Origin of the sequence: Streptomyces sp. WI03-4A, from assembly GCF_033792105.1 — a bacterium.
Classification (GTDB): domain Bacteria; phylum Actinomycetota; class Actinomycetes; order Streptomycetales; family Streptomycetaceae; genus Streptomyces; species Streptomyces collinus_A.
Genome location: NZ_JARAUO010000031.1, coordinates 1 through 57,671 on the forward strand (window position 1 = coordinate 1; position 57,671 = coordinate 57,671).

At 73.9% G+C, this 57,671-nt stretch carries 41 protein-coding genes (1 of these 41 running past the window's edge); 22 read left to right on the top strand and 19 right to left on the bottom strand.

Annotated features, from left to right (window positions below; translation table 11 throughout):
* Nucleotides 1-1,345 (top strand): condensation domain-containing protein (locus PV343_RS26870; protein WP_319149550.1); only part of this gene is annotated, 1,345 nt, incomplete at its 5' end.
* Between the two features lie 112 nt (nucleotides 1,346-1,457).
* On the opposite strand, the gene PV343_RS26875 is transcribed toward PV343_RS26870, so the two are convergent.
* The 11 genes from PV343_RS26875 to PV343_RS26925 all read right to left on the bottom strand — a co-directional run bounded on the left by PV343_RS26875 (nucleotide 1,458) and on the right by PV343_RS26925 (nucleotide 19,439).
* On the bottom strand, nucleotides 1,458-2,693 hold the full coding sequence (locus PV343_RS26875) for a phospholipase D-like domain-containing protein (protein ID WP_319149551.1): 1,236 nt from the start codon (nucleotides 2,691-2,693) through the stop codon (nucleotides 1,458-1,460).
* 42 nt (nucleotides 2,694-2,735) lie between these two features.
* The gene (locus PV343_RS26880; protein ID WP_319149552.1) at nucleotides 2,736-3,245 is read right to left on the bottom strand and encodes a DinB family protein; all 510 of its coding nucleotides are present in this window, start codon (nucleotides 3,243-3,245) and stop codon (nucleotides 2,736-2,738) included.
* Between the two features lie 14 nt (nucleotides 3,246-3,259).
* Nucleotides 3,260-4,024: a 3-oxoacyl-ACP reductase gene (locus PV343_RS26885; protein ID WP_319149553.1), complete on the bottom strand. Its 765-nt coding sequence runs from the start codon at nucleotides 4,022-4,024 to the stop codon at nucleotides 3,260-3,262.
* Between the two features lie 44 nt (nucleotides 4,025-4,068).
* On the bottom strand, nucleotides 4,069-4,791 hold the full coding sequence (locus tag PV343_RS26890) for a thioesterase II family protein (RefSeq protein WP_319149555.1): 723 nt from the start codon (nucleotides 4,789-4,791) through the stop codon (nucleotides 4,069-4,071).
* On the bottom strand, nucleotides 4,788-6,059 hold the full coding sequence (locus PV343_RS26895; protein ID WP_319149556.1) for a cytochrome P450: 1,272 nt from the start codon (nucleotides 6,057-6,059) through the stop codon (nucleotides 4,788-4,790). Before PV343_RS26895 ends, PV343_RS26890 begins: the two co-directional genes overlap by 4 nt.
* Nucleotides 6,060-6,080: 21 nt before the next feature.
* Entirely contained in the window at nucleotides 6,081-8,408 is a 2,328-nt protein-coding gene (locus PV343_RS26900) for a non-ribosomal peptide synthetase (RefSeq protein ID WP_319149557.1), read from the bottom strand.
* Nucleotides 8,405-12,997 (bottom strand): condensation domain-containing protein, encoded by a 4,593-nt coding sequence (locus PV343_RS26905; RefSeq protein ID WP_319149558.1) that lies wholly within the window; start codon nucleotides 12,995-12,997, stop codon nucleotides 8,405-8,407. Before PV343_RS26905 ends, PV343_RS26900 begins: the two co-directional genes overlap by 4 nt.
* Nucleotides 12,998-13,059: 62 nt before the next feature.
* Nucleotides 13,060-13,818: a thioesterase II family protein gene (locus PV343_RS26910; protein WP_319149559.1), complete on the bottom strand. Its 759-nt coding sequence runs from the start codon at nucleotides 13,816-13,818 to the stop codon at nucleotides 13,060-13,062.
* Nucleotides 13,815-14,654: a 4'-phosphopantetheinyl transferase family protein gene (locus tag PV343_RS26915; protein WP_319149560.1), complete on the bottom strand. Its 840-nt coding sequence runs from the start codon at nucleotides 14,652-14,654 to the stop codon at nucleotides 13,815-13,817. The genes PV343_RS26910 and PV343_RS26915 overlap by 4 nt, the downstream gene beginning before the upstream one ends.
* Nucleotides 14,655-14,709: 55 nt before the next feature.
* Nucleotides 14,710-16,092 (bottom strand): serine hydroxymethyltransferase, encoded by a 1,383-nt coding sequence (gene glyA / locus PV343_RS26920; RefSeq protein WP_319149561.1) that lies wholly within the window; start codon nucleotides 16,090-16,092, stop codon nucleotides 14,710-14,712.
* Entirely contained in the window at nucleotides 16,092-19,439 is a 3,348-nt protein-coding gene (locus tag PV343_RS26925) for an amino acid adenylation domain-containing protein (protein ID WP_319149562.1), read from the bottom strand. Before PV343_RS26925 ends, glyA begins: the two co-directional genes overlap by 1 nt.
* Before the next feature lie 209 nt (nucleotides 19,440-19,648).
* Between PV343_RS26925 and PV343_RS26930 the strand changes: the two genes are divergently transcribed.
* On the top strand, nucleotides 19,649-20,383 hold the full coding sequence (locus PV343_RS26930; RefSeq protein WP_319149563.1) for a hypothetical protein: 735 nt from the start codon (nucleotides 19,649-19,651) through the stop codon (nucleotides 20,381-20,383).
* Between the two features lie 119 nt (nucleotides 20,384-20,502).
* Here the strand turns inward: PV343_RS26930 and PV343_RS26935 are convergent, their stop codons facing one another.
* From PV343_RS26935 to PV343_RS26945, 3 genes are all read right to left on the bottom strand, one after another.
* Entirely contained in the window at nucleotides 20,503-21,867 is a 1,365-nt protein-coding gene (locus PV343_RS26935; protein WP_319149564.1) for a glutamine synthetase family protein, read from the bottom strand.
* A 100-nt stretch (nucleotides 21,868-21,967) separates the two neighbouring features.
* Nucleotides 21,968-24,349 (bottom strand): M20/M25/M40 family metallo-hydrolase, encoded by a 2,382-nt coding sequence (locus tag PV343_RS26940; protein WP_319149565.1) that lies wholly within the window; start codon nucleotides 24,347-24,349, stop codon nucleotides 21,968-21,970.
* Between the two features lie 103 nt (nucleotides 24,350-24,452).
* Entirely contained in the window at nucleotides 24,453-25,202 is a 750-nt protein-coding gene (locus PV343_RS26945; protein WP_319149566.1) for a 2OG-Fe dioxygenase family protein, read from the bottom strand.
* A gap of 197 nt (nucleotides 25,203-25,399) precedes the next feature.
* Here PV343_RS26945 and PV343_RS26950 point away from each other — a divergent pair, with 197 nt between their 5' ends.
* From PV343_RS26950 to PV343_RS26980, 7 genes are all read left to right on the top strand, one after another.
* Complete coding sequence (locus PV343_RS26950) at nucleotides 25,400-25,987, top strand: cysteine hydrolase family protein (RefSeq protein ID WP_319149567.1); 588 nt, start codon at nucleotides 25,400-25,402, stop codon at nucleotides 25,985-25,987.
* A 98-nt stretch (nucleotides 25,988-26,085) separates the two neighbouring features.
* On the top strand, nucleotides 26,086-27,111 hold the full coding sequence (gene hypE / locus PV343_RS26955; protein WP_319149568.1) for a hydrogenase expression/formation protein HypE: 1,026 nt from the start codon (nucleotides 26,086-26,088) through the stop codon (nucleotides 27,109-27,111).
* A 23-nt stretch (nucleotides 27,112-27,134) separates the two neighbouring features.
* Nucleotides 27,135-29,540, top strand: a complete 2,406-nt coding sequence (hypF, locus tag PV343_RS26960; protein ID WP_319149569.1) for a carbamoyltransferase HypF — start codon at nucleotides 27,135-27,137, stop codon at nucleotides 29,538-29,540.
* Between the two features lie 45 nt (nucleotides 29,541-29,585).
* Nucleotides 29,586-30,926 carry a hypothetical protein gene (locus tag PV343_RS26965; RefSeq protein ID WP_319149570.1) on the top strand — a complete coding sequence of 447 codons (1,341 nt, stop codon included), beginning with the start codon at nucleotides 29,586-29,588 and terminating at the stop codon, nucleotides 30,924-30,926.
* The gene (locus PV343_RS26970; RefSeq protein ID WP_319149571.1) at nucleotides 30,923-31,681 is read left to right on the top strand and encodes a gamma-glutamyl-gamma-aminobutyrate hydrolase family protein; all 759 of its coding nucleotides are present in this window, start codon (nucleotides 30,923-30,925) and stop codon (nucleotides 31,679-31,681) included. The genes PV343_RS26965 and PV343_RS26970 overlap by 4 nt, the downstream gene beginning before the upstream one ends.
* The gene (locus PV343_RS26975; protein ID WP_319149572.1) at nucleotides 31,678-31,887 is read left to right on the top strand and encodes an MbtH family protein; all 210 of its coding nucleotides are present in this window, start codon (nucleotides 31,678-31,680) and stop codon (nucleotides 31,885-31,887) included. Before PV343_RS26970 ends, PV343_RS26975 begins: the two co-directional genes overlap by 4 nt.
* 58 nt (nucleotides 31,888-31,945) lie before the next feature.
* Nucleotides 31,946-37,291 (top strand): non-ribosomal peptide synthetase, encoded by a 5,346-nt coding sequence (locus PV343_RS26980; protein ID WP_319149573.1) that lies wholly within the window; start codon nucleotides 31,946-31,948, stop codon nucleotides 37,289-37,291.
* 38 nt (nucleotides 37,292-37,329) lie between these two features.
* Here the strand turns inward: PV343_RS26980 and PV343_RS26985 are convergent, their stop codons facing one another.
* From PV343_RS26985 to PV343_RS26995, 3 genes are all read right to left on the bottom strand, one after another.
* Nucleotides 37,330-39,618, bottom strand: coding sequence for a helix-turn-helix transcriptional regulator (locus PV343_RS26985; protein ID WP_319149574.1), 2,289 nt, complete (start codon nucleotides 39,616-39,618; stop codon nucleotides 37,330-37,332).
* 84 nt (nucleotides 39,619-39,702) lie between these two features.
* A complete protein-coding gene (locus tag PV343_RS26990) occupies nucleotides 39,703-39,903 on the bottom strand; it encodes a hypothetical protein (protein ID WP_319149575.1) in 201 nt (66 codons plus the stop codon).
* 134 nt (nucleotides 39,904-40,037) lie between these two features.
* Complete coding sequence (locus tag PV343_RS26995; RefSeq protein ID WP_319149576.1) at nucleotides 40,038-40,406, bottom strand: hypothetical protein; 369 nt, start codon at nucleotides 40,404-40,406, stop codon at nucleotides 40,038-40,040.
* Nucleotides 40,407-40,584: 178 nt separating this feature from the next.
* Between PV343_RS26995 and PV343_RS27000 the strand changes: the two genes are divergently transcribed.
* Complete coding sequence (locus tag PV343_RS27000; RefSeq protein ID WP_319149577.1) at nucleotides 40,585-41,451, top strand: AfsR/SARP family transcriptional regulator; 867 nt, start codon at nucleotides 40,585-40,587, stop codon at nucleotides 41,449-41,451.
* Nucleotides 41,452-41,623: 172 nt separating this feature from the next.
* Here the strand turns inward: PV343_RS27000 and PV343_RS27005 are convergent, their stop codons facing one another.
* Entirely contained in the window at nucleotides 41,624-42,661 is a 1,038-nt protein-coding gene (locus PV343_RS27005; protein ID WP_319149578.1) for a 3-oxoacyl-[acyl-carrier-protein] synthase III C-terminal domain-containing protein, read from the bottom strand.
* Nucleotides 42,662-43,021: 360 nt separating this feature from the next.
* On the opposite strand from PV343_RS27005, the gene PV343_RS27010 reads away from it, so the two are divergent.
* From PV343_RS27010 to PV343_RS27035, 6 genes are all read left to right on the top strand, one after another.
* On the top strand, nucleotides 43,022-43,921 hold the full coding sequence (locus PV343_RS27010) for a helix-turn-helix transcriptional regulator (RefSeq protein WP_319149580.1): 900 nt from the start codon (nucleotides 43,022-43,024) through the stop codon (nucleotides 43,919-43,921).
* Between the two features lie 253 nt (nucleotides 43,922-44,174).
* On the top strand, nucleotides 44,175-45,794 hold the full coding sequence (locus tag PV343_RS27015) for an ABC transporter substrate-binding protein (protein ID WP_319149581.1): 1,620 nt from the start codon (nucleotides 44,175-44,177) through the stop codon (nucleotides 45,792-45,794).
* A gap of 5 nt (nucleotides 45,795-45,799) precedes the next feature.
* Nucleotides 45,800-46,723, top strand: coding sequence for an ABC transporter permease (locus PV343_RS27020; protein WP_319149582.1), 924 nt, complete (start codon nucleotides 45,800-45,802; stop codon nucleotides 46,721-46,723).
* A complete protein-coding gene (locus PV343_RS27025; protein ID WP_319149583.1) occupies nucleotides 46,716-47,696 on the top strand; it encodes an ABC transporter permease in 981 nt (326 codons plus the stop codon). Before PV343_RS27020 ends, PV343_RS27025 begins: the two co-directional genes overlap by 8 nt.
* A 7-nt stretch (nucleotides 47,697-47,703) precedes the next feature.
* Nucleotides 47,704-48,687, top strand: a complete 984-nt coding sequence (locus PV343_RS27030) for an ABC transporter ATP-binding protein (protein WP_319149584.1) — start codon at nucleotides 47,704-47,706, stop codon at nucleotides 48,685-48,687.
* Nucleotides 48,671-49,747, top strand: coding sequence for a dipeptide ABC transporter ATP-binding protein (locus PV343_RS27035; protein WP_319149585.1), 1,077 nt, complete (start codon nucleotides 48,671-48,673; stop codon nucleotides 49,745-49,747). The genes PV343_RS27030 and PV343_RS27035 overlap by 17 nt, the downstream gene beginning before the upstream one ends.
* 143 nt (nucleotides 49,748-49,890) lie before the next feature.
* On the opposite strand, the gene PV343_RS27040 is transcribed toward PV343_RS27035, so the two are convergent.
* A complete protein-coding gene (locus PV343_RS27040) occupies nucleotides 49,891-52,023 on the bottom strand; it encodes a S9 family peptidase (RefSeq protein WP_319149586.1) in 2,133 nt (710 codons plus the stop codon).
* A 201-nt stretch (nucleotides 52,024-52,224) separates the two neighbouring features.
* Between PV343_RS27040 and PV343_RS27045 the strand changes: the two genes are divergently transcribed.
* The 6 genes from PV343_RS27045 to PV343_RS27070 all read left to right on the top strand — a co-directional run.
* Nucleotides 52,225-52,419, top strand: a complete 195-nt coding sequence (locus PV343_RS27045; RefSeq protein WP_030346161.1) for a hypothetical protein — start codon at nucleotides 52,225-52,227, stop codon at nucleotides 52,417-52,419.
* 34 nt (nucleotides 52,420-52,453) lie between these two features.
* Nucleotides 52,454-53,311, top strand: a complete 858-nt coding sequence (gene mshB, locus PV343_RS27050; protein ID WP_319149587.1) for an N-acetyl-1-D-myo-inositol-2-amino-2-deoxy-alpha-D-glucopyranoside deacetylase — start codon at nucleotides 52,454-52,456, stop codon at nucleotides 53,309-53,311.
* A complete protein-coding gene (locus PV343_RS27055) occupies nucleotides 53,308-53,724 on the top strand; it encodes a DUF6113 family protein (RefSeq protein ID WP_319149588.1) in 417 nt (138 codons plus the stop codon). Before mshB ends, PV343_RS27055 begins: the two co-directional genes overlap by 4 nt.
* 155 nt (nucleotides 53,725-53,879) lie before the next feature.
* Entirely contained in the window at nucleotides 53,880-56,273 is a 2,394-nt protein-coding gene (locus PV343_RS27060; protein ID WP_319149589.1) for a hypothetical protein, read from the top strand.
* A 128-nt stretch (nucleotides 56,274-56,401) separates the two neighbouring features.
* Nucleotides 56,402-57,331: an ABC transporter ATP-binding protein gene (locus PV343_RS27065; RefSeq protein ID WP_319149590.1), complete on the top strand. Its 930-nt coding sequence runs from the start codon at nucleotides 56,402-56,404 to the stop codon at nucleotides 57,329-57,331.
* A protein-coding gene (locus PV343_RS27070; protein ID WP_319149592.1) for an ABC transporter permease crosses the window boundary here: on the top strand, nucleotides 57,328-57,671 show its beginning. The gene runs 397 nt beyond the window's last position; 344 of the gene's 741 nt are visible here — the first part of the coding sequence; the start codon lies at nucleotides 57,328-57,330; its stop codon lies off the right edge, out of view. The genes PV343_RS27065 and PV343_RS27070 overlap by 4 nt, the downstream gene beginning before the upstream one ends.

Genomic DNA, 57,671 nt, shown 5'->3' on the forward strand with positions numbered 1-57,671 from the left:
CCGCCCGCCCGCGCCCGCGCCGCCCACGCCGCCCGCGCCGGCCGGACCGGCCGCGGCTTCCGGTGAGACGCGGTTCCGGGCCTCGCTGGCCCAGGAGGGCATGTGGGAGTCGCTGCGCGGCGGGTTCGGGTCCACCCCGCCCCTGCTCCTCGGCGCACTCCGGCTGCGCGGCCCGCTGGACGTGCCGGCGCTGGACGCGGCCTGGCAGGACGTGGTGGACCGCCACGACCAGCTCCGCGGCACCCTGCACCGGACCGGCGACCGGCTGGACCTGGTGATCGCCCCCGCCCTGCGGCTGCCGGTCACCGTCACCGCACTGGACCACGCGGACTACGACCGCTTCACCCGGGAACAGGTGGACCGTCCCGTCGACCTGGCCGAGGGACCGCTCGCCCGGCTGCACCTGCTGCGCCTGGCGGACGACGACCACCTCGCCTTCCTGCTCATGCACCACATCATCGGCGACGGCCGGTCGGTCGAGGTCCTGGTCCGCGACCTGAGCGCCTGCTACCTGGCCCGCACCACCGGCACCCCGGCCGCCCTGCCCGGACTGCCGGTGCGCTACGGCGACCACGCGGCCCAGCACCGCGCCCGCATGACCGGGCCGCGGGGCGCCGAGGTGGCCCGGTACTGGCGAGAACGCCTCGACGGTGCCGAGCCGGCCGTCCTGCCCACCGACCGCCGGCCGGAGAGCGAGCCGGGCTCGCCGCTCGGCGGCTTCCTGGAGAAGGAGCTGCCCGCCGACGTCTTCGACGCCCTGCGGGAGCTGGCCAGGCGGGCCCGGACGACCTTCCACACCCTCGGCCTCGTCGCCTTCCAGACGCTGCTGGCCAGGGAGTCGGGACAGCGGGACATCAGTGTCCGGGTGCCGGTCTCCTACCGCGACGGCACCGAAGTGCGCGACCTCATCGCCGACTTCTCCAACGACGTCGTCGCCCGCACCGACCTGTCCGGCAACCCCGCCTTCGGCGAACTGATCGCCCAGGTGCACGAGCGCAGCGCGCGGGACTTCGCCCACCACGACCTGCCGGCCCACCTGCTGGAGGACCACCTGCCGGTGCCCGGACTGCTCGACCGGCTCTTCCACGTGCAGTTCACGGCGGAACGCGACCTGGAGGCACCGGTCCGGTTCGCCGGCCTGACGCTGGAGCAGGAGATGCCGGCGGACCCGTACGTCTCCCGGCCGCTGAGCCTGCGGCTGCGCCACGACGACCGGCACGCACGCGTCCTGGTCACCTACGCCCTGGACCGGTTCTCCCCGGAGCGGATCGCCCGGCTGGCCGACACCTACACCGAGCTGATCCGTGAGATGGCCGCGCATCCGGAGCACCCGGCCCTCGGCTGAGCCCGGAGGCGGCCCGAGACGGCAGAGGGGCGGCACATCACCGATGTGCCGCCCCTCTGCCGTCACCGGCCGTCGTCCACCGTCGCCCGTCGCCCTCCGGCGTCACCCGGCCTCACAGGAAGCGGCGGATGGGGAGCACCGACGCCTCCCGCAACCGCTGCGCGAGCGGCCGCCGCCGCCACTCCTCCTCGTCCACGGCCTCGCTGGACGCCCGGTCCCGCTCGAAGTGCCTGTCCAGCGTCGCGGTGAACTCCTCGTCGAGCACGGCCAGCATCACCTCCTCGTCGTGCTCCAGCGAGCGCCGGTTGAGGTTGCTCGACCCCACCAGGCTCAGCACGCGGTCCACGGTGACGACCTTGGCGTGCATCATCGTCGGCCGGTACTCCCAGACCCGCACCCCGGCGGCGAGCAGATCGCCGTACAGCAGCCGGCCGGCCGACCGGCAGACGGGCTTGTCGGTGTGCGGGCCGGGCACCAGCAGGTCCACCTCGACGCCGCGCCGGGCCGTCGCGCCCAGCAGCTCGGCGAAGGACGGGTGCGGCGAGAAGTAGGCCGTGGTCAGCCGGACCCGTTCCTCGGCCGACTCCAGCACCAGCCGGAACAGGGTCTGCATGTCCTGCCAGCCGTAGCCGGCGGAGCCGCGTACCACCTGCACCGCCGCCGTCCCGCTGGGCGGCTGCTCGGGGAACCGGTCGCCCGCGGCGACGAGTTCGCCGCGGCACTCCGCCCAGTTCTGGGCGAAGGCCGCGGCGAGTCCGTCGACGGCGGGGCCGCGCACGCTCACGTGCGTGTCGCGCCACTCGGCGGCGGAGCGGGCGTCGCCGCACCACTCCTCGCCGATCCCGACCCCGCCCGTGAAGGCGACCGTCTCGTCCACCACGAGCACCTTGCGGTGGCAGCGGTGGTTCTGCTTGAGCGGGGACAGCGACAGCGGTCTGCGGAACCAGCCGATCCGCACCCCGGCCGCCTCCATCAGCGACAGCAGGTCACGTTCGATGAGCCGGCTGCCGAAGCCGTCCAGCAGCAGCCGTACCCGCACCCCGGCCCGGGCCCGCCGGGCCAGCTCGACGGCGAAGGCGCGGGCGACCGGCCCCCGCCAGTACACGAACGTCATCAGGTCCACGCTGTGCTCGGCCGACCTGATCGCCGCGAGCATCGCGGTGAAGATCTCGTCGCCGTTGCGCAGCGGCACCAGCGCGTTGTCCTGCGTCATGGGCACGCCGAGCAGCCGTTCCAGACGGCGCCGGAACCGGTGCGCGCGGGCGTCGGGGCGGGGCGGGGGAGCGCCGGTGGGTGTCCGCGGCCCCGGCCGCCCGGCCGCGACCGGGCCCTGCACGGTCTGGGTCATAAGCTCTTCTCCTGGACGGCGCTCCGCGGGCTCGACGGCCACTCAGATACCGGTGACGCCGTCCGCCAGCTCGCGGAGTACGTCGATGTGTCCGTTGTGCCGTGCGATCTCCTCGACCAGGTGCAGCAGCACCCAGCGCAGCGGCGCGTGGCGGCCGTCGCGCATCGGCCGCACCGCCGTGTCGTCCAGACCGACGTCCGCGAACCGCTCCCGCAGGGCCCGGCTCTGCTCCTCGTACTCGTCGAGGAGCTGACGCAGCGGTACGTCGAGCGCGATCCGCATCTCGCGGTCCGGGTCGTCCTCGGTGGCGGGGTGCCGGTCCTCCTCGCCGAGGAACACCACCCGCAGCCACCAGTACTCGACCCACCGGACGTGGCTCACCAGCCCGGCGACGGTCATCAGCGGGGAGCCCGGCAGGGGCGCCCGCCGGGCGTCCTCGTCGGACAGCCCCTCGCACTTGGCGGCCACGGTGGCCCGCGTGTAGTCGAGGAAGGTGTTCAGCGTGGTGCGTTCGTCGAAGGAGACGGGGGTGTCGGTGCGCTCCGGTGACATGCCGGTCGTGCCTTTCAGCTGGGGGTGACGTAGGCGGAGGACAGGCCGCCGTCCACGAGGAACTCGGAGGCGGTCATGAACGAGGAGTCGTCGCTCGCCAGGAAGGCCACCGCCGCCGCGATCTCCTCGGGCTCGGCGAACCGGCCCACCGGGATGTGCACGAGCCGGCGGGCGGCCCGCTCCGGGTCCTTGGCGAACAGCTCGCGCAGCAGCGGGGTGTTGACCGGCCCCGGGGACAGGGCGTTGACCCGGATGCCCTCCCGCGCGAACTGGACGCCCAGTTCGCGGGTCAGGGCCAGGACACCGCCCTTGGACGCGGTGTACGAGATCTGGGAGGTGGCCGCGCCCATCCGGGCCACGAACGACGCCGTGTTGATGATCGAGCCCCTGCCCTGGCGGCGCATGTACGGCAGGACGTGCTTGCAGCACAGGTAGACGGAGGTCAGGTTGACCTCCTGGACGCGCTTCCACGCCTCCAGGCCGGTCTCCAGGATGGAGTCGTCCTCGGGCGGCGAGATGCCGGCGTTGTGGAAGGCGACGTCCACCGAGCCGTACCGGTCGTGCACCTCCTCGTACAGGGCGCGCACGTCGTCCTCCACCGCCACGTCGGCGCGGACGAAGAGGCCGTCGACCTCCTTGGCGGCCGCGCCGCCGGCGGCCTCGTCGATGTCGACGGCGACCACCCGGGCGCCCTCCGCGGCCAGCCGGCGCACGGAGGCCAGACCGATGCCGCTGCCCGCGCCGGTGACCACGGCCACCCGGTTCTCCAGTCGCTGCATGTCTCCTCGTTTCCTCGTTGCGGGGGAGCCGGCCGGGGGGCCGCTCATCCGGCCATGTCGGCGACGAAGGCGTCGAGCAGGTCGTCGGGCGCCTCCATGAACCGGTAGTGCGGCCCGTGCAGCACCCGGAAGGTGGTGTCGCCGCACTCGGCCCAGGTGTCCATCAGCCGGTGGTCGACCTCCACGTCCTCGTCCCAGCCCAGCGCGGTGATCGGGCAGTCCAGGCGCACCGGCTCGGCCGGGTGGTAGCGCTTGTTGGTCTCGACGTCGGCGCGCAGGATCTCCAGGCTCAGCTCGACCAGGTCCGGGCGGGGCGTGCCGCCCAGCTCCACGATCAGGGTGCGCACCTCGTCGGCCAGCTCCTCGTCGGTCATCCGCAGGAAGCGGCCGTGCGGGCCCTTGTGCGGGGCGATCTGCGAGGAGACGAACAGCCGGGCGGGCGCGGGGTACCCGCGCTCCTTGAGCCGGACGGCGGTCTCGTAGCCCGGCAGCGCGGACCCGCAGTGCCCGAAGAGGCCGAACGGCCGGTCCAGGTACGGCCGCAGCACCTCGACCAGGTCGTCCGCGAGTTCCTCGTACGTCGTGTACGAGGGCTCCCGGAAGCGGTTCTCCCGGCCGGGCAGCTGCACGGGCACGATCTCGGTGTCGCCCACGAACCGGGGCCACTTGCGGTACATGCTCGCCCCGCAGCCCGAGTACGGCAGGCAGAACAGGCGGGCGGCGGCCTCGGCGGAGGGCTCGCGCAGGAACCAGCGGGAGGCGCTCACGCGACCAGCTCCGCATAGCGCGCGGCCGCCGAGTCACGGACCCTGGCGACCATCGGCATGTGCTTGATGCCGGCCACGAAGTTCGAGTGCAGGTGCTCGATCTGACCGGCGAGCTCGAAGGAGTCGAAGCTCTCGAACAGCTCGGTGAACAGGATCTTCAGGCTCATCCGGGCCACGGTGTGCCCCACGCAGTAGTGCGCGCCGCTGCCGAACGCCATGTGCCGGTTGGGCTTGCGGCGGATGTCGAAGGTGAACGGGTCGTCGAAGGACGCGACGTCACGGTTGGCCGAGCCCAGCCACACCACGACCGCGTCGCCGGCCCTGATCCTCCGGCCGTGCAGCTCGACGTCCTGCAGCGCGTACCGCATGAAGTGGTTCGCGGGCGACGACCAGCGCAGCGCCTCGTCGACGCCGGTGTTCAGCAGCTTCGGGTCCGAGCGCCACTCGTCCAGCGCGGGGGTGCCGATCAGCTCCGCCATCGCGCCGGTCGGCACGAACGGGGTGGTGACGTTGGCGCCGAGGATCAGGCTGTAGCAGTTGGACAGGACCGCGCCGGTCTCCAGCCGCCGCCCGTCGATGTCCATCTCCAGCAGCAGGCTGATGAGGTCCTCGCCCAGGTTGCCGCGGCGCTCGCGCAGGATGTCGTGGAAGTAGGCGAACAGCTCGCGGTGGGCGGCCTGCAGCGTCTCCTCGACCCCGCCGGGTCCGGCGAACTCCGGGTCCTCCGGGGCGATGGACATCGTCGTCAGCCGGGTCAGCCGGGGCCAGTCCTCGCGGGGCAGGCCCATCATGGTGCCGGCGGTCGCCATCGGCAGGGACATCATGGCCTCGGCGAAGTCGAAGGGCTCGCCCTCCAGCGCCGGGGTCAGCAGCCGGTGCACCTCGGTGGTGACCGCGTCGCGGTACTTCTCCACCTGCTTGTTGGTCAGGGCGCGCTGCATCGGTACCCGCATCCGGGTGTGCCGGGGCGGGTCGGTCGCGGCCATCTGCCGGCCGCGCGCCGGGTCGTCCTTGCCGAGCAGGAAGAGCATGGTGCCGCGCTGCGAGGTGAACAGGGTGTGGTCGCGCAGCACCAGGTCGGCGTCCTCGAACCTGGTCACGGACCAGAAGCCGAGTGTGTCGTCCACCTGCTGCCAGCGCACCGGGTCGCGGTGCCGCATGGCGTTCCAGACGGAGTGCGGGTCGCCTTGCGCGTAGAGCAGCGAGTCGGTCAGGTCGACGGCGTCCAGATCGATGTCGTCCGGATGCACCGGCTTGGTGAGCCTCATCGGATGAACTCCCGGGTCGGGTCAGGGGGTGGGCGTGGCGGAGGGTGCGGCGGCCTGGTCGGCGAGTTCCTCGGCGAGTTCGGCGACCGTGGGCCGCAGGTAGAGCGAGCGGGCGGACAGTTCCACGCCGAAGCGCTCCTGCAGGCGGGCGAGCAGGTCGGCGGCGATCAGGGAGTGGCCGCCCAGCTCGAAGAAGTCGTCGTCGACGCCGACGGGTTCGACGCCCAGCAGATCGGCCCACTCCTCGGCGACGGCCGCCTCCGTCGCGGTGCGCGGGGCCGTGTACTCGGTGGCCAGCGACCGGGCGGCGCGCCGCGCGGCGGGCAGCGCGGCCCGGTCCACCTTGCCGTTGCGGGTCAGCGGCAGCTCGGACAGGATGAGCACCGCCCAGGGCACCATGTAGCCGGGCAGTTCGCCGCGCAGCCACTCGCGCAGCCGCCGGCCCAGCGCGGCCGGCTCCTCGGCCCCGGCGTCCCGCGCGGTGACGTAGGCCAGCAGCCGCTTGCCGCCCGCGCCGTCGCTCTGCGGCATCACGACGGCCTGGCGCACGTCCTCGTGGGCGGCGAGCACCGCCTCGATCTCGCCGGGCTCGACCCGGTAGCCCTGCACCTTGATCTGCCGGTCGGCCCGGCCGAGGAACTCCAGGGTTCCGTCCGGCAGCCGCCGCACCAGGTCACCTGTGCGGTAGAGCCGGGCGCCGGGCTCGGCGGTCAGCGGGTCGGGCACGAAACGCTCGGCGGTGGCGCCGGGACGGCCCAGATAGCCCAGGGCCAGGCCCTCGCCGCCCGCGTACAGCTCGCCCGGGACCCCTGCCGGGACCGGCTGCTGGTCCCGGTCGAGGACCAGCGCCCGGGTGCCGCTGATGGGCCGGCCGAGCGGGACCGCGTTGCCGGCCGGCGGCTCGCCGGAGGTCCAGCAGGCGGTGAAGGTGGTGTTCTCGGTGGGCCCGTAGCCGTTGGTGAACAGCAGGTGCGGGTGAGCCGTCAGCAGCCGGCGGACATGGCTCGCGGAGACCACGTCCCCGCCGGCCAGCACGTGCCGCAGTCCGGCGAAGGCCTCCAGCTGCTGGTTGACCATCTGGTGGAACAGCCCGGCCGTCATCCAGGCGACCGTGACCTTCTCGCCGGCCAGGGTCGCGGCCAGCGCCTCGGTGGACAGCGGGCCCGCCGGATGCACGGCCAGCCGGCCGCCGTTGACCAACGGGGCCCAGATCTCCAGCGTGGAGGCGTCGAAGGCGACGGGCGCGAGCTGCAGGAACACGTCCTCGGGACGGAACTCGGCCCAGTCGGGGCGTACGACGAGCCGGGAGACCGCGGCGTGCGGTACGTACACGCCCTTCGGCTCGCCCGTGGACCCCGAGGTGAAGCTGACGTAGGCGGGCGCCGAGGCCGGCACGCCGGCGCACACCGGGGCGGCCTCCTCGTCGGCGGTGGCCGGGCCGTCCAGGCCGAGCACCCGTACGGAGGCGGGCAGCCGGTCGGCGTACTGCTCCTGTGCCAGCGCGATCCGCGCGCCGGTGCCCTTCAGTTGGGCCGCGAGACGCTGCGCGGGCAGGTCCGGCTCGAAGGCGGCGTAGGCGCCGCCGGTCTTCAGTACCGCCAGCAGGCCGACGACCAGCTCGACGGAGCGTTCGGCGAGGACCGCCACGACCCGCTCGGGGCCGGCGCCCGCCGTCCGCAGCCGCGCCGCGAGCGAGTCGGCCTCCCGGACCAGCTCCGCGTAGGTCAGCGAACGGCCGGCGCAGCTCACCGCCACGGCGTCCGGGGTGCGCGCCGCCTGCTCCTGGACCAGGACGTGCACCGGGCGGGCGGCCACCGGCGCGTGCCCGTCGCCGGCCAGCGCGGCGGCCTCCTCCAGCGCGGACGCCGAGGCCAGCGGCAGCACCGACAGCGGGACACCGGGCCGTACGACCGTGAGGGCGCAGCGGAGCTGGTCCTCCAGCCGCTCGGCCTCGGGCGGGGTCAGCGGACCGGCCCCGGTGACCGTGACCAGGGCGCCGGGGCCCGCGGTGACGGTGAGCCCGGGCACGGGCCCGTCGGGGGCGGTGTCCCACAGCAACCGCGCGTCCACGGCGGCCCCGGGGTTCTCGTCCTCCGTCTCGTCCGTGAGCGCGCCGAGCGCCGCGGCGGCCCGCGCGGTCAGCTCCGACAGGGTGGGGTCGTCCGCCACCTCGAAGGTGAGCACGCCCTCGGTGCCGGCGTCCCGGTAGGCGACGCGCACCGTCTCCTGGAGGGTGCGGCGGTGGGTGACCGCGACGAGCGCCGCCAGTGCCGCGGCGGGCGCTCCCGCGGCCGTGCCGTGCGGGGGCGCGGGCGGGGCCAGGGGCTGCGGGTCGGTCAGTGAGATCACTGGTTCTCCTTGGAGGGGGCGGGGCCGGCCGCGGCCGTCGCGGGCCGGCGACGCAGGGTGGAGCGGTCGACGCGCCGGATCGCCGGCGTCTCGATGCGCGGCTTGGCCCGCTGCTGGTCCACGTAGGTGGCGACGGCGGCGATGGTGGGCGTCTCGAAGAGCAGGCCGAGCGGGGCGTCGACGGAGAACTCCTGCCGGACGCGGTCCATGACCTCCGAGCCGAGCAGGGAGTGTCCGCCGAGCGCGAAGAAGTCGTCGTGGACGCCGACCCGGTCCACGCCCAGGGCGGCCGACCAGATGCCGGCCAGCGCGGTCTCGGTCGGGGTGCTCGGCGCGCGGTGCGCCTCGCTCGCGGCCGCCGCCAGGTCGGGACCGGGCAGCGCGCCGGGGTCGGCGGCGCCCGAGCGGTCGCTGGGGAAGCCCGCCACGACGAGCAGGTGGGCCGGGACGGCGGGGAACGGCAGCCGGTCCAGCAGCCGCTGCTTCAGGCCGGAGACGACGCGGCGGCCACGGGTGACCGAGAGCGGGTCGTTCGCCGGTCGGCCGGGCTCCTGGCAGGTGTCGGCGGGGCGGTCGCCGAAGCCCTCGGGCAGCGCGGGGCCGACCTCGGTCCCGTCCGCGTCCCCGGTCCGGCGCACCAGCAGGACGTCCACGGTGCCGGGGCCGTCGGCGCCGTAGCGGACCAGCGGGACGTAGCCCGCGCGTTCGGCCGCGGCGGCCAGGGCGGCCGGGTCGAGCGGGCCGCCCGGTCCGGCCGGGCGCGGCGCGAGCGCCGCCGACACGTCGGCCACCGTGGACGCCTGCCCCGCGGCCAGCAGGGACAGCGCGGCGAGCCGCCCGTGCACCCGGGCGTCGGGCACCGACCGCACGAGCAGCCGTACCGGGGCGTGTGCGCCGAGGTGCGCGGCCAGCGCCTCCGGGGTCAGGCCGTCCGTCTGCCAGTCCAGCTCCGCTTCGGGCCGGGTCTCGGCGGCCGGGACGCCGGCGCGCAGCACCACGTCGTACCGGTACGCGCTCAGCTCGTTGCGGTGCCTGCCGTAGCGGGGCAGCACGTACACCTCGGCGAGCCCGTCGAGCCGCCCGGCCAGCGCCGTGAACCAGCGCGGGTCCAGCAGCAGTTCCTCCTCCTGGCCGGCCCGGTTGCCCAGGGCGCCGCGCACCGCGGCCGCCCCGTTCTCCGGCTCCAGGGCCTCCAGCCGGCCGGGCAGGTGCAGCGCGTCGAGCAGGGGCAGGCTGCGCACGGCGCCGAGGTAGACGTGGCCGCCCGGGCGGAGCACCCGCAGGGCGCCGGACAGCACCCGCTCCAGGTAGTCGGTGCCGGGGAAGTACTGGGTGACCGAGTTCAGCACCACGGTGTCGAACCCGCCCTCGGGCAGCCCGTCGAAGTCGTCGGCGGCCCGCTCCAGCAGGGTGACGTCGTCGGCCTTGCTGGCCAGCCAGTCCTGGTGGTCGCGGATGTGCCCGAGAGCGTGCCCGGACAGGTCCGTGCCGGTGTAGCCGGCGCAGCGCGGGGCGAGCCGGAACAGCAGGGCGCCGGTGCGGCAGCCGATCTCCAGCACCCGGGACGGGTTCAGGGCCAGGACACGCCGGAAGGTGGTGTCGGCCCACTCGCGCATCTCGGCGCCGGTCAGGTACTCGCCGGTGTGCGGGCTGTTCCAGCCGGTGACGTTCAGCACCGGGTCGTCCTCGGCGGACCGGCCGGAGTAGGTCTCCTCGAACAGGGCGCGCAGCCGGTCCTGGCCGCCGGTGTCCTGGGGGCGCAGCGAGACGTGGGCGAGCAGTTCGGGCTGCCCGTCGCCCTCGGTGCGGAGCTGGACCACGGCGCGCTCGACGTCGGCGCAGCCGTGCAGCACCGTCTCCACGTCCGTCGGCTCGACCTGGTGGGTGCGGATGCGGACGTCCGCGCCGAGCGGCTCGACGGTGCCGTCGGGCAGCAGCCGGGCGCGCAGCCCGGTGCGCAGCAGGGGCTCGCCGTCCGCGAGCGGGTCGGCCACCAGCAGACGGCGGATCTCCTGCGGCCGGCCGAGGACGCCCTTGGGCGACGGCACCCCGCCGACGCAGAGTTCGCCCGGCACCGAGCCGGGCAGCGGCAGCCCGGCGGCGTCCAGCACGCGCAGCCGCGGGCCGGGCAGCGGGCGGCCGAGCGCCGAGAGGGTCCCGGGCGCGGGGGCGTCGGCGACCGGCTGGACGACGACGTCGAGCGCCAAGTGGGCCGGTCCGGAGCGCAGGTCCACGGCGCAGTCCGGGGCCGACCCGCGCAGCCGGGCGATCAGCGCCGGCCACGGGCGCTCGTTCGCGCACACCACGCGGCGCGGCCGCGGCTGCCGGGGTGCCCGGTCCAGGAACGCGTCCAGCGCGGTCGGCGGGCCGAGCAGCACCGCGGCGTCCGCCTCGGCGTCCGCCGCGGGCGCCTCGGCGCCGGCCGGCAGGACCAGCGGCACCCCGGCCGCCACCGGCCACAGCAGGTCCCAGGGGGACAGGTCGAAGCCGGCGGACAGGGACAGCACGCCCCGGGCCCGCTCCTCGGCGCCGAGCCCGTCCAGGTGGGCGGCGGCGTGGGAGAGCCGGTGGGCGACGCCGGCGTGGGAGTGGACCGTGCCGCGCGGCAGACCGTCCGAGGGCGGCAGGTAGCAGACGAACGCGTCCTGCTCCGGGGCCGGTTCGGCGACGGGCCGGCCGGCGGGCCGCGCCGCGTGGTCCGCGCCGATGTCGACGGCCTGCACCATCGGGTCGAGGCCGTCGGGTCCGGCGCCGTCGGTGATCACCACGGCCGTCGAGCAGTCCAGCAGGATGTCGTTGAGGTCGCCCACGGAGGTCCGCGGGTCCAGCGGCACGGCGGCGCCCCCGGCCTTGAGCACGCCGAGCAGCGCGACCAGCAGCCGCGGCGAGGCCGGCAGGCAGACCGCCACCGGCTGCCCGGGCGTGACGCCCAGCTCGGCGAGGTGCCAGGACAGCCGGTCGGCCCGGGCGTCCAGGTCGGCGAAGGACAGGGCCGTGTCGCCCTGCCGGACCGCGGGGCCGGTGCCCTGTTCGCGGACCCGCGCCGCGATCAGCCCGGTCACCGTGCGGACCGGCTCCCCGGTCGGCCCGGTCACCGTGCGGGCCGGGTCCCCGGCCGCCGCCACGGCCGGCTGCCGCAGCCGGTCCCGCTCCGCCTCCCCGGTGACGGGCAGGCTCCGCACCGGCGTGTCCGGGTCCTCGGCCACGGCGGTGAGCAGCGTGGTCAGCGAGTCCAGCATGCGGCGCACGATGGCCTCGGTGAAGACGTCGGTGGAGAAGTACACCGTGCCGCGCACCCCGCCGTCCTCCGCCGGTTCCAGGTCGACCTCCAGGTCGAACCGGGCGGTGTCGGTGCTGAGCGGCTCGATGGAGAAGCTGACGTCGGGCAGCTCCACGCTCCAGCGCGGCGAGTTGTCGTAGCCCATCTGGTGGCGCACCAGCGGAACCCGGGCCCGGTTGTCCCGTTCCGGCGTGATGACCTCCACGATCCGCTCGAACGGCACGTCCTGGTGCTCGTAGGCGCCCAGGCACACCTCCCGTGACCGGCGGAGCAGTTCACGGAAGGTCGGGGTGCCCGAGAGGTCCATGCGCAGGGCCAGCTCGTTGACGAAGCAGCCGGTGAGGTGCTCCAGCTCGGCGCGCCGGCGGCCGGCCACGGCCGTGCCGATGACGATGTCGTCCTGGCCGCTCCAGCGGGAGAGCACCACCGACTGCGCCGCGTACAGCGCCATGAAGGGGGTGGCGCGCTCGGCCTCGGCGAGCCGGGTCAGCCGCCCGAAGACCTCCGCCGGGAGCTCGTAGCGGATCGTGCCGCCCCGCCAGGTGAGTTCGGCGGACCGGGGCAGGCCGGTCGCGATGTCCACGAGCCGGGTGTCGGCGAGCTTGTCCCGCCAGTAGTCGAGCTGGCGCTCGACCTCGGGACGGGCCAGCCAGTCCCGCTGCCAGGCCGCGAAGTCGCCGTACTGCACGGTCAGTTCCGGCAGCTCCGGCTCCCGGCCCTGGATCCGGGCCGCGTAGCGCTCGCCCAGCTCGCGGATCAGGACGTTCATCGCCCAGCCGTCGGTGGCGATGTGGTGCTGGCACATCAGCAGCAGGTGCTCGTCCTCGGCGAGGCGCAGCAGCACCGGCCGGAGCATCAGGTCGCGTTCCAGGTCGAAGGGCCGGTTGATCTCCTCGGCGCACAGCTCGCGGGCCCGGGCCTCCCGGTCGCCCGCGGGCAGCCCGGTCAGGTCCACCAGCGGCAGGTCCAGGCCCGTGAACGGGTCGGCGGACTGCACGGGCACGCCGTCCACCTGGTGGTAGGTGGTGCGCAGCACCTCGTGCCGCTCGACGATCTCGCCCAGGCAGCGGTGCAGCAGCTCCCGGTCGAGCCGGCCGCGCAGCCGGGCCGCGCCGGCCACGTTGTAGAACACGGCCTCGGGGTCGAGCCGGCTGAAGAACCAGATGCGCTGCTGGGCGGGCGACAGCGGCATCGCGCGGCGGTCGCCCTCGTACCGGGCGATGCGCCCCGTCGAGGCGGCCGAAGCCTGACGCGCGATCAGCCGGTCGAGCAGTTCCCGCTGTTCCGCTGTGAGAGTGGCCGATCGCATGCGTGCCTCACCCTTCGGTGGCTGGGGGTCGGTGGGGGTACTGGGACGGGTGGTCGGTGCTGTCATGCCGGCCGCCGGTCGGGCTGCCGCAGGTGTGCCACGTCGGCGAGGAGCCGGTGCACGGTCTCGGCGGCCCGCTCCTGGACGAAGAAGTGGCCCGCGGCGAAGGTGTGCACGGTGAAGTCGCCGTCGCTCTCCTCGCGCCACAGGGCGGCCCGCTCCGGATCCACCCCCCGGTCCTCGGCGCCCAGATAGAGGCGCACGGGGCAGCCGAGCGGCCGGTCGTCCGGGTCCCGGGGGCCGGCCAGCACGGTGAGGTCGGCGAGCAGCACCGGCAGGATCATGTCCAGGTAGGGCTTGCTGGCCAGCAGTTCCGGCGGGGTGCCGCCCATGTGGTGCAGGAAGGCGAGCGCCCCGTCCTCGGACAACCAGCGCGTGTAGTCCTTGCGGGGCTCCCGGCGGGGCGCCTCGCAGGCGGCGGCCACCATCAGGTCCGGGGTGACGCCGTACTCCCGGCGCAGGAACCGGATCAGCTCGGCGCCGATCGTGCCGCCCATGCTGTGGCCGAACACCACCAGCGGACGGTCGGCCAGGGCCTCGACCTCCTCGGCGAGCGGCGCCACGATCTCGTCCACGCACCGCGCCGGCGGCTCGCTCAACCGGGTTCCGTGACCCGGCAGTTCGACCGCCACGACGCCGATGTCCGGCGGCAGCAGCCGGGTCCAGCGCCGGTAGACGTGCGCCGCCGCGCCCGCGGGCGGCAGGCACAGCACCCTGAGGGCGACGTCGTCGTCCGACGACCAGTCGCGCAGCCACGTCATACGAGTTCCTCTCCGGGCCGGTCCGGCTTCCTGTGTCCAGCTTCGTGATCGGGCGCCGGCCAGGCAGTCGGGAGAGTCCCCGACAGGGGGCCCGGGCACTCGGGCAGACAGCTCCAGCGCAGGGTCCGGGTGCCGCCCGCGGGCACGTCGTTGACGGCGAGCGCGGCGGCGAAGCCCTCCGGCGCCTCCACGGCACGGACGAACCACACGCCGGGCACGCCGGGCACGCGGGCGTCCGCCCAGCCGTCCTGGCCGGGTTCGCCGACGTCGGGGAGATCCACCACACCGGTACCCGCGGCCTTGCCGACGGCCTCCAGCCGGGTCCACGCCTGGGTGCCGTCCAGGTCGGACAGCTGGGGGCCGCCCGCGCCGCCGGACAGCACGGCCGACCAGTTCACCCCGGTGCGGACCTGCTCCACGTCGACGCCCACCGCCAGCGGCGGCCGGCAGACGGCCACCATCGCCACCTGCTCGCTGTGGCTCAGGCTCACGTCCAGCGCGAGCCGGCCGGTGTCCACGGCCCACACCGGCTTCCCGTGCACGGCGGGGCCGCACCTCGGGCAGAACCGGTGGAAGCGCAGCCCGGCCGGGCTCTCCCCGGTGTAGCCGGCCAGGATGTGCCGCAGCGCGCAGTGGGCGGCCCGGTAGCGGCGACGGTCCACGGCCCGCTGCAGCCGCCGGGCCTTCTGCCGTTCGTCACCGTCCAGACAGTCTCCGCCGTCGGGCAGTTGCAGCTCGTCGAGTTCCAGGTACCACAGGTGCACCACACCCGTGCGCAGGTGGAGCCGGGGAACCGCCGGCGTCGGCGGTTCCACGACCTGCCAGTTCGATGACATGCGCGACTCCTCGCTTGACCGGGCCCGGCCGGCGTGCGGCGGGGCCCGGCCTGTGTCAGACAGCCGCGGCGGTCCGGTCGGCCTCGACCAGAGCCGGTCGGGGAAGGGGATGGTCGGGCAGCGGGAAGCGCCGGCACAGGTCGGCGGCCCGGGCGGCCACCTCGGCCCGGACGACGGGGTCCAGGTCGTGGTTCCGGTCGCCGTCCGGGCGTACGGCGCGCAGCACGGCGTCGACGAGTGCGGCGCACTCCGCCATCTCGGCCACGCCCATGCCGCGCAGGGCCAGCACGTTGGTGCCCAGCCTGACCCCGCTGGTGACCCGGGGGCCGTGCGGGTCGCCCGGGATGCTGTTCTTGTTGACGATGACGCCGCAGCTCTCCAGCGCCTGCTCGGCGATCACGCCGGTCAGGCCGCGGCGGCCGACGTCGAGCAGCACCATGTGGGTGTCGGTGCCCCCGGCCAGCACATGGTGGCCGAGCCGGTCCAGTTCGGCCGCGAGCGCCCGGGCGGTGGTGACGATCCGCTCGGCCCGCTTCCGGAACGCGGGTGTGGCGACCTCGGCCAGGGCCCGGGCCTTGGCGGCGACGGTGTTCAGCCGCGGGGTGCCCTGGAGGTAGGGGAAGACCGCGTCCTCCAGCGTCGCCCTGAGCGTCCGGCCCGAGGGCAGCCGCAGTTCGGCGTCGCGGCCGAGCAGGATCAGCCCGCCGCGCGGCCCGTAGAGCTGCTTGTAGGTGCTCGTCGTGGTCACGTGGGCCACGTCGACGGGGCTCGGGTGCACCCCGGCGGCGACCAGTCCGGCGATGTGCGAGATGTCCGCGACCAGGTAGGCGCCCGCCTCGTCGGCGATCTCGCGGAAGCGCCGGAAGTCGATGGTGCGGGGGTAGGAACTGGCCCCGCAGAAGATCAGCCGCGGCCGGTGCGCGCGGGCGAGTTCGGCGACCGCCGCGTAGTCGATCAGGCCGTCGGCGTCGAGGCCGTAGCGGACGGGGGTGAAGAAGCGGCCGGACATCGACGCGGCCGCCCCGTGCGTCAGGTGGCCGCCGGCCTTGAGGTCCATGCCGAGCACGGTGTCGCCGGGCCGCAGCAGTGAGCACAGCACCACCTGGTTGGCGGTGGAGCCCGAGTGCGGCTGGACGTTGGCGTGCCGGGCGCCGAAGGCCTCCTTCGCCCGGCGCACCGCCAGCCGCTCCACCTCGTCCACCAGCTCGCAGCCCGCGTGGTAGCGGGCGCCCGGGTACCCCTCGGTGGTCACGTTGCCGGTCGCGGTGGCCTCGCAGGCCAGCACGGACGGGTCGGCGGTGCTGGCCGCGGCGACCATGGCCAGCGTCTCGTGCTGGCGGATCTGCTCACGCTCCAGCAGCCCGTGCAGCTCCGCGTCCCGCTCGGCGAGCAGGCCGACGCCGTGCGCCGCGGTACGGGCCAGGATCCCGGTCCCCATCAGTGGGTCTCCTCAAGGGTTTCGAGCAGGTCCTGTGTCTGCGCGCTGTCCAGCGCCCGGACCTGCAGATAGATCTCCGCGACGGCCTGCGCGTCGATGCCGGCGGCCGTGCCCGCGGCCTCGGCGAGGACCGCCTGGCCGGCCAGGGTGGGCGTCTCGAACACGTCCCGCAGGGGCACGTCGAGGCGCAGGTGGTCGCTGAGCGCGTAGGCGACCTGGGTCACGCCCAGCGAGTTGCCGCCCAGGTCGAAGAAGTCGTCGTCCCGGCCGACCCGGTCGAGGCGCAGCACGTCCGCCCAGATGTCCGCGAGGGCACGCTCCAGTGGGGTGCGCGGAGCCGCGTACGGGGTGGCCGGGGCGAGCCGCTCCTCGGTCTCGGGCGCCGGCAGCGCCCGGCGGTCCACCTTGCCGTTGGCCGACAGCGGCAGCGCCGCCAGCTCGACGAAGGTGTCCGGGACCATGTGGTCGGGCAGCAGGGTGACCAGGTGGGCGCGCAGCCCGCGTGGGTCGGGGCTGCCCGTTCCGGCGGGCACCACGTAGGCGGTGAGCCCGACCCCGTGGCCGTCGGCGTCGGTGCGGACCACGGTGACGGCCTCGGCGAGGTCCGGGTGGCGTACGAGGGCCGCCTCGACCTCGCCCAGCTCGATCCGGAAGCCGCGCACCTTCACCTGGTGGTCGAGCCGGCCGATGAGGTGGATGGTGCCGTCCTCGGCGTACCGGGCGAGGTCGCCGGTGCGGTACATGCGGCTGCCCGCGGGCACGTTCGCGAACGCGCCGGCGTAGGGGTGCGGCACGAAGCGCTCGGCGGTCAGCGCGCTGCGGCCCAGGTAGCCGCGGGCCAGCCCGGTACCGGCCAGGCACAGCTCGCCGGCCACGCCGACGGGCACCGGCCGCAGCTCCTCGTCGACGATCAGCGCCTGCTGGTTGGCCATGGGACGCCCGTAGGGGATGTGGACCCAAGTGGGGTCCGTGGCGGTGACGGGGAAGACGATCGAGTGGATCGAGGCCTCGGTGGCGCCGCCCATCACGACGACGTCGAGCTCCGGGAAGAGCGCCCTGGCCCGGTCCGGCAGGCTCACCGGCACCCAGTCGCCGCCGAGGAACGCGGTGCGCAGGGTGGGCCGGGCCGGCCGGCCGGCGCCGTAGCCGTCCACCAGCGCCTCCAGCAGGGCCGGCGCCGAGTTCCAGACGGTGACCGCGTGACGCTCGATCAGCTCGGCCCAGTGCCGCGGGTCCTTGGCCCGGTCGGCGTCGGGCAGGACGGTGGTGCCGCCGGCCGCGAGCATGCCCAGCAGCTCGTACACCGACATGTCGAAGCTCAGCGAGGACAGGGACAGTACCGAGTCGCCGGCGCCGATGCCCTGGCCGCGGTTGAGGTCGGCGATGTTGTTGGCCGCTCCGCCGTGCGTGACGGCGACGCCCTTGGGGCGTCCGGTCGAGCCGGAGGTGTAGATGACGTAGGCGAGGTCGCCGGGCCGTGCGCCGCCGGTCACCGGCCCGGGCTCCCGCCCGGCTTCCGGGGTCCCACCGGCCGGGTGGCCGTCGCCGTCCAGCAGCAGCACACTCGGGCCGGTGCCGGTGCCCGCACCGGTGTCCGTGCCGGAGCCGTCCAGGAGACGCCCGGTGGTGGCGTCGACGGGCAGCCGTCCGACGTGGTCCGCGTCGGTGAGGAGCACGGCGGGCCGGGCGTCGGCGAGCATGAACGCGAGCCGTTCGGCGGGGTAGGAGGCGTCCAGCGGCACGTAGGCGCCGCCCGCCTTGAGGGTGCCGAGGACCGCGGTGGCCATCGCGGCCGAGCGGCCCAGGCAGACGGCGACCGGGACGTTCGGGCCGACCCCGCGGGCGCGCAGCGCCGCGGCCAGCCGGTCCGCGCGCGCGTCGAGCTCGCCGTAGGAGAGGGAACCGCCGGACCCGACCAGGGCCGGGGCGCCGGGCCGGTCCGCGGCCTGCCGCTCGAACAGCTCGTGCAGGCAGGCCCGGGGGTCGGGGGCGGTGGTGGCGTTCCACTCCGACACCGCCCGCGCGATCTCGTCGGCGGTGAGCCAGGGCAGGTCGCTCAGCCGGCGGCCCGGGTCGGCGGCCGCGGCCGCGAGCAGCACCTCGAAGTGGTCCCACAGACGGCGGATCGTCGAGGCGTCGAACAGGTCCGTCGCGTACTCGACGAAGCCGGTGAAGACGCCGTCGACCTCGCGCAGCTGGACGTTCAGGTCGCACTGCGTGCCGTGCCGTTCGACGCCCGCGGCACCGGCCGTCAGGCCCGGCAGCTCCAGCGTCGGCTCGGGGGCGTTCTGCAGCAGGAACAGCACCTGGGCCAGCGGGGTGACGCTCAGATCGCGGGGGATCTTCAGGTCCTCCACCAGCCGCTGGAACGGGAGGTCCTGGTGCTCCAGCGCCGCCAGGGTGGTCCCGCGCACCCGGCCGAGCAGCTCCTGGAAGGTGGGGTCGCCGGCCAGCGAGGTGCGCAGCGGCACGGTGTTGATGAAGCACCCGATGGTCCGCTCGGTCTCCGGCGTGCGGGTGGCGACACCGGTGCTCACCACGACGTCCTGCTGGCCGCTGCTGCGCCCGAGCACGAGCTGGAACGCGGCGAGCAGCGTCATGAACGGCGTCGTCCCGCTGGACCGCGCCAACTCCCGTACCGAGCCGGAGAGTTCGCTGGTCAGGGCGACCGGGAGCTGGCGGCCGCTCAGGGACTGCGCGGACGGGCGCGGCCGGTCCAGCGGCAGGGCGAGGACGTGCGGGGCGCCGGCCAGCCGCTCACGCCAGTGGGCGAGCAGCTCCTCGACCCGCTCCTCGGTCAGCCGCTCGTTCTCCCACAGTGCGAAGTCCGGGTAGTGCACGTCCGGTTCGGGCAGCGTCGTGCCGGTGCCGCCCAGCTCGGCGGCGTAGTGGGCGCCCAGCTCGCGCAGCAGGATCCCGCTGGACCACATGTCGGACACCAGGTGGTGCACGGTGACGGCCAGCACGTGGTCGTCCTCGGCAGGGCGCAGCAGCGACGCCCGCAGCAGCGGACCCTCGGCGAGGTCGAACGGCCGGGCCGCCTCGGCGGTCAGCGCCGCCTGGAGGCCGTCCTCGGACACGTCCGTGACCGGCAGCGCGACGGTGACGGACTCCTCGACGAGCTGCACCGCCCGGCCGTCGATCTGGACGAACCGGGTGCGCAGCGCCTCGTGCCGGTCGACGACCCGCTGCACGGCCCGCTCCAGCGCCGGCCGGTCCAGCGGGCCGCGCAGGCGCACGGCGAGCGGGATGTGGTAGGCGGCGGTGCCCGGTGTGAGCTGTTCGACGATCCACAGGCGTTCCTGGGCGGAGGCCATGGGAAAGATGGTCGGCTGGGGTGTCTGCATGGCCGTCTCCACACGTAGGCGTTGCGTCTGGCGCGTAGGCGAATGGGCACGTAGGCGCTGAGGTCGTGGCGATCACAGCTTCGCGAGGGCGAAGAGATGCAGGTAGTCCGGGACTTTCCTGACGGCCCGGGAGGCCGTCGGGCCGCCCGCGGGTGGTCCGGCCCGGTCTAGGGTCGCCGGGACGACCCGACGGACCCCTGGGAGACACCTTGTCCGCAGCGCCCACGCTCACCCTGGCCCGCCGCTTCAACGGGCCTCCCGACAGCGCCAACGGCGGCTACGCCTGCGGCCGGCTCGCCGCGCACGCCGCGGCCGTGGGGCACCTCGCCGGCCCGGCCGCCGTCACCCTGCACCTGCCGGTACCGGTCGACACCCCGCTGGACTACCGGCCGGCCGGCCGCCGGGGCCACGCCTGGCACGGCGACGAACTCGTCGCGTCCGTCGCCGCAGCCGCGGACGGCGACCTGGACGCCCCCGGCTTCGTCCCGGAGCCGGACGCCAAGGCTGCCGAGGACGCCTTCGTGGGGGAGGGGCACCCGTTCCCGGGCTGCTTCGTGTGCGGCACCGAACGCCCCGAGGACGGCCTCGGCCTGCGGCCGGGCCCCGTCGCCGGCCTGCCCGGCACCGTCGCCTGCCGCTGGACCCCGGACGCCCGCTGGGCCGACGAGCGGGGCGAGGTCGGCGCCGCGTTCGTGTGGAGCGCCCTGGACTGCCCGGGCGGCTGGACGGCCGACCCGGTCCGCCGGCCCCGCGTGCTGGGCCGGATGACGGCCCGGATCGACCGCCTGCCCACCGCGGGCCGCACCTACGTGGTGGTGGGCCGCCTCGACCGCGCGGAGGGCCGTACGGCGACCAACACCACGGCCCTGTACGACCCGGCGGACGGCACCCTGCTCGCCGCCGCCTCCGCGGTGTGGGTGGCCCTGGACGGCTCGGCGGCCTGACCCGGTGCGGGACCTCCCCGACAGGGCGGACCCGGCGCACACGACGGCGGCCGCACCCGGAACCCCGGGTGCGGCCGCCGTCGTGTGCCCGTCGGGCGGGCGCGGGTCCGCCGCGCGTCTCACAGCCGTTCGAAGCAGCGGCGCAGCTCCCAGTCGGTGACGGCCGCGTCGAACGCCTCGATCTCGACCGCCGCCTGGTGGGCGTAGTGGGCGTACGCCTCCTTCCCGAACGCCTCCGGGGCCAGCGCGCTGTTCTCCCACAGGGACAGCGCCTCCCGCAGGGTGCCCGGCACCCGCTCGGAGTCCGACGCGTAGGCGTTGCCCTCGCACGGCTCGGGCAGCAGCAGCCGCCGGTCGATGCCGTCGAGCCCCGCCGCGATCAGCGCGGCGACGGACAGGTACGGGTTCACGTCACCGCCCGGCACCCGGTTCTCCACCCGCAGCGAGTCGCCCCGGCCGACGAGCCGCAGCGCGCACGTCCGGTTGTCCACGCCCCATCGCACGGCGGTGGGCGCGAAACTGCCGGGCACGTAGCGCTTGTACGAGTTGACCGTCGGCGCGTGCAGCAGCGCGAACTCGCGGAGCGCGGCGAGCTGCCCGGCGAGGAAGTGCTCGCCGATGAGGGACAGCCCGTACATGCCGTCCCCGGCCAGCACCGGCGTCCCGTCGACGCCGCGCAGCGAGAGGTGGACGTGGCACGAGTTGCCCTCGCGCCGGTCCGGCTTGGCCATGAAGGTCAGGCTCGACCCCCGCTGGGCGGCGATCTCCTTGGCGCCGGTCTTGTAGATGCTGTGGTTGTCGCAGGTGGTCAGGGCGTCCGCGTAGCGGAAGGCGATCTCGTGCTGGCCGGGGTTGCACTCGCCCTTGGCCGACTCGACGTACATGCCGGCGCCGGTCATGGCGGTCCGGATGTGCCGCAGCAGCGGCTCCACCCGGGACGTGCCCAGCACCGAGTAGTCCACGTTGTACTGGTTGGCGGGCGTCAGGTCGCGGTACCCCCGCTGCCATGCCTCCTCGTAGGTGTCCCGGTAGGCGACGAACTCCAGCTCGGTGCCGACCATGGCCCGCCAGCCGCGCTCGGCCAGCCGGTCGAGCTGCCGGCGCAGGATCTGCCGCGGCGAGACCTCGACCGGGCTGCCGTTGTGCCAGGCCAGGTCGGCCAGGACCAGCGCGGTGCCGGGCTGCCAGGGCAGCACGCGCAGGGTGGCCAGGTCCGGCAGGAGCCGGAAGTCGCCGTAACCGCGGTCCCAGGAGGCCATCGCGTAGCCGTCGACGGTGTTCATCTCGACGTCCACCGCGAGCAGATAGGCGCAGCCCTCCGCGCCGTGCCGGACCGCCTCCTCGAGAAAGAACTCGGCGGACAGGCGCTTGCCCTGGAGCCGGCCCTGCATGTCGGTGAAGGCGAGGACGACGGTGTCGAGTTCGCCGGCGGCGACCCGGGCGCGCAGCTGGTCCGGGGTCAGCATGCCGTCTCGTTGTGCCATGGGAGTTCTCCTGCTCGGGGCTCGGCCGTTGTCCGAAGGTCGGTCCGAAGGTGGGTCCGGGGGTGGGTCCGAAGGTCGGTCCGGGGGGTGGGTCCGGAGGTCAGATCGTGAAGCCCTTGGAGACCAGCGTGAAGCCGGAGTCCAGGGAGGACCAGGTCACCGTGCGCGGCCGGGCCGGCCGCAGGGTGCCCGCCGGGAACCCGGTGTCCTCGGCCACCGCGCGCAGCCGCAGCGGCTTGTCGCCGGTGAGCCGCAGGGTCAGCTCGACCCCGCCGGCCGGCGGGTCGACGTAGAGGAAGCCCCAGGTCCACCGGCCGTCCCCGGAGGCGCGGTTGTGCCCGCCGGGCAGCCGTTCGCCCGCCACGGTCAGGCCGCGCACGCCACCGCTGGTGGTGTCCGCGTAGATCATCAGCTGGTCCGGGGTGCCGTGGGCGGAGCCCAGGCGGACCCGCACCTCCCGGCCGCCGGCCGTGGTGCGGTCCGACAGCACCCTGAGGGTCGGCGTGGCGAGCGTCCGCGCGGGCGCCGGGCCGCTGCGCCAGCGGGCGGGCTCCCGCAGCGGCGGGAACCGGTCCTCGACCTGCTCCTCGCCACCGTCGACGAACGAGCCGAGCCAGGGGTGACCGCCGGTCCCGTTGCTCACCCAGCGGGTCCGGCCGCTGTCGGCGTCCAGCGTGTACACGAGGCTGACCTGGGCCGGGTGCGCCGGGTCGACACCGTCGCGGACGACACCGGCGGCCACCACGGCCAGGCCGGTGGCCGCAGCGGCCAGCGCCCGCAGGGCGAGCGGCCTGCCGCGCAGCGGGGAGCCGGCGAACGGCATCGGCAGGGTGAGCGCGAACAGCGCGCCCAGCAGCAGCGGCACGAAGGCCATGCCGAGCCCCAGGGTCGGGAAGAGCAGCGTCGCGATGGGCAGCAGCAGGGCGGCGGCGGGCAGCGACGCCAGGGACGCGGCGGCGGGCCGCCAGCGTGAGGTCCCCGGGAGCCGGGCCGCCAGGACCAGACCCGCCGCGCCGAACAGGGCGGGCCACACGAACAGGTAGGAGGCGCCCGGCACCAGCGGCGCGGTCACCACGGCGAGCAGCACGAACCAGCCGGTGACGGCGGCCCCGGTCGCGACGGCCCCGTACCGGCGGCGCAGTACCGCGGCGCAGGCCCACACGAGCGCCAGCGCGACGATCCCGAGGCCGAGGGCGGCGGGGCCGGGGCGGGACGGGTCCCCGAAGACGAAGCCCGTGTAGGCGGGGCGGGCGAGCAGCATGAGCTGCCAGCCGGCCCAGCCGGTCAGGGCCGCGCCGATCAGCGGCACCGGGACGGCCGCGGCGGCGACGGCGGCCGACCGGCCGCGCATCGCGCCCCGGCGCACCGCGCACCACAGGCCGAGCGCGAACAGGGCGGCGGCGAGCACCGCGAGCGGTGTCACCAGGGCGCCGGGATAGCGCACCAGCAGCCCCGCCCAGGAGAAGTAGGTGGACTGCGAGCCCTTCCGGACGGTCGTCAGGTCGGTGGCGGCCAGCCGCCGGGTGGCGCCCAGCACGGTGTCGCCGAGGTCCTGCAGCGAGGCCCGGCTGGAGTTGGCGAGGTTGTCCTGCGGGGTGTCGTAGTTCGCCGAGGTGCCGACATTGGCGAAGTTCATGCCGGTGAACCCGGCGTCACGGAAGACGGTGAAGTCGGTGTAGTTGGGCAGCCTGCGGTAGACCTCGTGGGCCAGCGAGGTGGTGACGGGGACGTGCCCGTCGAGCGCCGGCACCAGGGCGCCGTTGTGGTCGCCCGTCTCGAACATCAGTGTGCGCCCGGAGGTGCCGCGCGACTCCAGGTTGAGCACAACGGTCTTCCCCGGGTCGCCGGCGGCGCCCGAGGCGGTGTACTGCTGGGCCCCGACCTTGCCGAGTTCCTCGCCGTCGGTGAACAGGAAGGTCACGTCGTTGCGGGGGGCGGGGCCCGCGCGCAGGGCGCGGGCGACCTCCAGCAGGGACGCGACGCCGTGCCCGTCGTCGGTGGCGCCGGGCCCGATCTCGACCGAGTCGTAGTGCGCGACGAGCAGCACCCGGCCGGTGGGGTGCGTGCCCTTCAGCGTGGCCCGGACGTCCTGCGTCGGTGCCGCCAGCGCGGCGCCCGAGGTGGTGTCGGTGCCCAGTCCGCGCAGCACCCGCGGGCGCAGTCCGAGCTTGTCCAGCTCGGCCACCAGCCGGTCGCGCACCCGGTCGTGCGCGGCCGAGCCGAGGGGGCGCGGCTCCTTGGCGAAGGCGTCGACGAACGTCTGGGCGCGGCCGGCGGAGAAGACGCCGGCCGGGGCATCGGCGGACCGCGCTCCGCCCGGTACGGCGTTCGACACCGCCGGGACCAGCGCGACCACGCTCACCAGGAGGAGCAGCAGCAGCTCGGGCAGGGCACGGCCCGGCCACCGCGCCGGGGGCGGCGCGGGCTCGGCCTCCGCACGCACCTGGGGTGCGGGTGAGTTCGGCAGCAGACGGAACGTCACGGGACGGCCTTCCTGGAGGACGGGAGACGGGAGACGGGTCGGGATCCCGCGGTCACCACCTGGTGCAGGGCCCGGACCAGGCGCCGGCGCGCCGGGCGTGCCCTCACGGGAGGTCGAAGTCGACGATCAGCACGTCGCGGTGGGCCGGGGCCGACGGGTCGACCGGGGTCACCGCGGTGACGTCGTGCAGCACGGCCCGGTCGTCGACGATGAGCTGGTCGCCCGGCTCCAGCAGGGTCGTCGCGAGCAGCGGCTCGCCGTCCTGCGTGTACAGCGAACTCTCGCCACCCACCACGTTCGTGCGGTTCACCAGCAGGGAGGTGACGAAGGTCGACCCGTCGCGGTGCCGGCCCTGCGGCGCGGGCCGGCCAGTCTGCGCGTTGTCGGTGACGATGCGGAACGGGTGGAGCTTGACGTCCCAGCGGGAGACACCCTCCACGGCCGAGAAGATCTCGCCCAGCGCCAGCACGATCCCGCGGGTCAGCGGATCGTCGAGGAAGGCCTGGGTCAGCGGCTCGAAGTGCCGTTCGAAGCCCCCGTTGAGCGGGTTGACGTCGCTCTCCTGCCGGTACGGGCCGTGCGGCAGCGCGGTCAGTTCGCCGGCGGCCGCGTCCAGCGTGAAGTGGCCGTAGCGCCGGTAGCGGTACGAGCCCCCGTCGCGCATGTACCGGTCCTGGCACAGGTCGTCCCAGTGCCGGGCGAAGCGGGCCCAGTCCGCTTCCGTGGCGCCGACGAGCGCGGACTGCTCCGCCGCGGGCTGGAGGTAGCCGCCGCGGGCCGACAGCTCGCGCACGGCCGCCGCGATCGCGGGACGCGTGCTGCCGGGCCGTCGCGCGGTGATCGGTTCGGACATCGCGGGAGCCCCCTTTCTCAGTTGCGGGCAGGGGCCCCGATCGTGACAACGCCCCGCCCCGCCCACGAGTCCGGGGAATCCCCCGGAACACCGGTCAGGGTTTCTCCCGACTGCCGCGGCGGCGCCCGCCGGCGGGATCTTCGAGGTCCGACGACGAGCCGCGGCGCAGTCAGCCGCGACATGCCAAGGAGAGACGAATGAGCAAGGTCGCAGTCCTGACCAACGACCTGCAGTACGACCTGGTCAACAAGAACCAGGAGCGGATCGACGCCGTCGAAGAGGCCACGCCGAGCTTCTCCGCCTTCCTCAACGACATGCGCGAGCGCGGCCACCACGTCATCCACCTGCAGCTGATCAACCGCCCCGACGACCCGGTCGCCGAGCGCTACGACGGCGGCCGCCTGCCGGCGCAGAAGGGCACCCAGGGCGCCGAGATCCTGCCCGTGTTCCTCGCCGAGACCGACATCCTCGTCGAGAAGAACAAGGACAGCGGCTTCTACGAGACCGACCTCCACGAGCGCCTGCAGGACCTGGGCGTCGAGGCCGTCGTCGTGACCGGCATGCAGGGCCAGATCTGCGTGCAGACCACGGCCGCCGACGCGTTCTTCCGCGGCTACAACGTGTGGGTCCCGAGCGACTGCGTCGTCTCCGCCCGCGACCACGACAAGGTCCGCGCCCTGGACTGGCTGGACGGCTACTGCGCCACCGTCGCCCCGTCCGCCGAGATCATCCGGCAGCTCGACGAGACCGGCGAGCTGACCCGCAAGGTGTTCCGCACGCCGTGACCGCCCGGCCGGTCCCCGGCCGACGCGCCCGCCCGCGCGCCTTCCCGTCGAAGCGAACCTCGAACCGAACCCCCGAACTGACAGGAGTGCCGTAGCTGATGGCCACGGAATCCTTGCTGGACCAGCAGATCGTCCTAGACCACGGCACTGGCGCCCGGCTCAGCCGGGAGCTGGTCGAGTTCGTCGTGGAGGTGCTGGGCGACGTCTACATCGGCGAGATGGAGGACAGCGCGATGCTGCCGGCACCTTCCGGCAGCATCGCGATGACCACCGACTCCTTCGTCGTCGACCCGCCGTTCTTCGGCAACGGCGACATCGGCAAGATCGCCGTCTGCGGCACCGTCAACGACCTCGCCGTGGTGGGTGCCAAGCCGCTCTACCTCACCCTCGCGATGATCCTGGAGACCGGACTGCCGATCCGGGACCTGCACCGCGCCCTGGTCTCACTGCGGGACACCGCGGCCGAGGCCGGCGTGAAGATCGTCGCGGGCGACACCAAGGTGGTCGGGCCCGGCGAGGCCGACGGCATCTTCCTCAACACCACCGGGATCGGGGTGTTCCACACGCCGCCCAAGCGCATGACGGACGTCCGCCCCGGCGACCGGATCGTGCTCAGCGGCCCGATCGGCAACCACACCGTGCACCTGCTGTCGGTGCGCGAGGGCCTGGGCTTCGAGAAGAACGTGCTCAGCGACTGCGCGCCGCTCAACGGCCTGATCGACTCCGTCGAGGCGGCCGTACCCGCCGACGCCGTGCGCTCCATGCGCGACGTCACCCGCGGCGGTCTCTCGGCCGTGCTGCACGAGTACTCGGCCGCGCTCGGCCGCAAGGTGCGCGTCGAGGAGGCGGAGCTGCCGATCGCCCACGAGACCCGGATGGCGGCCGACATGCTCGGCATCAACCCCATCCACTGCGCCAACGAGGGCTGTCTGGCGCTGTTCGTGGACCCCGACTCCGTCGACGTCGTACTCAAGGCGCTGCGCGAGCACCCGTACGGTGCCGAGGCCGTGGTCGTCGGCGAGGTCACCGACCAGATCGGCAAGGCGGTCGAACTGCTCGGCCGCGACGGCAGGGTCAGCGAGATCGAGGAACTCCAGGGCGCGGAACTGCCGCGTCTTTGCTGAACACACCGGATCGGAGCGGGATCGTGCAGCAGATCACTGTGCCGGACGGCAGCCCGTCCGCCGCACCCGGAACGTCCCCATCGGCCGAGCAATGGCTGATCCGGGTCTGCGGAGTGGTGCAGGGCGTGGGCTACCGGCCCTTCGTCCACACCCTGGCCACCTCCCTGGGGTTGTCCGGCTGGGTGCTCAACGACAGTCACGGCGTGCGGACCGAAGTCCGGGGAGAAGTCGCCCGGCTGAACGCCTTCGTCGTGGCCCTGCGCGACGACGCTCCGCTCCTGGCCCGGGTCGACGAGGTGCGGGTGGAGGACCGCACCTCCGTCCCGGCCGGGGCCGGCGCGGGTTTCGAGATCCGGCAGAGCGCCCGCACGGGCCGGTCGAGCACCATCGTCCCGCCCGACTCCCACGTGTGCGCCGACTGCCTGCGTGAGGTCCGAGACCCCGCCGACCGGCGCCACCGCTACCCCTTTACCAACTGCACCCACTGCGGGCCGCGTTACTCCCTCATCAAGGGGCTCCCGTACGACCGGGAGCAGACCACCATGGCGTCCTTCGTGATGTGCGCGGACTGCCGGCGCGAGTACGAGGACCCGGCCGACCGCCGCTACCACGCCCAGCCCAACGCCTGTCCCGCCTGCGGCCCCCGGCTGACCCTGTCGGGTCCCGCCGGGGAACTCGCCACCGGCGACGACGCCCTGACCGCCGTCACCGAGGCGCTCGCCGAGGGGCGGATCGTCGCCGTCAAGAGCGTCGGCGGCTTCCACCTCGCGGTGGACGCCCGGGACGCGGGGGCGGTCGCCCGGCTGCGCCGCCGCAAGAAGCGCGACTCCAAACCGTTCGCCGTCATGGTCGACGACCTGCGGGCCGCGGCCCGGCTCGCCGACTGCGGGGCCGCCGAGGCGGAACTCCTGGAGTCACCGGCCCGGCCGATCGTCCTGCTGCGCAAGATCCCCGGCGCGCTCCCCGAGGAGATCGCCCCGCGCAACCCCAACCTCGGCGTCATGCTGCCCTCCGCGCCCCTGCACCACCTGCTGCTGGACCGGCCGGGCCTCGACGTGCTCGTGATGACCAGCGGAAACGTCTCCGGCTACCCGATCGCCTACCGCAACGAGGACGCCCTCGCCCAGCTCTTCGAGGTCGCCGACCTGGTGCTCCACCACGACCGCGACATCCACGTCCGCGTGGACGACTCCGTGGTCCGCTGCTCGGACCACCCCGCCCTCGACAGCCCGCTCGTCACCTTCCTGCGCCGCTCCCGCGGCTACGCCCCCTACCCGGTCGAGGTCGACGCCCTGCCCGGACCCGTCCTCGCCTACGGCGCCGAACTGAAGACCACGCTGGCGCTCGGCACGGACCGCAAGGTGTACGTCAGCCAGCACATCGGCGACCTGAAGAACGACGAGACGTTCCGCTCGCACCAGCAGACCGCGACCCACCTCACCGAGCTGTACGACCTGCGGCCCCGGCAGGTCGCCGTCGACATGCACCCCTCCTTCCGCTCCCACGTGCTGGCCGGCGACGAACGGCCCGAGGACGTCGTGGAGGTGCAGCACCACCACGCCCACATGGCCTCGTGCATGGCCGAGAACCGGCTCACCGGCACCACCCTGGGCGTCGTCTTCGACGGCGCCGGCTACGGCCTCGACGGCACCATCTGGGGCGGTGAGTTCCTGCTCGGCGACTTCGCCGGCGTGGACCGCGTGGCCCATCTGCGGCCGATCCCGCTGCTCGGCGGCGACATGGCCGTCCACCAGCCGGTGCGCACCGCCTTCGCCCTCGCTCTGGAGGCCCTGGGCGACCCCGGGGCGGCCGTCGCCGCCTTCCCGGACCTCGGGGAGCTGACCGAGCAGGAGATCCACGTCTACACCGCCATGGTGCGGCGCGGCATCAACGCCCCGCGCGTCTCCAGCATGGGCCGCCTCTTCGACGGCGTCGCGGCGCTGCTCGGGGTGTGCTCCCACGCCGAGTACGAGGCCCAGGGCCCCATCGAACTGGAGGGCCTGCTCGGCCGGGATCTCACCCCCGCCGACCGCCCCTACCGGTTCGGCGTCACCGAGCCCGCCGGCGGCACCGGTCCCCGCGTCGTCGACCCGCTCCCGCTGGTCCGCGACCTCGCCGCCGACCTCGCCGCGGGCACGCCCGTGGAGACGGTCAGCAGACGCTTCCACACGGCGGTGGTCCGGATGGTGGTGGAGATGTGCGCCGGCCGCCGTGCGGAGCACGGCATCACCCAGGTCGTTCTCTCCGGCGGTGTCTTCCTCAACGAGTTCCTGCTGATCAACTGCATCGCCGCACTGCGCGAGGCCGGGTTCGACGCGTACCCGCACCGACTCGTGCCCACCAACGACGGGGGCATCGCCCTCGGCCAGGTGATGGTGGCCGGCGCCCGGCTGCGCGACCGGCCCCGGGCCGCCGCCGCGTCGAAGTGAGAACCCCAGCGTCCCCGAGCCGCAAGAGTTAAGGAGTCACCCGAGGTGAACACCGACGTGACACTGGAGCAGGTCGTCCGGCTCCTCGCCGACAACGAGACGGAAGCCCGGCAGACCCTCAGCATGGTGCCGTCCGAGAACGCCCTGTCCGGACTGTCGAAGCTGCCCCTGCTGCTCGACCCGTACCACCGCTACTTCTTCAACGAGTCGGACCACCCGGACCGCTGGCACTTCCGCGGCGGCCAGCGCCTGCGCGACCTGGAGACGAACCTCACCGTCCCGCTGCTGCGGGAGCTCGGCCGGGCCGAGTTCGTCTCCGTACGCCCGCTCAGCGGCCTGAGCGCCATGACGCTGGTGCTGGCGGCCCTCGGCGGCGACCCCGAGTCGACGGTCGTCACCGTCGCCGCCGAGAACGGCGGCCACTTCGCCACGCCCAGCGTGGCCCGCCGCCTCGGCCTGAACGTCGAGTTCCTGCGCGGCCCCGACCCGCACTCCCTCGACCTCGACCACGCGGCGCGCCTGCTGGCCCGCACCCAGCCCGCGCTGCTCTACGTCGACCAGTCGCACTGCCTGTTCCCCATCGACGTCGCCGAACTGGTCGCCGTGGTCCGTGAGGTGTCCCCGCGCACCCGGGTGCACGTCGACGCCAGCCACTGGTTCGGCCTGGTGCTCGGCGGGGTGTTCCCCAACCCGCTGGACCAGGGCGCCGACAGCCTCGGCGGCTCCACCCACAAGACGTTCCCCGGCCCGCAGAAGGCCGTCGTCCTCACCCGCGACGCCGAGATCGACCGGCGTGTCCGCGAGACCCAGGACTTCCTGGTCAGCAGCCACCACTTCGCCTCCACCATCGGCCTCGGCATCGCGTTGCTGGAGTTCCGCGACCACGGCGGACCCGCCTACGCCCAGGCCGTCGTCGACAACACCCGTGCCTTCGGCGGGCTGCTGACCGAGCGCGGCATCACCGTCTGCGCCGCCGACCGCGGCTACTCCGCCGGCCACCAGCTCTGGCTGGACACCGAGCGCGACGGCGTCGCCCCGAAGACGGCGAGCGACCGGCTGTACGCGGCCGGCCTGCGGGTCAACTTCATGGCCGGGCTGCCCGGCTTCACCGGCCAGGGCGTGCGCATCGGGCTCAACGAGCCTACCTACCACGGCCTCGCCGGGGACGACCTGGTCGAGCTGGCCGACGTCTTCGCCGGAGCCGTGCACGCCACCGCCCCCGCGGCCGACCTCGCCGACCGGGTGGCGGCCCTGCGGCAGCGCACCCGCTTCGGAGCGCCGGTGGACAGCACCTCCGTCCTCTTCGAGCAGGCCCTCGCGCTGTGCGCCGACGCCCTGCGCACCACGCCCGTCCCCGCCGGCCGGCCGCAGGAGGTCACCCCGTGAGCAGGCCGGTCATCGGCATCGCGAGCTACCTCGAACCGGCCCGCTGGAACATCTGGGACACCCGCGCCGCCGTCATCCACGAGTCGTACGTCGACGGCGTCACGGCCGCCGGCGGCCGGGCCGTGGTGCTGCCTCCCGACGACCGCGACGCCGACGTCCTCGACCGGCTCGACGGACTGCTGCTGCCCGGCGGCGTGGACCTCGCCCCGCACCACTACGGGCAGGCCCGCCACCCCGAGACCGACACCGAACAGCGCGTGCGGGACACGGCCGAACTGCTCCTGCTGCGGGGCGCGCTCGACCGGGACCTGCCCGTCCTCGGCGTCTGCCGCGGACTGCAGCTGCTGGCCGTCGTCCACGGCGGCTCCCTGCACCAGCACCTGCCCGACGTGCTCGGCCACACCGGCCACTGCCCGCGCGAGGGCGTCTTCGGCGCGCACGAGGTCGAGTTCGCCCCGGACAGCGTCCTGGGCTCCGTGTACGGACGGCGCGCCCGGGTCAACTCCCACCATCACCAGGGCATCGCCGACGCCGGCCCGCTGCGGGTCACCGCCCGCGCCGAGGACGGCCTGGTCGAGGGCGCCGAGGACCCCGCCCGCCGCTTCGTCGTGGGCGTGCAGTGGCACCCCGAGGTCTCCGGCGACCACGCCCTCTTCGCCCGGTTCGTCGCCGCATGCGGCCGCCCCGGTATCGCCCCCGCCACCCTCCGCACCCCGCTCACCGAACCCGCCGCACCGATCGGAGCACCGTCATGACCAGCCAGGACACCACCTACCAGGTCGTCGTCAACCACGAGGAGCAGTACTCGCTCTGGCCGGAAGGTCGTGAGCTGCCGCTCGGCTGGACCGCCGAGGGCACCCGGGGCGCCAAGGAGGACTGCCTCGCGCACATCGACCACGTCTGGACCGACATGAGGCCGCTCAGCCTGCGCCAGGCCCTGGCCGCCGGCGTCGAGGGCTGACCCGCACGCCATCCGCCCACCGGCCGCCAGCGGCCCGAGCCACGAGGAACGCAGACGCGTGAACCCGCCAACAGAGCACCAGGACTGGATCTCACTGATCACCGCGAGGGCGTCGGCCGACCCGGCGAGGACGGCCTTCACCTTCTCCGCCGCCGAGGGCGACGCCCCCGAGGTCCTCACCTACGGCCGGCTCGACCGGCTGGCGCGGGCCGTCGCGGCCCGGCTGCAGCGGCGGGGAGCAGCGGGCCGCCCGGTCGTGCTGCTGCAACCGCCCGGCCTCGACTACGTCGTGGCGTTCGTGGCCTGCCTGTACGCGGGAGCCGTCGCCGTACCGGTGTACCCGCCCACCCGCAGGCCCCGCTCGGTGGAGCGGCTGGCCGGCATCGTCGCCGACTGCGGCGCGGACCTGGCGCTGACCACCTCCCGGATCCGTGAACGGCTGCTGCCCGGCGACCCCGACGGCCTGCTCATGGACACCCTGCGCCTCGAGGCCACCGACGCGGTCCCCGAGGACGAGGCCGACCGGTGGCTGCCGCCGGCCGTCACCGCGGACACCACCGCCTTCCTCCAGTACACCTCCGGCTCCACCTCCACCCCGCGCGGTGTGCTGCTCAGCCACGGCAACCTGCTGCACAACTCCGGCCTCATCCAGCGCGCGTTCCGCACCACCGAGCACACCGTCGGCATGTCCTGGCTGCCCCTCTTCCACGACATGGGCCTCATCGGCGGCATGCTCCAGCCGCTGTACTACGGCGGCTCCTGCGCCCTGATGTCGCCCGCCTCCTTCAGCCAGGACCCGCTGCGCTGGCTGCGGGAGATCAGCCGCACCGGCGCCACCGTGAGCGGCGGCCCCAACTTCGCCTACGACCTGTGCGCCGACCTGGTCACCTCCGAAGCCCTGGACGGACTGGACCTGAGCCGGTGGGAGGTCGCGTTCAACGGGGCCGAGCCGATCCGGGCCGAGACCCTGGAGCGGTTCAGCACGGCCTTCGCCCCGGCCGGCTTCCGCGCCGAGGCGTTCACGCCCTGCTACGGCCTGGCCGAGGCGACCCTGATCGTCACCTGCAAACCGCACGGCAGCGCTCCGGCCCCGCTCGCCCCGGAACTCGCCCCGGCCGGCCCGGACGGCCGGCCCGTCTCGTCGTACGCCCTGGTCGGCAGCGGCCGGCCCGACCCCGAACAGCGCCTGGAGATCGTCGACCCGCGGACCCTGCTGCGGGTGCCCGAGGGCACCGTCGGCGAGGTCTGGGTGTCCGGGCCGAGCGTGGCCGACGGCTACCTGCACCGGCCCGGCCTCAGCGAGGACACCTTCCGCGCCCGGCTCGCCGACGACGGCCCCGACGGCGCCGCCTTTCTGCGCACCGGCGACCTCGGCGCCCTCCGCGACGGCGAACTCTTCGTCACCGGACGGCTCAAGGACCTCATCGTCGTACGCGGCCGCAACCACTACCCGCAGGACATCGAGCGGACGGTCGAGTCCGTGCACCCCGCGCTGAGGACGAACTGCGGAGCCGCCGTCCAGGTCGAGCACGAGGGCACCGAGCACGTCGTCGTCGTGCACGAGGTCGCCCGCGACCACCAGGACGGCGACCTCGCCGCCCTGGCCCGGCAGGTCCGCACCACCGTCGCCGACGAGCACGGCGTACGCCCCCTCGCCGTGGTGCTCATCCGGGCCGCCACCCTGCCCCGCACCTCCAGCGGCAAGGTCCAGCGCCACGCCTGCGCCGCCGCCTGGCTCGACGGCGACCTCACCGTCCTGGCCGCCGAGGGCCACGTCCCGCACGCGCCCGGCACCGCCGCGCCCGCACCCGGCACCCCCGTCCCCGCGCCGGCCACGCCCGCCGAGGACCTGCGGGCCCTGCCCGCCGAACTCAGGCCCGGCCTGGTCTTCACCATGCTGCGCGACCTGCTCGGCGAGCAACTCAAGGCACGCAGCGAGGAGTTCGCGCCCGGCGTGCCGCTGTCGACCCTGGGCCTCGACTCGCTCGGCGCCGTCCGGCTGCGGCACGCCCTGCGCGGCCGCGCAGGCGTCGACCTCGCCCTCGACGAGGCACTCGACACCGACCTCGCCGGACTCGCCCGGCTGGTCTGCGACCGCCTCGACGCCGCCCCCGAGAACGAGGACACCGAAGCCGACCTGGCCCGCGACCGCGCCGCCGGAGCCACGCCCGGCGACCACCCGCTCGCCCGCAACCAGGCGGCCCTGTGGTTCACCGACCAGGTCGCCCCGGACAGCCCCGCCAACCTGATCGCCGCCTCCTTCGACATCCGCGGGCCCGTCGTCCCGGACGCCCTCAGGACCGCTCTGGAGCGGATCACCGCCCGGCACGCGGCCCTGCGCAGCACCTTCACGCTCCAGGACGGCGAGCCCGTCCAGCGGGTGCACGCCGAACTGCCCCCGTCCTTCGCGCACGTCGACCTGAGCGACGCGGACGAGGCGGTCCTCGCCGCGCACGTGGCACAGGCCGCCGAGGCCCCCTTCGACCTGCGCCGCGGCCCGCTGCTGCGGGTCCGGCTGTTCCGCCGCGGCGACGGCGACCACCGCCTGGTGCTGGCCCTGCACCACCTGGTCGCCGACCTGTGGTCGCTCGCCCTGCTCCTGGACGAACTCGACGAGGTCTACCCGGCCGTACTGGCCGGCCGGGAACCCGTCACCGCCGAGGCGCTGCCCCAGCCGGTCTTCACCCACCGGCAGAACCGCCGCCTGGAGTCGCCCGCGAGCCGTGCCCGCCTCGACCGGTGGGCCGAGACCCTGGCCGCCGTCACGGCCGAGACGGCACCGCCGGCCGACCACGCACGGCCCGCCGCGCCCCGGATGCGCGGCACCAGCCTGCCGCTGCGCGTCGACGCCGACGTCACCCGCCGCCTGACCGAGCTGGCCCGCCGCGAGGGCACCACCCTCTACAGCGTGCTGTTGGCCGCCTACCAGCTCCTGCTCGCCCGCTGCACCGGCGGCAACGAGGTCGTCGTCGGCACCCCGGTGCACGGCCGCGCCGACGCCGACCTCGCCGGCACCATCGGCTGCCTGGTCAACACCGTCCCGCTGGCCGCCCGCGTCGACCTCGCCGCGCCCTTCACCGCGCTGCTGCGGCAGGCCCACAGCACCGCCCAGGAGGTGTTCGGCGGCGCGGACACACCGTTCTCCACGCTGGTGGAACGGCTCAGCCCGACCCGCGACCACAGCGGACGGCCCCTGGTCCGCTCGCTGCTGACGCTGCACCAGACACCGGGGGAGCGGTCCGAGGCGCTGGTGTCCATGGCGGTGAACCACGAGGGCACCCCGTTCACCGTCGGCGGCCTCGACTGCGTCACCCGCGCCCTGCCGCTCGGCGGCAGCCAGTTCGACGTCCAGCTCACCTTCGGGCGGGTCGACGGCGGCCTGTCCGGCGTTTTGCGCTACGACACCGACCTGTACGAGGAGGGCACCGCCGCACTGCTGGCCGAACGGCTGACCGCCCTGCTCGACGCCGTGTCCCGCGCCCCCGGCACCGCTGCGGGCGACCTGCCCGTCATGGGCGAGGCGGAACTGCGGCTGTGCCGCGCGTGGAACGACACCGCCGTCGCCCACGACACGGACGCGAGCGTCGTCGCCCGGTTCGAGGCACAGGCCGCCGCCACCCCCGGCGCACCCGCCGTCCTGCTCGCCGGCGCCGAGGCCGACGCCCTCGACTACGGGCGGCTCGACCGGCTGGCCAACGGCATCGCCCACCGGCTGCACCGGGCCGGCGTCGGACCCGGCGACCTGGTGGCCGTGCTGCTGCCCCGCACCCCCGCACTGCTCGCCGCGCTGCTCGGCGTGATGAAGTCCGGCGCCGCCTACCTGCCGCTGGACCCGAAACTCCCGGCCGACCGGATCGACTACGTGCTCCGGGACGCGGAGACCGCCGCCGTCGTCACCGACGGCGACACCGACCACGCGCTGGTCGTCCGGCCGGACGGCACGGAGGCCGAGCGGCCGCCGGCGGTGCGCCTGGACCCGGGGTCGCCGGCGTACGTCATCTACACCTCCGGCTCCACGGGCAACCCCAAGGGCGTCGTGATCGCGCACCGGTCGCTGACGAACATGATCCTGGCGATGGGCCGCGACCTGCCGACCGGTCCCGGCGACGGCTGGCTGTCGGTGACCACCCCCACCTTCGACATCAGCCTGCTCGACTACTTCATGCCCCTGACCAACGGGGCCACCGTCCACCTCACGGACCCGCAGACGGCGGCCTCCGGAGCCCGGCTGCGGGCCTGCCTCGACAGCGGGCGCGTCACGCACCTCCAGGCCACCCCGGTCTCCTGGCAGCTCCTGCTGGACGCCGGCTGGACCGGCACCCCCGGGCTCACCGCGCTGTGCGGCGGCGAGCGCATGCCGGTCGAGCTGACCCGCGAACTGCCCAAGCGCGGCACGAAGCTGTGGAACGTCTACGGCCCGACCGAGACCACCGTCTGGTCGGTCAGCACCCTGGTCGGTGAGGAGACCGCCGACGTACCGCTGGGCCGCCCGCTGGCCAACACCGAGGTGTACGTCCTCGACCCGGAGATGCGGCCGCTGCCCGTCGGGGCGACCGGCGAGCTGTACATCGGCGGCGCCGGTCTCGCCCACGGCTACCTGGGCCGGCCCGGGCTGACGGCCGAACGGTTCGTGCCGCACCCCTTCGACGCCGCGCCCGGCTCCCGGCTCTACCGCACCGGTGACCTGGTGCGCCGGCGCGCCGACGGCCGCCTCGCCTTCGTCGGACGGGCCGACACCCAGGTCAAGGTGCACGGTCACCGCATCGAACTCGGCGAGATCGAGGCCACCCTGGAACGGCAGCCGACGGTCCGCCGGGCCGCGGTGATCGTCGACGGCACCGGGTCGGACGCGCGGCTCGCGGCCTACGTGGAGCCGACCGGCACCCACCTGGACCGGGCCGAACTGCGCACGGCCCTGCGGGCGTGGCTGCCGTCGTACGCGGTGCCGTCCGTCATCGCGGTGCTGGACGCGCTGCCGCTCACGCCGAACGGCAAGGTGAACCGGCGCGCGCTGCCCGCGCCCGACCCGGAGTCGGGGCGGGACGAGCAGGACGGCCCCGAGCCGCCGCGCACCCCGGCCGAACGCCGGATCGCCGAGTTCGCCGGCACACTGCTGCCCGGCGTGCGGATCGGACGCACCGATGACCTGTTCGAACTCGGCGCCCACTCGCTGGTGATGTCCCGCCTTCTGGAGCGGGTGCGGGAGGAGTACGGCACGGTCCCGCCGTTCGGGTTGCTCTTCGAGAGCCCCACGGTGGCCGCGATCGCCGCATTCGTGGCCGACGCCGCTCCGGCCCCGGCCGCGCGGCCGGCGCTGGTCCGGGCCGACCGCTCCCGCTTCGTGGCCGGGCGGGGAGCCGACGGGAAGTTGAAGCTGCCGGCGGCGGCCGAGGCACGCGGGTGAGACGGCGGGCGGCCACGGGAGACCGGGGCCGCCCACCGTCACCGGCCCGCTTCCGGGCCCCGGTCCGAGCGGCCCACCATCGCGGCGACCTCCGCCCGCGAGGAGACCACCAGCTTCTTGAAGATGCGGCCCATGTGCGTCTCCACCGTCTTGTGGCTGACCTCCAGCGACCGGGCGATCTGCTGGTTGGTCCGGCCGCCGCTGACCAGCACGGCGATCTCCAGCTCACGCTTGCTCAGCCGGGACAGCTCCGAGGCGGCGGACGCCGCGGCCTCCGCGGGCTCCGAGGAGCCGGCGGGCCCGGTGGACTCGGCGGGCCCGGTGGGCGGCGCGGACTCCGAGGCCGTGGGCACCGTGGCGGCGGCCGTCGCGGCTCTCGCCGCCGTGGCCGTGGCGCCGGTTGCGGGCGTGGCGGCCGCCCTCGCACCCGGGACCTCCGCGGCCTCCGCCGCCGGCGGCAGGTCACGGCCGGCGGTCGGCGCGAGCCCGGCCAGCGCGCTGGCGAACCGGGGCGCGAGCACCCGGAGCCGGCCGGACTCCGCCAGCCGCAGACCACGCTCGTAGTGCCGGTGCGCGGCGTTGTGCCGGCCGAGCGCCGCCTCGGCACCCGCCAGCCAGTACAGCCCCTCGACGTGCGGCAGCACGGCGTCGTCGGCCGCCCGGTCCAGCAGCCGCGCCGCCGCCACCGCGTGGAAGTCCGCGTGTTCCCCCGACGCGGACCTCAGAGCGGCGGCCGCGCTCAGCGCGTAGACACCGGCCCGGGCGACCGGGCCGAGATGCTCGGCCGTGCTCAGCAGCGCGGTCACCGGACCGTCCGGCACCGGACGGGCGGTGTCCAGGGCGAGCGCGATGCGGGCGGCGAGCAGTCCGGCCCGCTGCTCAGGACCAGCGGACGCCGCCCGGTCGAGCGCCGCCGCAAGGACTCGGTCGGCACCCTCGTGCGCCCCCGTGAGCCGCAGAGCCTGCGCGTACCAGTGGGCGGCGTCGAGACCCGTACCGCCGGTCCCGCCCGCCCGGGTCAGCGGCCCCAGGACGTCCATGGCCTCCCGCAGCCGGCCGCACAGGGTCAGTGCGCCGCCGAGCTGCAGCCGGGCCCGGGCCGCGTCCTCGTCGGACAGGCCCAGGGCGAGCGCGGCGCCCGACCAGGCCGCCGACCGCTGCGGGTCGCTCCACTGCCGCAGCCCCGCGGCCGTCAGCAGGATCTGGGCGCTGTCACGGTCGCCGAGCGCCGCCCCGTACTGCAGGTGCTCGGCCAGTCGTACGGCGTCGGCGTCACGGGCGGCCAGCAGCCGGGCCGCGCGGGCATGGGCGCCGAACAGCCAGCCGGGGCCCGCCGACTGGTACGCGGCCGCACGCAGCGCCGGGTTGCCGAAGCCGAGCAGGGGCGAGGCGCCCTCCGTGCGCAGCAGGTCCTCGCGGGTCAACTCGTCCACCGCCGCGCGCAGTTCCTCGTCGCTCACCTGCGCCACGGTGCCCAGGGCGGCGGGGTCGGAGGGCTCGCCGAGGACGGCGGCCGCTCTCACCACCAGCCAGCTCGCCGGGCTCAGCGACGCGAAGTCGCGCAGGGTCTCGGTGAGCACGTGCAGGGGCAGGGACGGCAGGGCGCGGCCGTCGGCGCCGAGCAGACTCCGGGTGGAGCCGAGGGCCTTCAGCAGCCCCGGATTGTGTTCCGTGACATCCAGCATGCGCTCCCGCTGCGACCGGCTGAGGTCGTCGGGCAGCAGGGCCAGCGCCTCCTGCGGGTCGAGCACGGCGGGCGTGAGGCGGTGCGCCCACTGGCGGGCGGCGGCCTGGTCGAGCAGGTTCCGCAGGCCGGGGTCCGTCTGGCGCGGGCGGTGGGCCAGGGCCAGCACCACCCGGCCGGCCGGCGGATGGCGCAGCAGGTAGGAGAGCAGGTCCACGGAGGCCTCGTCGGCCCGGTGCACGTCGTCGAGGGCCAGGAGCATCCCGCCGGCCGGGCTCAGCGACTCCAGCAGGTTCCGCACCGCGCGGAACGCCTGGTAGCGCCCGAACGGGTCGTCCGGGAGACCGGTGCCGGCGAGGGGTTCGTCCAGGGCGTCCATGAACAGGCCCAGGGAGATGGAGCGGAACGGCTGGGCGGAGGCGGTGCCCGAGGCGACGCTCCAGCCGTGCCGGGCGGCCTCGGCCGAGAGCCGGGCGAGAAGTTCGCTCTTTCCGGTCCAGCGATCTCCGCGGATTTCGATGACGGGGGCCGCGGCGGACTGGAAGAGCCAGTCCAGTGGCTCTCTGCGAGAAATGTGCCGAACCGTGTTCGGCGACGATTCGGGGACACTGCTGAGAAGCGGAAGATCGGCCTCGATAGTCATCTGATGTGCCTCTTCATGGAAATTCTCAGGAGCAGGGATTCTGGTGCGAGGCCGAGCGGCGGGGCCGCGTGCGGGGCCCGCCCGTCACTGCCAGCCGGTGGTGTCCTTCGTGGTGACGGGCGTGGTCGTGGTCGTGGCGGCGGGGGCCGCGTCGGCGGTGACGGAGGTGCCGGCCGTGTGCTGTCCGCCGTGCGCCGCCAGGGGGGCGGCCACCAGCAGGGCGACGGCGAACAGCAGGGCGGCGAGGGCGGTCTTGGTGGCGGTGGTCAGGGAGGTGACGGACATGGTGACTCCTGTTTCGGGGCAGGGCGGACCAAGGTCCGCGAGGAGTGGGGAGAGGGCCTCTGCCGGGGCGTCCCGGGGCCGATGACCAGTACTTTTCCTGACCCCGCCGGGCTTGTCACCGGTTCTCGACTGGCCTAATCCGCCGGTGGCATAAGCCGTCCACCGTCGTCGGGCCGCTCCACCAGCCACTCGAAGTAGGGCGTCGGCAGGACCGCTTCGCAGCTGACGAGGAGAATCCCCGACAGGAAGTCGTGGTGGTCCAGGGCGCGCTCCACGACGGCTCGTGCGGCGCTCTCCACGAGGGACAGGGAGGGCCCTGACAGGAACAGGCCGAGCACCGGACCGGTCGGCGCGTCGGCGTGGAACACGCTGTGCCGGAGCCCCTCGTCGGGCTGCGCGCAGCGTGCGACGAGGTCGGCGAAATCAGGGGGAAAGCGCGTGCCGGACGACTTCAGGCGCGCATGGACGAGAAACATGCCGGTGAGCATCCGGCAGTCGGTCACGCCTTTACCACGCATTACCCCTGGACGCTTTCTGCGGTGGCCGGAAAAGGCCACGGAACGGGGTGCTGGCATATTGCGGCCGTTGACGGTTCCTGCCAGCGGCGCGGCGGGGGCGTTTCCCGGCCGCGCGGCCAGAATGAGGGGCGTTCAGCGTCCACGTTCCTCGCGGGAGACACCCATGACCAAGGCCGCCTCGCAGGACCCGTGTCCCGTGCCCCGTCTGGACCTGACGGTCCTGGGCGAGGTGCGGTGCCGCCGCGACGGGGTGGAACTACCGCTGGGCGGCCCCCGGCCGCGGTCGCTGCTCGCCATGCTGGTGCTGCGCGCCGGCACCCCGGTCGGCCGGGACGAACTGCACCAGGCCGTCTGGTCGGGCGACGGCGCCGCCTCGGGCGGCAACCTGGTGCAGGTGTACGTCTCCAAGCTGCGCCGGCTGCTGGAGCCGCAGCGCGCGCCCCGCGCGGCGGGCGGGGTCATCGAGCGTGTCGGCTCCTCCTACCGGCTGGCGGTGACCGCCGAGGAGCACGACCTCGGCCGCTTCCAGACCGCCCGGGACGAGGCCCGCGCGCTGCGGGCGGCCGGCGAGCCCGTCGCCGCCGAACGGGCGGCGGCCCGGGCGCTCGCCGAGTGGCAGGGGCCACCGCTCACCGGGGTCGGCGGCCCGCTGCTGGAGATCGAACGGGCTCGGCTGACCGAACTGCGCCTCGCCGCGGTCGAGGACCACGCCGAACTGGCCCTGCTGGCCGGCACCCACGCCGAGGCGGTCCCCTCGCTGGTGGCGCTCACCGCGGAACACCCCTACCGGGAACGCCTGTGGGCCCTGCTGATGCACGCGCTGTACCGGGCGGGCCGGCAGGCCGACGCACTCGCCGCCTACCAGCGGGCGAGCCGCCTGCTGGCCGACCACCTCGGCCTGAGCCCGGGCGCGGAACTCCGCGCCACCCAGCAGGCCGTACTCACCGGCACCCCCGCCCCCCTGCCCGGAGCGACACCCCCCACCCCCAGACTGACCCTCCTGCGAGCCCCCCAGGGCCCAGCCGCCTAGGTCGCGTCCGCAAGGTCCCGTCGTCCGCCCGGAGGACGAGCCCGCCGGGTGTCGCGGAGCGGACGGGACTTCACGGACACGACCTGGCACCGGCCCTTCGACGAAGCCCCGCCGCCTCACGGGGCCGCTCGACCGGCGGAACGCCCTACTGGCCCGACCCGGCCGGCCACCCTCACTCGGACCAGCGAGGTGTCTCCGTGATCTCGACGACCGCCGACGTGCAGCTGTAGCCCGTGCCGCCGCCGACGAGGAGGACCCGGTCGCCGGGGAGGACCTGGCCGGAGCGGACCAGGTCGTCGAGGCCGGCGCAGTGGTCGCCCGCTCCGAGGTGGCCGACCTCGCTGCAGAACTCCCAGTTGGACATCTTCTCGTTGAGGCCGAGCTGGAGTTCGAGCTGCCAGCGCATCCGCGACCGCCCGGTGGCGTTGAGCACGACGCGGGAGACGTCCTCCATGCGGGTGTCCGCGTCCGCCAGCGCCTGGCGCACGGACTCGTCGGCGACCTGGGCCGTGCGGAGGGTCAGCCGGCGCGGATCGCCGTTCGCCCGGACGTAGTCGTCCGCGAGGGCGCTGAGGTCCAGCGGACACCGCGTCTGCGACGGGTCCGTGACCGGACGCGCCGGACGGGAGATCGCCTCGAGGGAGTTGTCCACCGCGGTCGAGGTGGACAGCAGCCGGGCGAACCCGCCGACGGAGGACAGCACCAGCGCCGTGCCCGCGTCGCCGTAGACGAGGCCGCGCTCACAGCGCCAGCGGTCGAACGACGGGCCGGAGAACCGGTCCGCCGTGGTGAGCAGCACCGCGCCGCCCGCCTCCAGTTGACGGGCGCCGAGTTCCAGCGAGGACACCCCGGCGTTGCACGACTGCTGGAGCCCGAAGGCCGGCACACCCGAACCGGCCGCGCCGTCCGCCACGTAGGAGGCCGGCGCCCACATGTCGGCGCCCTGGAACCAGACATAACTGTGGAACACCGCGGACACCCGCTCGGCGGCCGCGCCGGCCCGCCGCAGCGCCGTACGCGCCGCCCGTACCGCCATCTCCGGTGCGGCCGGTCCGCCGTCGGCCTCGGTCTCGGCCGCAGTGACGGACGCGATCCTGTTCGCGGCGTGCTCGTCGGCGTCGTACGCCCCCGCCGCCACCGCCTCCGCGGCCGACAGCCGGCCGGGCAGCCAGACCCCGGTCGCCGCTATGTGTACCCCGTCCCAGCGCATCGCGTTCCCCTCTCCGGCCCCGGATCCGGATGAGGGGCCGCCCTGTGTATCGATACTGACACCGGACAGTTGCCTGTTTCCTGCACCATTCGGAAGATTTCCCTACGGCCTCTTGGTGACTCTCCGTATGTAGATTCTTGAAGTGCCGAAGGTCTACTGAAGGTCTACTGAACGGTGCCTCAATAGCGCCCTTCTGATGTCCAACCCCGGCGGGTAGGATGCTCTCCGCGCCGGTCAGGCCATACCGGTTCGCGAAGGGGGAGATGAGTGTTCGATGTGCTCGGAATCAAGGATGAAACCGCCAGTATCTATCGCGCCGTACTGAGTAATCCGGACGGCGATTTCCACGAGATTCTTCAGATGACGGGCCTGACGGAGCAGGAACTCCGCAGCCAGCTGGACATATTGAGCGAGTTGTCGCTGGTCCGGATCACCGGGGAGGCGCCCGCCCGGGTGCGGGCGGTGGGGCCGCAGACCGCGATGAAATGGCTGCTGGCCCGGCAGGAGGCCCGCCTCGCGGAAGAACGCAAGCGGACCGAGGATGTCCGGCTCGCCGTGGAGAAACTGGCCGCTGAATTCACGGAGACGCCCGGGGGGCCGGCCGGTGAAATCGAGCAGGCCGTCGGAATCGACGAGATCCGGGATCGCATCGGACTGCTCTGCCGAGGGGTCACCACGGAAGTGATGGCATTCGCGCCGGGCGCCCAGACCGCCGAGAACATGGAAGCCGCAAGACCGCAGGACCTGGAACTCCTCGACCGCGGCGTGCGTATGCGCACGATGTATCTCGACAGCGTGCGCAACCACCAGCCGTCCGTCACCTACGCCACCTGGCTGACCGCCCGGGGCGGCCAGGTCCGCACGGTGCCGACCCTGCCGGTGCGGATGCTGATCGTCGACCGGCACACCGCCGTCGTCCCGATGGACGACGAGTCGACCGGCGACGGGGTGCTGCTGCTGCGCGGCAAGGGCGTCCTCGCGGCCATGGTCGAACTGTTCGAGAGTTTCTGGCAGCGGGCCACGCCGCTCGGCGACTCCCGTGACCCCGAGGCGCCGCACCGGCCGAGCCGCGTGGAGACCGAGTACCTCAGGCTCCTGTACGACGGGTACACCGACGAGGTCATCGCCCGCCGCCTGGGTGTCTCGCCCCGCACCGCCCGCCGCATGGCGGCCGAGCTGATGGAGAAGCTGGAGGCCCGCAGCCGGTTCCAGGCCGGGGCGAAGGCGGTCCAGCGCGGATGGATAAGCTCCGGTCCCTGACCAGCGGCGGCCGCTCGCGAAACCCATACGCAGAAACGTATTTGCGGCGGCTCTGCCCGCCAGAGGGTCCGCGCCCGGACGAGGTGCGGGCCTTTCTCCGTCCGGGCCCGCCCCCTCCCCGCGACTCGCGCCCCCGCCCGTCGGCCCGCCCGCCCGTCACCCCAACAGCCCCTCAGTCGCGCGCCTCGTATGCGGTATGCGTCTTTTATGACCATATTGACCGGTACGGTGGGTGATCGCGGAGGAGGCACGCATGCGGGGAACCACGCGCGCCCGATGGGCCGCCGCTGTGCTGGTGACGGCGCTCGCCGCCACGGCCTGCGGGGGCGGCGCCAGTGCGGGCGGCGCCGGGGTGCTGACCTCCTCCTGGGGCGATCCGCAGAACCCGCTGGAGCCGTCGAACACCAATGAGGTGCAGGGCGGCAAGGTGCTCGACATGATCTTCCGCGGGCTGAAGCGGTACAACCCCCGGACGGCCAAGGCCGAGAACATGCTCGCCGAGCGGATCGACACCACCGACTCGCGGAACTACACCATCACCGTCAAGGACGGCTGGCGGTTCAGCAACGGGGAGCCGGTCACCGCGAGTTCCTTCGTCGACGCGTGGAACTACGGCGCCGGCCTCAGGAACAACCAGAAGAACGCCTACTTCTTCGGCTACATCGAGGGCTACGACAAGGTCCACCCCGACAGCGGGCCGCAGACCGCCGACGCCCTCTCGGGCCTGAAGGTCACCGGCCCCCGGACCTTCACCGTCCGCCTCAACCAGAAGTTCTCCAGTTTTCCCGACACCCTCGGCTACGTGGCCTTCGCCCCTCTGCCCAGGACGTTCTTCACCGACCACGCGGCCTGGGTGAGCAGACCGGTCGGCAACGGGCCGTACCGGATCGACTCGTACACCAAGGGCTCCGCGATGGCCCTGAAGAAGTGGGACGCCTACCCCGGCCCCGACCGCGCCCGCAACGAAGGCGTCACGCTGCTGGTCTACACCGACAACAACACCGCCTACACCGACGTGCTGGCCGGCAACCTGGACCTGGTCGACGACGTGCCCGCCACCCAGCTCAAGAACGTCGGCACGGACCTGGACGGCCGCTACATCAACACCCCGGCCGGCATCCTGCAGACGCTCGCCTTCCCGTACTACGACCCGCGGTGGAACACCGCCGGCGCCCGCAAGGTCCGCACCGGACTGTCCATGGCCATCGACCGCGCGCAGATCACCAAGACCCTCTTCCGGGGCACCCGCACCCCCGCCACCGACTGGACCAGCCCGGTCCTCGGCAAGGAGGGCGGCTTCCAGGCCGGCCTGTGCGGCCACGCCTGCGAGCACGACCCCGCGCAGGCCAAGAAGCTCATCCAGGAGGGCGGCGGGCTCCCGGGCGGCGGGCTGAAGATCACCTACAACGCGGACACGGGCTCGCACAAACAGTGGGTGGACGCGGTGTGCAACTCCATCAACAACGCGCTCGGCGACGACAAGGCCTGCGTCGGCAACCCCGTCGGCACCTTCGCCGACTTCCGCAACCAGATCTCCCAGCACCGGATGTCCGGCCCCTTCCGTGCCGGCTGGCAGATGGACTACCCCCTGATCCAGAACTTCCTGCAGCCGCTGTACTACACCAACGCCTCCTCCAACGACGGCAAGTGGTCCGACAAGCGGTTCGACGCGCTCATCGACCGGGCCAACGCCGAGACCGACAGCGCCATGGCGATCGGGCTCTTCCAGCAGGCCGAGGGCGTGGTGCGGGACAACATGGCCGCCATCCCGCTCTGGTACCAGAACGGCAGCGCCGGCTACTCCGCCCGGCTCTCCCACGTGGCGCTCAACCCCTTCAGCGTCCCGGTCTACAACGAGATCAAGGTCGGCTGACCGCCATGGGGCGCTACGTCGTCAGACGGCTGCTGCAGATGATCCCCGTGTTCGTCGGGGCCACCCTGCTGATCTTCCTGATGGTGAACGTGATGGGCGACCCCATCGCGGGGCTGTGCGGCGAGCGGGCCTGCGACCCGGCCACCACCGCCCAGCTGGAGAAGGAGTTCGGCTTGGACAAGCCGGTCTGGCAGCAGTACCTCACCTACATGGGGAACGTCTTCACCGGGAACTTCGGCACGGCGTTCAACGGCCAGCCGGTCACCGAGCTGATGGCGTCGGCGTTCCCCGTCACCGTCCGGCTCACCATCGTCGCCATCCTCTTCGAGATCGTCATCGGCATCACCCTCGGCGTGCTGACCGGGCTGCGGCGCGGCCGGCCCGTCGACACCTCGGTCCTCGTCCTCACCCTCGTCGTCATCTCCGTCCCCACCTTCGTCACCGGCCTGCTGCTCCAGCTCCTGCTCGGCGTCCAGTGGGGCTGGATCAAACCGTCCGTCTCCCCGCAGGCCGCCTTCGGCGAGCTGATCGTGCCCGGCCTGGTCCTCGCCTCCGTCTCGCTCGCCTACGTCACCCGGCTCACCCGGACCTCCCTCGCGGAGAACAACCGGGCCGACTACGTGCGCACGGCCGTCGCCAAGGGGCTGCCCCGGCACCGGGTCGTCACCCGGCACCTGCTGCGCAACTCCCTCATCCCCGTGGTCACCTTCATCGGAGCCGACATCGGGGCGCTGATGGGCGGCGCGATCGTCACCGAGCGGATCTTCAACATCCACGGCGTCGGCTACCAGCTCTACCAGGGCATCCTGCGCCAGAACACCCAGACGGTGGTCGGCTTCGTGACCGTGCTCGTCCTGGTCTTCCTCATCGCCAACCTGCTCGTGGACCTGCTGTACGGCGTACTCGACCCGAGGATCCGCTATGCCTGAACAGTCGTACGAGCCGCAGGGGGCGATCGCGGGGACAGGGGCCGGCGGGGCGATGGACCTCGCGGCGAGCGAGGCGACCACCCTGGAGCGCGCGCCCGGCGGACCCGAGGGCACCGGGCCCCGGGGCAAGCCGCGGTCGCTGTGGTCCGACGCCTGGCGGGACCTGCGCCGCAACCCCGTCTTCATCGGCTCCGCCGTGGTCATCCTGTTCCTGGTCTTCATCTCCCTGTGGCCCTCGGCGATCGCCCCCGGCAGCCCCCTGACCTGCGACCTCGCCAAGGCCCAGGACGGCCCCGGGCCGGGCGCCCCCTTCGGCTACGACGGACAGGGCTGCAACGTCTACACCCGGACCGTGTACGGCGCCCGCGCCTCCGTCACGGTGGGCGTGTGCGCCACCCTCGGCGTCGCACTCCTCGGCTCGGTGCTCGGCGGGCTCGCGGGCTTCTTCGGCGGTCCCTGGGACTCGCTGCTGTCCCGCACGACCGACATCTTCTTCGCCATCCCGGTCGTCCTCGGCGGTCTCGTCCTGCTCTCCGTCGTGACCAGCAACACCGTCTGGCCGGTCATCGGGTTCATGGTGCTGCTCGGCTGGCCGCAGATCTCCCGCATCGCGCGCGGCTCGGTCATCACCGCCCGGCAGAACGACTACGTCCAGGCGGCCCGCGCCCTCGGCGCCTCCCACTCCCGCATCCTGCTCCGGCACATCGCGCCCAACGCCGTGGCCCCCGTGATCGTCGTCGCCACCATCGCGCTCGGCACCTACATCGCGCTGGAGGCGACCCTGTCCTACCTGGGCGTCGGCCTGAAGCCGCCGAGCGTCTCCTGGGGCATCGACATCTCCGCCGCCTCCCCGTACGTCCGCAACGCCCCGCACGCCCTGCTGTGGCCCTCGGGCGCCCTCGCCGTCACGGTCCTGGCCTTCATCATGCTCGGCGACGCGGTGCGCGACGCCCTCGACCCCAAGCTGAGGTGACGGCGCCATGCTGCTGGAAGTGCGCGACCTGCACGTGGAGTTCCGCACCCGGGACGGGATCGCCCACGCGGTCAACGGGGTGTCGTACGCCGTCGACGCGGGGGAGACCCTGGCGGTGCTCGGCGAGTCGGGCTCCGGGAAGTCGGTGACCGCGCAGGCCGTGATGGGCATCCTCGACACCCCGCCGGCCCGGATCACCGGCGGCGAGATCCTCTTCCAGGGGCGGGACCTGCTGAAGCTGAAGGAGGACGAGCGGCGGGGCGTCCGCGGCGCCAGGATGGCGATGATCTTCCAGGACGCGCTGTCCGCGCTCAACCCGGTGCTCTCCGTGGGCGACCAGCTCGGCGAGATGTTCACGGTGCACCGCGGGACGTCGCGCAAGGAGGCACGGGCCCGGGCGGTCGAGCTGATGGACCGGGTGCGCATCCCGGGGGCGGCCCAGCGAGTCCGGGACTACCCGCACCAGTTCTCCGGCGGCATGCGCCAGCGCATCATGATCGCCATGGCGATGGCGCTGGAGCCCGCGCTCATCATCGCGGACGAGCCCACCACCGCCCTGGACGTCACCGTCCAGGCCCAGGTCATGGACCTGCTCGCGGAGTTGCAGCGCGAGTACCGGATGGGCCTCATCCTCATCACGCACGACCTGGGGGTGGTGGCGGACGTCGCCGACCGGATCGCCGTGATGTACGCGGGCCGGATCGTCGAGTCCGCCCCCGTCCACGACATCTACAAGGCGCCCGCCCACCCCTACACCCGGGGCCTGCTGGACTCCATCCCGCGCCTGGACCAGAAGGGCCGTGAGCTGTACGCGATCAAGGGCCTGCCGCCGAACCTCATGCACATCCCGCCCGGCTGCGCCTTCCATCCGCGCTGCCCGATGGCCCGGGACGTCTGCCGCACGGACGAGCCCCCGCTGCACGCGGTCTCGGAGACCCGGGGCAGCGCCTGCCACTTCTGGAGGGAGTGCCTGCATGGCCCCGACCATTGAGCCGCTCCTGGAGGTCCGCGGCCTCGTCAAGCACTACCCGCTGATGCGGGGCATCGTCTTCAAGAAGCAGGTCGGCGCGGTACGGGCGGTCGACGGCGTCGACTTCACGCTCGGCCGGGGCGAGACCCTGGGCATCGTCGGCGAGTCCGGCTGCGGCAAGTCGACGGTGGCGAAGCTGCTGTGCCACCTGGAGCGCCCGACGGCGGGCTCCATCAGGTTCAAGGGCGAGGACATCACCGAGCTGTCCGGCCGGGCACTGAAGGCCGTCCGCCGCAACATCCAGATGGTCTTCCAGGACCCGTACACCTCCCTCAACCCGCGCATGACGGTGGGCGACATCGTCGGCGAGCCGTACGACATCCACCCCGAGGCGGCACCCAAGGGCGACCGCCGCCGCCGGGTGCGCGAACTGCTGGACGTGGTCGGCCTCGACCCCGACTTCGTCAACCGCTACCCGCACCAGTTCTCCGGCGGCCAGCGCCAGCGCATCGGCATCGCCCGGGGGCTGGCCCTGCGCCCCGAGGTGATCGTCGCCGACGAGCCGGTCTCCGCCCTGGACGTCTCCGTGCAGGCCCAGGTGATCAACCTGATGGACCGGCTCCAGGCGGAGTTCGAGCTGTCCTACGTCTTCATCGCCCACGACCTCTCGATCGTCCGGCACATCTCGGACCGGGTCGCGGTCATGTACCTCGGCCGGATCGTGGAGACCGGCACCCAGGCCGAGATCTACGACCACCCCACGCACCCCTACACCCAGGCGCTGCTCTCGGCTGTCCCCGTCCCGGATCCCGAGGCCCGTGACCGCCGTGAGCGGATCATCCTCGCCGGCGACGTCCCCTCCCCGACGGACATCCCCTCCGGCTGCCGCTTCCGCACCCGCTGCTGGAAGGCGCGGGAGCGCTGCGCCGTGGAGGTCCCGGCGCTGGCGGTGCCCGAGGAGTTCCGCGGCACCACCGGCCCGGCGGCCCACGACTCCGCCTGCCACTTCGCCCAGGAGCGGCAGGTCGTGCCGCCTGAGGAGCCGCGGCAGGCCGCCCGGAACGGCAACGGGCCGGGGTGACAGCGCACCCCGGCCCGCTTCACGGCACCCGCACGGCCGTACGCCCACCAGACTGGCGCGTCCGTATATCGGAACCGCTTCCGTCAAGTTGCCCGCGTGTTAACGCCGTTCAGGCCGCTCACGGTTCACGCCGGTCACGCCGGTCACGCCGACGCGCCCGGCAGGCCGAGCGAGCGCCGGAGGAAGTCGAGCTGCAACCGCAGCAGGTTCTCCGCCACGGTCTCCTGCGGCGTCATGTGGGTGACCCCGGACAGCGGCAGCACCTCGTGCGGGCGGCCCGCCGCCAGCAGGGCCGAGGACAGCCGCAGCGAGTGCGCGACGACCACGTTGTCGTCCGCCAGCCCGTGAATGATCATCATCGGGCGGTGCGGCTCGGCCGGGTCGACCAGGCCCGCGTCGTCGACCAGCGAGTTGCGCCGGTAGACCTCCGGCCGCTCGTCGGGGTGGCCCAGGTAGCGCTCCTGGTAGTGAGTGTCGTACAGCCGCAGATCGGTGACGGGCGCGCCGACCACCGCCGCGTGGAAGACGTCCGGGCGGCGCAGCACGGCGAGAGCGGACAGATAGCCGCCGAAGGACCAGCCGCGGATCGCCACCCGGCCGAGGTCGAGCGGGAAGTCCCCGGCCAGCGCCTGGAGCGCGTCGACCTGGTCCTGGAGCACGACGTCCGCGAGGTCGTCCCGGACGGCCTTCTCCCAGGCCGGCGAGCGGCCCGGGGTGCCCCGGCCGTCGGCGACGACCACCGCGAAGCCCTGGTCGGCGAACCACTGCGAGGTCAGGTGCGCGTTGTGCGCGGCCACCACCCGCTGTCCGTGCGGGCCGCCGTACGGGTCCAGGAGCACGGGCAGGGGAGTGTCGCCGGGGTAGTCCGTAGGCATAAGCACGGCGCACGGAATTCGGCGTGCGCCCCCATGGGTGAGCGTCACGCGGGGGGACAAACCGGGGTCTTCGGCGTAAGAGGTGACAGTCGCCGTTCGTTTTCCGTCACGCAGCACCTGGACGCGGGCGCCGGGACTGTCCAGCGTCGCGGACACCAGCACCGTCACGCCCCCGGCGCGCACGGCCGAGTGCACCCCGGGCTCCTGCGAGACACGCTCCACGCCGAGTTCGTTGACCCGGTAGACGTGCACCTCGCCGGTCTCGGGGGACTCCGCGTCCTCGCCCGCCGAGGCCGATACCAGCACGTCGTCGGCCGTCACGTCGAGGACCGCACGGATGTGCAACTGCGCCCCGGTGAGCGGTCGTTCGCCCACCGCGAGCACCCGTGCGCCCCCCTCGTCAGCGATCCGGACCAGGCGCCCGGAGGGGCTCCAGCAGGGCACGCCGGGGAAAACTTCCAGCCATGTTGGATCTTCGTCGGCGTGCACCATCCGGGTCGCCCCGGAGTCCGGGTCCACCGCCAGGAACACCTGGCCGCGCTGGTCCCGCGACTGCACGAGGAGCAGCGGCGCACCCGCCTGTGACCAGTGCACACGCGCCAGGTACGGGTAGCGCGCCCGGTCCCAGACGACCTCCGTGCGCGCCCCGTCAAGACCGAGCACGAACAGGCGCACGTCCGCGTTCGCGGTCCCCGCCGCCGGGTAGGCGACGTGGTGTGGCTCACGCCCGGGGTGGGCCGGATCGGAGATCCACCACCGCCGCACCGGCGTGTCGTCCACCCGCGCCACCAGCAGCCGGTCCGACTCCGGCGCCCACCAGAAACCCCGCGAGCGCCCCATCTCCTCGGCCGCGACGAACTCGGCGAGCCCGTAGGTGATCTGGTCCGACTCCGGCTCCGCCAGTGGCCTGTCGTCCCCGCCCCCGGCGGCCACCACCCGCAGCGCGCCCCGGGCGACGTAGGCGACGTGCCGCCCGTCGGGGGCCGGGCGCGGGTCGATCACCGGTCCCGGGACCGCGAGTTCACGGGTCGTGCCGGCCCGCAGCTCCGCCGTGAAAAGCCGCCCCGACAAGGCGAAAGAGGCCAACTCCACGGCCGCGTCGGTGGCGTACCCGACGATGCCGGCACCGCCCTCACGACTGCGTTCCCGGCGCGCCCGCTCCTCGGCCGACAGCTCTTCCGAGGCGCCCCGCAACAGGGCTCCGGGGTCGGCCGCCAGGCGCTCGGCGCCGTCCGCGGGGTCGAGGATCCAGAGGGAGTTGGCCCGGTCGGTGCCGGAGCGCGAGCGCAGGAACACGACACGCGAACCGTCGGGCGCCACGGTGAACGCACGCGGCGCGCCGAGCGTGAACCGCTGCGTGCGCGCGTGCCGACGGGGGAAGGAGTCAGCCTCGGTCGTCATACCCCGACCATATTGGCCATGCGCCCCCTTGTGCGGCCGTGCGCCGAGCGATGCGCGAGCACGGATAGTTATGATCACTACCGCTGAGTGGGTATGAACCTGCCGGCGTCCGCATGAATGTGCGCCGACGATCAATAACCGGGTCACGACCCCCACAGTCCGAACCCCCCTCGTCCCTGGGATCTTTGGAGGTGAGCCGCCGTGGCACTCTCGATTTCGGCGGTGGTGCTGCTGGCGATCATCGTCTTCTTGTTGATCAAGAAGTCCGGACTGAAGGGCGGTCACGCGGTCGTCTGCATGCTGCTCGGTTTCTATCTCGCCTCGTCCACCGTCGCGCCCACGATCAGCGAGCTGACGACGAACGTCGCCAGCATGATCGGCAGCATCAAGTTCTGACGGCCGGCCCGGGCGGACCTCGTAGGGTGGTCCCATGACGGATCTGCCCGACCGGCGTCTGCTGCTGGTGCACGCGCACCCGGACGACGAGTCGATCAACAACGGCGCGACCATGGCCAGGTACGCGGCCGAGGGTGCCCACGTGGCCCTGGTCACCTGCACCCTGGGCGAGCGGGGCGAGGTCATCCCGCCCGAACTGCGGCACCTGGCCGGCCCCGCGCTGGGCGCGCACCGGCGCGGCGAGCTGGTCGCGGCGCTGCGCGAGCTGGGCGTCGAGGACGTCCGGCTGCTCGGCGGCGCCGGCCGCTACGGCGACTCCGGCATGATGGGCATCCCGGACAACGAGGACCCCGACTGCTTCTGGCAGGCCGACCTCGACGAGGCCGCCGGCTCGCTGGCCGAGGTGATCCTGGAGCTGCGCCCGCAGGTCCTCGTCACCTACGACGACAACGGCGGGTACGGCCACCCGGACCACATCCAGGCCCACCGCGTCGCCATGCGCGCCGTCGAACTCGCGGACGCACGCGGCCACCGGGTCCAGAAGGTCTACTGGAACAGGATGCCCCGCTCCGTCGCCGAGGCGGCCTTCACCCGCCTCCAGGACGAGCTGCCCGGCCTGCCCTTCGCCAAGACCGCCACCGTGGCCGACCTGCCGGGCGTGGTCGACGACGAGCGGATCACCACCACGCTCGACGGCGGAGCGTACGGCGCCGCCAAGGCCGCCGCGATGCGCGCCCACGCCACCCAGATCGACGTGGCCGGCTCCTGCTTCGCGCTCTCCAACGAGCTGGCCCAGCCGCTGTTCACCACCGAGTACTACGAGTTGGCGCGCGGCGAGGCAGGACCCGGGGAGACCGACCTGTTCGCCGGCGTCACCCCGGAGGCGTCATGAGCTCCACCGGCCGCGGCCCGATGCTCGCCCAGCCGCTGCGCCGCCCGTCGGCCGGGCGGATCGCCGCTTTCGCCGGACTGTTCGTGCTCGGCGCGATCGTCGGGCTCGCCGGAACGCTCGTCCAGGCCGCCTGGTTCCCCGGCGGGCTGCTGCTCGCCCTCGCAGGTGCCGCCGGGCTCTTCCTCGGCGGGGCCTACGCGCTCGGCGGCCGGTCCGGAGCGGTGGCCCCGGTGGCGGGCTGGATGATCGCCGTCGTCCTGCTCACCGCCGGCCGCCCCGAGGGGGACTTCCTGTTCGGCGCCGGTGGCGGTTCCTACCTCTTCCTGTTCGGCGGCATGGCGCTCGCTGTGATCTGCGCCACCCTTGGCCCCGGGCGGCAACCCCACGGCGGTCCCGTCCGACTTGGCAAGTGACGTACCACTTCGCCATACGACACGCGTGGGAGTCCGGTGTGGGTTTCCTGGGCGGTCATGGGATACACGCCAGACGTGGCCAGTATGGTGGTGCGCGCCGCCGAGCTGCCCGCTGAGGTCGTAACGGGCGGCGGAGCCAACCGGGAGAACCTGCCTTGAGTCGTGAAACTGACACTCCGTCCTCCGGGCCCAACGGGACCGGCGGAGCCGCATACCCCTCGGGGACGCCGCCGTACGGAACCCCCCTGGCTTCCGACGCCGGCGCGGACGCGGGCCGTTCGGCCGCGCAGCCCGAGGAACGCAAGACCGAGACCACACTGACGACCCGGATCCGGATCAACATCCCCGGATCCCGGCCCATCCCGCCGGTCGTCGTGCGCAAGCCCGTCGCGGAGTCCGAGGCCGCCGGGGACGCCCCGGCCGCCGAGCCGCGGCCGGCTGCCCCCGCCTCCGCCGCGCCGCCGGCCGCCGCCGAACCGGCCGCCGAACCCGCCGCGCAGGCCGAGGAGAAGACCAGCGACTGGTTCGCGCCCCGCAAGTCCGGCGCCCCCAAGGGCGGTCCGGGCGGCGGCGGCACGAACGGAGCCGGTACGCCCGGCGGTTCCGCCGCGCCGTCCGGCCCGTCCGCGGCTTCCGCCCCTTCCGCGCCGGGCGCGCGTCCCGGCGGCCCGGGTGCCTCCGGCACGTCCGGCGGCTCCGGCGCCAAGTCCGGGGCCGGGCGCCCCGGCGGTGTGGTCGGCTCCATGGGCGCGCCGGGCGGACCCCGCCCCGGCGGCCCGAAGGGCTCGGGCCTGCCCAGCGCCACCGGCGGACCGGTCGCCCCGGGACACGGTGGCGGCACCGGCTCGTTCGACGTGACCGAGGCGCTGGCCGCGGGCCCGCTCGGCGGCTCCCGCCCGGGCACGCCCGGCGGCGAAGCCGGCCGCGACGACCTGCCGTACTTCTCGGAGGGCGGCCAGAACGGCTTCGCCGGCACCCCCGGCCCGAACGGTGCGAACGGCACCGGCGGGTCCGGCGGCCCGAACGGCTTCAACGGGCCCAAGGGCCAGGGCGGCCGCGGCCCGCAGGGCCCCACGGGCCCGACCGGCGGCCCGGTCACCGGCGACGGCCCGTTCGTCCCGCCGGCCGCCCCGAGGAGCGCGCTCAGCGACCTCGACCTCGGCCCGGGCGAGTCCTTCACCAGCCCCGGCGGCTACGGCGACACGGGCAGCCACCAGCTCCCGGGCGACACCGGCAGCCACCGGATGCCGGGCGGCTACGGCGACACCGGCAGCCACCGGATGCCGGGCGGCTACGGCGACACGGGCGGCCACCGGCTCCCGGGTGACACCGGCAGCCACCAGATGCCCGGTGGCGGCCTCAGCGACGACACCGCGATCCTGACCCCGCAGAAGCCGGCCCCCGAACCGGGCACGCCCGGCTACCGCGCGCCGGACAACGTCTCCGGACACACCGTCACCAGTGGCATCCCGGTCGTCCCGGGCGCCGGGAACGCCCCGTTCGGTCCCGGCGGCGCGCTCGCCGACGGGACCGCGCCGCGCACCGCGCCCAAGCGGCCGGAGCCGGCCGCCCCGCCCAAGGCCGCGGCCAAGCCGAAGAAGAAGGGCCGCAGCAAGCTCGTGCTGCTCGCCGTCGGCGTGGTCGTCCTCGCGGGCGGCGCCTACGGCGCCGGGCTGCTGATGAACCACACCGACGTGCCCAAGGGCACCACCGTGCTCGGCGTCGACATCGGCGGCGGCACCCGTGACGACGCCGTCAAGAAGCTCGACGACGCCTTCGGCAAGCGGGTCAACCAGCCGCTGAAGCTGTCCGTCGGCGGCCGGACGGTGTCCATCGCCCCCGACAACGCGGGCCTCCAGTTCGACTTCCAGAGCACGGTCGCCGCGGCCGCGAAGAGCGACTACAACCCGGTCACCGTGGTCGGCTCCCTCTTCGGGCAGAAGCGCGAGATCGAGCCGGTCATGCCGGTGGACGAGGAGAAGCTCCAGGCCGCGCTCCAGCAGACCGGCGGCGGCTCGGGCTCCGGCACCGTCACCGAGGGCGGCGTCGAGTTCAAGGCCGGCAAGGCCGTCGCCGTCTACGGCAAGGCGGGCAAGGCCGTCGACGCGGCCCGTTCCGGCCAGGCGGTCGCCCAGGCCTACCGCACGATGGTGGAGACCGGCACGGCCGTCCCGGTGACCGTCCCGAGCACCACCCGGCAGCCGACGGTCTCCAAGGCCGAGGTCGACCGGGAGATGAAGGACTTCGCCGCCCCGGCGATGTCGGCGAACGTCACGGTGCAGACGGACGCGCTGCACTCGATCCAGATGAGCCCGCAGAAGTCGCTGTGGAAGTTCCTCCGGGTGACCGCCGTCGACGGCAAGCTCGTCGACAAGCCCGACCTGGCCGCCCTGAAGCAGCTCTACGGCCAGACCTTCGACGGCGTGCTGGTCACCCGGGCCAACGGCAAGAAGACCGCCGTCACGCCCCAGGACGTCTACGTGGCCCTGCGGGGCGCCCTGACGAGCCGGACCGACCGGGTCGCGGTCATCGCCACCAACCCGAGCTGACACGGCCGTACGGGGGCGCCCCCGGGCGCCCCCTCGCCGTGTCACCCGGACCGCATGACATCTGTCATCCGGCTTCGAGGACCGCCGACACTGCCCCGGACCGCCCCCTGGCGGCCAGCATGGTGGGCATGACAACGACAGCGGCACCGGCCACCACCACCCCGGTGGTCGGGTTCGACCAGGTGACCAAGACGTACGGGAACGTGCGGGCCGTCGACGGCCTCTCGCTCCGCCTGTACCCGGGGGAGACCGTCGCCCTTCTCGGCCCGAACGGCGCCGGCAAGTCCACCACCCTCGACCTCCTGCTGGGCCTCAAGCACCCCGACAGCGGCACCGTCGGCGTGTTCGGCACCAGCCCGCGCGAGGCGATCGTCGCCGGACGGGTGGGGGCCATGCTGCAGAGCGGCGGGCTCATGGACGACGTCACCGTCACCGAACTGGTGAAGCTGGCCTGCGCACTGCACCCGAAGCCGTACAAGGCCGACGACGTGATGGCGCGCGCGGGCATCACCCAGATCGCCGACCGCAAGGTCAACAAGCTCTCCGGCGGCCAGATGCAGCGGGTCCGCTTCGCCCTGGCCACCGCCGGCGACAGCGACCTGATCATCCTGGACGAGCCGACCACCGGCATGGACGTCTCCGCCCGCCAGGCCTTCTGGGCCACCATGCGCGAGCAGGCCGACCAGGGCCGCACGGTCCTCTTCGCCACCCATTACCTCGAAGAGGCCGACGCCATCGCCGACCGGGTGCTGGTGCTGCACCGGGGCCGGCTGCTCGCCGACGGCACGGCCGCCGAGATCAAGGCCAAGGCCGGCGCCCGCCGGGTCTCCTTCGACCTGGAGGGCGAGATCGACGAGAGCGCCCTGCGCGACCTGCCCTTCCTCACCTCGCTCGACGTCTCCGGCCAGACCGTGCGCATCCAGTCCGCCGACGCCGACGCGACCGTCCACGCCGTCTACGGCCTCGGCCTCTACCCCCGCAACCTCGAAGTCGCCGGACTCGGTCTCGAGCAGGCCTTCGTCGCCATCACGGAGGCCGAGGAGGCCAAGCAGTCATGAACTCCCTGATCAAGCTCGAACTGAGCCGCGCCCTGCGCAACAAGAAGTTCCTGTTCTTCTCGGTGCTCTACCCCTCCTTCATCTACCTGATCTTCTCCAGCAGTTCCGGCTCCGGCGAGCGGGTCGGCGACAGTGGCCTGACCGTCGCCACCTACCTGATGGTCTCCATGGCCTCCTTCGGCGCCCTGACCGCCGTCCTGATGGGCAACAGCGAGCGCATCGCCAAGGAGCGCGAGAGCGGCTGGGTACGGCAGCTGCGGCTGACCACGCTGCCCGGGCGCGGCTACGTCCTCGCCAAGACCGCCAGCGCCGCCGTGGTCAGCCTGCCGTCGATCATCGT

Coding starts and splice junctions, on each gene's coding strand:
- PV343_RS26875 (WP_319149551.1), bottom strand. CDS start 2,693: ATGACCCAGACCGTGCAGGGCCCGGTCGCGGCCGGGCGGCCGGGGCCG.
- PV343_RS26880 (WP_319149552.1), bottom strand. CDS start 3,245: ATGTCACCGGAGCGCACCGACACCCCCGTCTCCTTCGACGAACGCACC.
- PV343_RS26885 (WP_319149553.1), bottom strand. CDS start 4,024: ATGCAGCGACTGGAGAACCGGGTGGCCGTGGTCACCGGCGCGGGCAGC.
- PV343_RS26895 (WP_319149556.1), bottom strand. CDS start 6,059: ATGAGGCTCACCAAGCCGGTGCATCCGGACGACATCGATCTGGACGCC.
- PV343_RS26905 (WP_319149558.1), bottom strand. CDS start 12,997: ATGCGATCGGCCACTCTCACAGCGGAACAGCGGGAACTGCTCGACCGG.
- PV343_RS26910 (WP_319149559.1), bottom strand. CDS start 13,818: ATGACGTGGCTGCGCGACTGGTCGTCGGACGACGACGTCGCCCTCAGG.
- PV343_RS26915 (WP_319149560.1), bottom strand. CDS start 14,654: ATGTCATCGAACTGGCAGGTCGTGGAACCGCCGACGCCGGCGGTTCCC.
- glyA (WP_319149561.1), bottom strand. CDS start 16,092: ATGGGGACCGGGATCCTGGCCCGTACCGCGGCGCACGGCGTCGGCCTG.
- PV343_RS26925 (WP_319149562.1), bottom strand. CDS start 19,439: ATGCAGACACCCCAGCCGACCATCTTTCCCATGGCCTCCGCCCAGGAA.
- PV343_RS26935 (WP_319149564.1), bottom strand. CDS start 21,867: ATGGCACAACGAGACGGCATGCTGACCCCGGACCAGCTGCGCGCCCGG.
- PV343_RS26945 (WP_319149566.1), bottom strand. CDS start 25,202: ATGTCCGAACCGATCACCGCGCGACGGCCCGGCAGCACGCGTCCCGCG.
- PV343_RS26950 (WP_319149567.1), top strand. CDS start 25,400: ATGAGCAAGGTCGCAGTCCTGACCAACGACCTGCAGTACGACCTGGTC.
- hypE (WP_319149568.1), top strand. CDS start 26,086: ATGGCCACGGAATCCTTGCTGGACCAGCAGATCGTCCTAGACCACGGC.
- PV343_RS26975 (WP_319149572.1), top strand. CDS start 31,678: ATGACCAGCCAGGACACCACCTACCAGGTCGTCGTCAACCACGAGGAG.
- PV343_RS26985 (WP_319149574.1), bottom strand. CDS start 39,618: ATGACTATCGAGGCCGATCTTCCGCTTCTCAGCAGTGTCCCCGAATCG.
- PV343_RS26990 (WP_319149575.1), bottom strand. CDS start 39,903: ATGTCCGTCACCTCCCTGACCACCGCCACCAAGACCGCCCTCGCCGCC.
- PV343_RS27000 (WP_319149577.1), top strand. CDS start 40,585: ATGACCAAGGCCGCCTCGCAGGACCCGTGTCCCGTGCCCCGTCTGGAC.
- PV343_RS27005 (WP_319149578.1), bottom strand. CDS start 42,661: ATGCGCTGGGACGGGGTACACATAGCGGCGACCGGGGTCTGGCTGCCC.
- PV343_RS27010 (WP_319149580.1), top strand. CDS start 43,022: ATGACGGGCCTGACGGAGCAGGAACTCCGCAGCCAGCTGGACATATTG.
- PV343_RS27015 (WP_319149581.1), top strand. CDS start 44,175: ATGCGGGGAACCACGCGCGCCCGATGGGCCGCCGCTGTGCTGGTGACG.
- PV343_RS27020 (WP_319149582.1), top strand. CDS start 45,800: ATGGGGCGCTACGTCGTCAGACGGCTGCTGCAGATGATCCCCGTGTTC.
- PV343_RS27025 (WP_319149583.1), top strand. CDS start 46,716: ATGCCTGAACAGTCGTACGAGCCGCAGGGGGCGATCGCGGGGACAGGG.
- PV343_RS27030 (WP_319149584.1), top strand. CDS start 47,704: ATGCTGCTGGAAGTGCGCGACCTGCACGTGGAGTTCCGCACCCGGGAC.
- PV343_RS27035 (WP_319149585.1), top strand. CDS start 48,671: ATGGCCCCGACCATTGAGCCGCTCCTGGAGGTCCGCGGCCTCGTCAAG.
- PV343_RS27040 (WP_319149586.1), bottom strand. CDS start 52,023: ATGACGACCGAGGCTGACTCCTTCCCCCGTCGGCACGCGCGCACGCAG.
- mshB (WP_319149587.1), top strand. CDS start 52,454: ATGACGGATCTGCCCGACCGGCGTCTGCTGCTGGTGCACGCGCACCCG.
- PV343_RS27055 (WP_319149588.1), top strand. CDS start 53,308: ATGAGCTCCACCGGCCGCGGCCCGATGCTCGCCCAGCCGCTGCGCCGC.
- PV343_RS27065 (WP_319149590.1), top strand. CDS start 56,402: ATGACAACGACAGCGGCACCGGCCACCACCACCCCGGTGGTCGGGTTC.